58 protein-coding genes and 2 tRNA genes (1 of these 60 only partly in view) are annotated in these 57671 nt (G+C 42.2%); 28 read left to right on the forward strand and 32 right to left on the reverse strand.

All coding sequences use genetic code 11. The features are described 5' to 3' along the window. Positions 1-4 precede the first annotated feature (4 nt). The 8 genes from ACHUFM_RS02085 to ACHUFM_RS02120 all read left to right on the forward strand — a co-directional run bounded on the left by ACHUFM_RS02085 (position 5) and on the right by ACHUFM_RS02120 (position 7001). Positions 5-79: transfer RNA gene (locus ACHUFM_RS02085), tRNA-Gly, on the forward strand. Between the two features lie 11 nt (positions 80-90). Next, a tRNA-Glu gene (locus ACHUFM_RS02090) sits at positions 91-166 on the forward strand. A 47-nt stretch (positions 167-213) separates the two neighbouring features. Beyond that, a complete protein-coding gene (pabC, locus tag ACHUFM_RS02095) occupies positions 214-1041 on the forward strand; it encodes an aminodeoxychorismate lyase (RefSeq protein WP_394179093.1) in 828 nt (275 codons plus the stop codon). Further along, complete coding sequence (gene mltG / locus ACHUFM_RS02100; RefSeq protein WP_394179095.1) at positions 1028-2059, forward strand: endolytic transglycosylase MltG; 1032 nt, start codon at positions 1028-1030, stop codon at positions 2057-2059. The genes pabC and mltG overlap by 14 nt, the downstream gene beginning before the upstream one ends. Positions 2060-2071: 12 nt before the next feature. Then, entirely contained in the window at positions 2072-2710 is a 639-nt protein-coding gene (tmk, locus tag ACHUFM_RS02105; protein WP_394179098.1) for a dTMP kinase, read from the forward strand. Between the two features lie 2 nt (positions 2711-2712). Beyond that, positions 2713-3648, forward strand: a complete 936-nt coding sequence (holB, locus tag ACHUFM_RS02110; protein ID WP_394179100.1) for a DNA polymerase III subunit delta' — start codon at positions 2713-2715, stop codon at positions 3646-3648. 7 nt (positions 3649-3655) lie between these two features. Then, on the forward strand, positions 3656-4462 hold the full coding sequence (locus tag ACHUFM_RS02115; RefSeq protein WP_394179102.1) for a TatD family hydrolase: 807 nt from the start codon (positions 3656-3658) through the stop codon (positions 4460-4462). 112 nt (positions 4463-4574) lie between these two features. After that, a complete protein-coding gene (locus ACHUFM_RS02120) occupies positions 4575-7001 on the forward strand; it encodes a Lon protease family protein (protein WP_394179104.1) in 2427 nt (808 codons plus the stop codon). On the opposite strand, the gene ACHUFM_RS02125 is transcribed toward ACHUFM_RS02120, so the two are convergent. Next, positions 6998-7291 carry a hypothetical protein gene (locus ACHUFM_RS02125; protein ID WP_394179106.1) on the reverse strand — a complete coding sequence of 98 codons (294 nt, stop codon included), beginning with the start codon at positions 7289-7291 and terminating at the stop codon, positions 6998-7000. The two genes, ACHUFM_RS02120 and ACHUFM_RS02125, sit on opposite strands and share 4 nt — an antisense overlap. A gap of 181 nt (positions 7292-7472) precedes the next feature. Here ACHUFM_RS02125 and ACHUFM_RS02130 point away from each other — a divergent pair, with 181 nt between their 5' ends. The 9 genes from ACHUFM_RS02130 (at position 7473) to ACHUFM_RS02170 (ending at position 18185) form a co-directional block, all read left to right on the forward strand. Then, on the forward strand, positions 7473-7904 hold the full coding sequence (locus tag ACHUFM_RS02130) for a cytochrome b562 (protein ID WP_394179108.1): 432 nt from the start codon (positions 7473-7475) through the stop codon (positions 7902-7904). A 60-nt stretch (positions 7905-7964) separates the two neighbouring features. Beyond that, positions 7965-8312, forward strand: coding sequence for a hypothetical protein (locus ACHUFM_RS02135; RefSeq protein ID WP_394179110.1), 348 nt, complete (start codon positions 7965-7967; stop codon positions 8310-8312). A gap of 101 nt (positions 8313-8413) precedes the next feature. Beyond that, on the forward strand, positions 8414-9487 hold the full coding sequence (locus ACHUFM_RS02140; RefSeq protein ID WP_394179112.1) for an AraC family transcriptional regulator: 1074 nt from the start codon (positions 8414-8416) through the stop codon (positions 9485-9487). 130 nt (positions 9488-9617) lie between these two features. After that, positions 9618-11387 (forward strand): acyl-CoA dehydrogenase, encoded by a 1770-nt coding sequence (locus ACHUFM_RS02145; RefSeq protein ID WP_394179114.1) that lies wholly within the window; start codon positions 9618-9620, stop codon positions 11385-11387. A gap of 42 nt (positions 11388-11429) precedes the next feature. Next, complete coding sequence (locus tag ACHUFM_RS02150) at positions 11430-13079, forward strand: electron transfer flavoprotein-ubiquinone oxidoreductase (protein ID WP_394179116.1); 1650 nt, start codon at positions 11430-11432, stop codon at positions 13077-13079. 117 nt (positions 13080-13196) lie between these two features. After that, positions 13197-13646 (forward strand): YaiI/YqxD family protein, encoded by a 450-nt coding sequence (locus ACHUFM_RS02155; RefSeq protein WP_394179118.1) that lies wholly within the window; start codon positions 13197-13199, stop codon positions 13644-13646. Between the two features lie 92 nt (positions 13647-13738). After that, positions 13739-15028: an NAD(P)/FAD-dependent oxidoreductase gene (locus tag ACHUFM_RS02160; protein WP_394179120.1), complete on the forward strand. Its 1290-nt coding sequence runs from the start codon at positions 13739-13741 to the stop codon at positions 15026-15028. A 159-nt stretch (positions 15029-15187) separates the two neighbouring features. Then, on the forward strand, positions 15188-15640 hold the full coding sequence (locus ACHUFM_RS02165) for a MerR family transcriptional regulator (protein WP_394179122.1): 453 nt from the start codon (positions 15188-15190) through the stop codon (positions 15638-15640). Then, entirely contained in the window at positions 15624-18185 is a 2562-nt protein-coding gene (locus ACHUFM_RS02170; protein ID WP_394179123.1) for a heavy metal translocating P-type ATPase, read from the forward strand. The genes ACHUFM_RS02165 and ACHUFM_RS02170 overlap by 17 nt, the downstream gene beginning before the upstream one ends. 594 nt (positions 18186-18779) lie before the next feature. Here the strand turns inward: ACHUFM_RS02170 and yjjG are convergent. The 6 genes from yjjG to sppA all read right to left on the reverse strand — a co-directional run bounded on the left by yjjG (position 18780) and on the right by sppA (position 24087). Then, on the reverse strand, positions 18780-19451 hold the full coding sequence (gene yjjG, locus ACHUFM_RS02175) for a pyrimidine 5'-nucleotidase (protein ID WP_394179125.1): 672 nt from the start codon (positions 19449-19451) through the stop codon (positions 18780-18782). A gap of 21 nt (positions 19452-19472) precedes the next feature. After that, on the reverse strand, positions 19473-20024 hold the full coding sequence (yjjX, locus tag ACHUFM_RS02180) for an inosine/xanthosine triphosphatase (protein ID WP_394179127.1): 552 nt from the start codon (positions 20022-20024) through the stop codon (positions 19473-19475). 75 nt (positions 20025-20099) lie between these two features. Further along, a complete protein-coding gene (aroC, locus tag ACHUFM_RS02185) occupies positions 20100-21197 on the reverse strand; it encodes a chorismate synthase (RefSeq protein ID WP_394179129.1) in 1098 nt (365 codons plus the stop codon). A gap of 9 nt (positions 21198-21206) precedes the next feature. After that, positions 21207-22115 carry a 50S ribosomal protein L3 N(5)-glutamine methyltransferase gene (prmB, locus tag ACHUFM_RS02190; RefSeq protein ID WP_394179131.1) on the reverse strand — a complete coding sequence of 303 codons (909 nt, stop codon included), beginning with the start codon at positions 22113-22115 and terminating at the stop codon, positions 21207-21209. A 49-nt stretch (positions 22116-22164) separates the two neighbouring features. Next, the gene (locus ACHUFM_RS02195; RefSeq protein WP_394179133.1) at positions 22165-22932 is read right to left on the reverse strand and encodes a hypothetical protein; all 768 of its coding nucleotides are present in this window, start codon (positions 22930-22932) and stop codon (positions 22165-22167) included. A 144-nt stretch (positions 22933-23076) separates the two neighbouring features. Next, complete coding sequence (sppA, locus tag ACHUFM_RS02200) at positions 23077-24087, reverse strand: signal peptide peptidase SppA (RefSeq protein WP_394179135.1); 1011 nt, start codon at positions 24085-24087, stop codon at positions 23077-23079. A gap of 78 nt (positions 24088-24165) precedes the next feature. Here sppA and ACHUFM_RS02205 point away from each other — a divergent pair, with 78 nt between their 5' ends. Beyond that, positions 24166-24588, forward strand: a complete 423-nt coding sequence (locus tag ACHUFM_RS02205) for a MaoC family dehydratase (protein WP_394179137.1) — start codon at positions 24166-24168, stop codon at positions 24586-24588. Between the two features lie 62 nt (positions 24589-24650). Here ACHUFM_RS02205 and sdhD read toward each other — a convergent pair whose 3' ends face one another. From sdhD to adhP, 3 genes are all read right to left on the reverse strand, one after another. Further along, positions 24651-25001, reverse strand: coding sequence for a succinate dehydrogenase, hydrophobic membrane anchor protein (sdhD, locus tag ACHUFM_RS02210; protein ID WP_394179139.1), 351 nt, complete (start codon positions 24999-25001; stop codon positions 24651-24653). Further along, the gene (gene sdhC / locus ACHUFM_RS02215; protein ID WP_394179141.1) at positions 24992-25372 is read right to left on the reverse strand and encodes a succinate dehydrogenase, cytochrome b556 subunit; all 381 of its coding nucleotides are present in this window, start codon (positions 25370-25372) and stop codon (positions 24992-24994) included. Before sdhC ends, sdhD begins: the two co-directional genes overlap by 10 nt. A 290-nt stretch (positions 25373-25662) precedes the next feature. Further along, entirely contained in the window at positions 25663-26679 is a 1017-nt protein-coding gene (adhP, locus tag ACHUFM_RS02220; protein ID WP_394179772.1) for an alcohol dehydrogenase AdhP, read from the reverse strand. A 276-nt stretch (positions 26680-26955) separates the two neighbouring features. Between adhP and ACHUFM_RS02225 the strand changes: the two genes are divergently transcribed. Continuing rightward, complete coding sequence (locus ACHUFM_RS02225; protein WP_394179143.1) at positions 26956-27255, forward strand: hypothetical protein; 300 nt, start codon at positions 26956-26958, stop codon at positions 27253-27255. Between the two features lie 49 nt (positions 27256-27304). Beyond that, positions 27305-27898: a CBS domain-containing protein gene (locus ACHUFM_RS02230; protein ID WP_394179145.1), complete on the forward strand. Its 594-nt coding sequence runs from the start codon at positions 27305-27307 to the stop codon at positions 27896-27898. 41 nt (positions 27899-27939) lie between these two features. On the opposite strand, the gene tusA is transcribed toward ACHUFM_RS02230, so the two are convergent. Then, entirely contained in the window at positions 27940-28173 is a 234-nt protein-coding gene (gene tusA / locus ACHUFM_RS02235) for a sulfurtransferase TusA (RefSeq protein WP_394179147.1), read from the reverse strand. 33 nt (positions 28174-28206) lie between these two features. Then, positions 28207-28803 carry an alpha/beta family hydrolase gene (locus ACHUFM_RS02240; RefSeq protein WP_394179149.1) on the reverse strand — a complete coding sequence of 199 codons (597 nt, stop codon included), beginning with the start codon at positions 28801-28803 and terminating at the stop codon, positions 28207-28209. 138 nt (positions 28804-28941) lie between these two features. Between ACHUFM_RS02240 and hemN the strand changes: the two genes are divergently transcribed. From hemN to ACHUFM_RS02255, 3 genes are read left to right on the forward strand one after another with little or no spacing between them, the layout of a single operon-like run. Then, positions 28942-30312 (forward strand): oxygen-independent coproporphyrinogen III oxidase, encoded by a 1371-nt coding sequence (gene hemN, locus ACHUFM_RS02245; protein WP_394179150.1) that lies wholly within the window; start codon positions 28942-28944, stop codon positions 30310-30312. Positions 30313-30334: 22 nt separating this feature from the next. Next, entirely contained in the window at positions 30335-31096 is a 762-nt protein-coding gene (gene fnr / locus ACHUFM_RS02250) for a fumarate/nitrate reduction transcriptional regulator Fnr (protein ID WP_394179152.1), read from the forward strand. Positions 31097-31119: 23 nt separating this feature from the next. After that, entirely contained in the window at positions 31120-31662 is a 543-nt protein-coding gene (locus ACHUFM_RS02255; protein WP_394179154.1) for an adenine phosphoribosyltransferase, read from the forward strand. A 70-nt stretch (positions 31663-31732) separates the two neighbouring features. Here the strand turns inward: ACHUFM_RS02255 and ACHUFM_RS02260 are convergent, their stop codons facing one another. The 4 genes from ACHUFM_RS02260 to ACHUFM_RS02275 form a co-directional block, all read right to left on the reverse strand. Next, positions 31733-32302: a YfaZ family outer membrane protein gene (locus ACHUFM_RS02260; RefSeq protein WP_394179156.1), complete on the reverse strand. Its 570-nt coding sequence runs from the start codon at positions 32300-32302 to the stop codon at positions 31733-31735. Between the two features lie 10 nt (positions 32303-32312). After that, positions 32313-33152 (reverse strand): tRNA 2-thiocytidine(32) synthetase TtcA, encoded by an 840-nt coding sequence (gene ttcA, locus ACHUFM_RS02265; protein ID WP_063333518.1) that lies wholly within the window; start codon positions 33150-33152, stop codon positions 32313-32315. Positions 33153-33325: 173 nt separating this feature from the next. Next, positions 33326-33868, reverse strand: a complete 543-nt coding sequence (locus ACHUFM_RS02270; RefSeq protein WP_394179159.1) for a SprT family zinc-dependent metalloprotease — start codon at positions 33866-33868, stop codon at positions 33326-33328. After that, on the reverse strand, positions 33868-35628 hold the full coding sequence (locus tag ACHUFM_RS02275) for a RecQ family ATP-dependent DNA helicase (RefSeq protein ID WP_394179161.1): 1761 nt from the start codon (positions 35626-35628) through the stop codon (positions 33868-33870). The genes ACHUFM_RS02270 and ACHUFM_RS02275 overlap by 1 nt, the downstream gene beginning before the upstream one ends. 96 nt (positions 35629-35724) lie before the next feature. Here ACHUFM_RS02275 and ACHUFM_RS02280 point away from each other — a divergent pair, with 96 nt between their 5' ends. Further along, entirely contained in the window at positions 35725-36360 is a 636-nt protein-coding gene (locus ACHUFM_RS02280) for a UPF0149 family protein (protein ID WP_394179163.1), read from the forward strand. Between the two features lie 3 nt (positions 36361-36363). Here the strand turns inward: ACHUFM_RS02280 and ACHUFM_RS02285 are convergent, their stop codons facing one another. The 7 genes from ACHUFM_RS02285 to ACHUFM_RS02315 are packed head-to-tail and all read right to left on the reverse strand — an operon-like array spanning position 36364 to position 44039. After that, a complete protein-coding gene (locus tag ACHUFM_RS02285) occupies positions 36364-37506 on the reverse strand; it encodes a SpoIIE family protein phosphatase (protein WP_394179164.1) in 1143 nt (380 codons plus the stop codon). 8 nt (positions 37507-37514) lie between these two features. Continuing rightward, the gene (locus ACHUFM_RS02290) at positions 37515-37817 is read right to left on the reverse strand and encodes an STAS domain-containing protein (RefSeq protein WP_394179166.1); all 303 of its coding nucleotides are present in this window, start codon (positions 37815-37817) and stop codon (positions 37515-37517) included. Positions 37818-37840: 23 nt separating this feature from the next. Next, entirely contained in the window at positions 37841-38146 is a 306-nt protein-coding gene (locus ACHUFM_RS02295) for a BolA/IbaG family iron-sulfur metabolism protein (protein WP_394179168.1), read from the reverse strand. An 11-nt stretch (positions 38147-38157) separates the two neighbouring features. Then, positions 38158-41574 carry an SbcC/MukB-like Walker B domain-containing protein gene (locus tag ACHUFM_RS02300; RefSeq protein ID WP_394179170.1) on the reverse strand — a complete coding sequence of 1139 codons (3417 nt, stop codon included), beginning with the start codon at positions 41572-41574 and terminating at the stop codon, positions 38158-38160. Positions 41575-41583: 9 nt separating this feature from the next. Next, entirely contained in the window at positions 41584-42231 is a 648-nt protein-coding gene (locus tag ACHUFM_RS02305; RefSeq protein ID WP_013796246.1) for a DUF4194 domain-containing protein, read from the reverse strand. Beyond that, the gene (locus ACHUFM_RS02310) at positions 42231-43622 is read right to left on the reverse strand and encodes a Wadjet anti-phage system protein JetA family protein (RefSeq protein ID WP_113874826.1); all 1392 of its coding nucleotides are present in this window, start codon (positions 43620-43622) and stop codon (positions 42231-42233) included. The genes ACHUFM_RS02305 and ACHUFM_RS02310 overlap by 1 nt, the downstream gene beginning before the upstream one ends. 39 nt (positions 43623-43661) lie before the next feature. After that, positions 43662-44039 carry a sirohydrochlorin chelatase gene (locus tag ACHUFM_RS02315; RefSeq protein WP_394179173.1) on the reverse strand — a complete coding sequence of 126 codons (378 nt, stop codon included), beginning with the start codon at positions 44037-44039 and terminating at the stop codon, positions 43662-43664. A 162-nt stretch (positions 44040-44201) separates the two neighbouring features. Here ACHUFM_RS02315 and ACHUFM_RS02320 point away from each other — a divergent pair, with 162 nt between their 5' ends. Next, positions 44202-45086, forward strand: coding sequence for a TIGR01777 family oxidoreductase (locus tag ACHUFM_RS02320; protein ID WP_394179175.1), 885 nt, complete (start codon positions 44202-44204; stop codon positions 45084-45086). Between the two features lie 7 nt (positions 45087-45093). On the opposite strand, the gene ACHUFM_RS02325 is transcribed toward ACHUFM_RS02320, so the two are convergent. The 6 genes from ACHUFM_RS02325 to ACHUFM_RS02350 form a co-directional block, all read right to left on the reverse strand. Further along, on the reverse strand, positions 45094-45603 hold the full coding sequence (locus ACHUFM_RS02325) for a DNA topoisomerase family protein (protein WP_394179177.1): 510 nt from the start codon (positions 45601-45603) through the stop codon (positions 45094-45096). Between the two features lie 5 nt (positions 45604-45608). After that, complete coding sequence (locus ACHUFM_RS02330; RefSeq protein ID WP_394179179.1) at positions 45609-45980, reverse strand: hypothetical protein; 372 nt, start codon at positions 45978-45980, stop codon at positions 45609-45611. Continuing rightward, positions 45977-46711: an HAD family hydrolase gene (locus ACHUFM_RS02335; RefSeq protein ID WP_394179181.1), complete on the reverse strand. Its 735-nt coding sequence runs from the start codon at positions 46709-46711 to the stop codon at positions 45977-45979. Before ACHUFM_RS02335 ends, ACHUFM_RS02330 begins: the two co-directional genes overlap by 4 nt. Position 46712: 1 nt before the next feature. Then, positions 46713-47705 carry a ferrochelatase gene (gene hemH, locus ACHUFM_RS02340; protein WP_394179183.1) on the reverse strand — a complete coding sequence of 331 codons (993 nt, stop codon included), beginning with the start codon at positions 47703-47705 and terminating at the stop codon, positions 46713-46715. A 106-nt stretch (positions 47706-47811) separates the two neighbouring features. Next, positions 47812-48612, reverse strand: coding sequence for a TSUP family transporter (locus ACHUFM_RS02345; protein WP_394179185.1), 801 nt, complete (start codon positions 48610-48612; stop codon positions 47812-47814). A 76-nt stretch (positions 48613-48688) separates the two neighbouring features. After that, positions 48689-49624: a chemotaxis protein CheV gene (locus ACHUFM_RS02350; RefSeq protein ID WP_394179187.1), complete on the reverse strand. Its 936-nt coding sequence runs from the start codon at positions 49622-49624 to the stop codon at positions 48689-48691. A gap of 115 nt (positions 49625-49739) precedes the next feature. On the opposite strand from ACHUFM_RS02350, the gene ACHUFM_RS02355 reads away from it, so the two are divergent. Further along, entirely contained in the window at positions 49740-50927 is a 1188-nt protein-coding gene (locus ACHUFM_RS02355; RefSeq protein ID WP_394179189.1) for an EAL and HDOD domain-containing protein, read from the forward strand. Further along, on the forward strand, positions 50924-51715 hold the full coding sequence (locus tag ACHUFM_RS02360) for a TatD family hydrolase (protein ID WP_394179191.1): 792 nt from the start codon (positions 50924-50926) through the stop codon (positions 51713-51715). The genes ACHUFM_RS02355 and ACHUFM_RS02360 overlap by 4 nt, the downstream gene beginning before the upstream one ends. Here ACHUFM_RS02360 and ACHUFM_RS02365 read toward each other — a convergent pair. Genes ACHUFM_RS02365 through ACHUFM_RS02375 form a run of 3 tightly spaced genes read right to left on the reverse strand, consistent with a single transcriptional unit; the run spans position 51712 to position 57208 of the window. After that, complete coding sequence (locus ACHUFM_RS02365) at positions 51712-54045, reverse strand: DNA polymerase II (RefSeq protein WP_394179193.1); 2334 nt, start codon at positions 54043-54045, stop codon at positions 51712-51714. The two genes, ACHUFM_RS02360 and ACHUFM_RS02365, sit on opposite strands and share 4 nt — an antisense overlap. 23 nt (positions 54046-54068) lie before the next feature. Continuing rightward, complete coding sequence (locus ACHUFM_RS02370) at positions 54069-56528, reverse strand: ABC transporter permease (RefSeq protein ID WP_394179195.1); 2460 nt, start codon at positions 56526-56528, stop codon at positions 54069-54071. Beyond that, on the reverse strand, positions 56525-57208 hold the full coding sequence (locus ACHUFM_RS02375; protein WP_394179197.1) for an ABC transporter ATP-binding protein: 684 nt from the start codon (positions 57206-57208) through the stop codon (positions 56525-56527). Before ACHUFM_RS02375 ends, ACHUFM_RS02370 begins: the two co-directional genes overlap by 4 nt. A gap of 24 nt (positions 57209-57232) precedes the next feature. Here ACHUFM_RS02375 and ACHUFM_RS02380 point away from each other — a divergent pair, with 24 nt between their 5' ends. Continuing rightward, positions 57233-57671, forward strand: the 5' portion of a protein-coding gene (locus ACHUFM_RS02380) for an arylesterase (RefSeq protein WP_394179199.1). It continues 185 nt past the right edge of the window; 439 of the gene's 624 nt are visible here — the first part of the coding sequence; its start codon is at positions 57233-57235; the stop codon falls past the right edge of the window.

Here is a 57671-nt window from a genome sequence, read left to right on the forward strand (position 1 = left end):
TTTTGCGGGAATAGCTCAGTGGTAGAGCACAACCTTGCCAAGGTTGGGGTCGCGAGTTCGAGCCTCGTTTCCCGCTCCATTTCAAAATATGTCCCATTCGTCTAGAGGCCTAGGACACTGCCCTTTCACGGCAGTAACAGGGGTTCGAACCCCCTATGGGACGCCATTCTTTTTTGCGCTATCATAGCTGACTTTAATTTGAGCTTATTAGCCATGACTTGGTTTGTTAATTACACATTAGACACTTCAATTGCACCTGCTGATCGTGGATTAGCTTATGGTGATGGTGTGTTTGAAACCGTTCATGCCAATCAAAATGGATTCTTACGTTTACCCTCTCATTTAGCTCGCTTGTACAAAGGCCTAGAAAAGCTCTTAATGCCCTTTGATGCTGAGCAAAAAGAACAGCTATCTTATTTTTTACAAACCATTTTGCCTGATTACCTTAATAGCGATGCTGTTGTGAAAATAATAGTGACTCGTGGACAGGGTGGGCGAGGTTATCAGCCGCCCAAAACGGTAACGCACACCATCATAATCGGTATTTTACCGTTTCCCGACTATCAAGCTGAAAGCCTTCAAGGGGTTGGGGTGTCGCTGTCGCCTGTACCGGTTAATGCAAATCCGTATTTAGCGGGTATTAAACACCTTAATCGACTTGAGCATGTGATCGCCAAACAGCATTTGGCGGTTAATGATTTTGAAGCCATCATGTTGGACTCTCAGGGTAATGTTATCGAAGGTATACAGAGCAATGTCTTTTGGTTTAAAGATGACTGTCTATGTACTCCCGCTTTAGATCAGGCTGGCGTGGAAGGGACATACAGACAGGCAATTCTGGCCGAAATGGCAACGCAATCGACCTTGATAGAGAGCTTCACCGCGAAACACTTGCTAGCAGCGGATGAAGTGTTTATGGCGAACAGTTTAATGAAAATCGTTCCCGTTGTTCGGATTGATCGTCAAACCTTTACGATCGGTTCGAAGACTAAAAAATTACAATCTTTGATGCAAGCTAAGGAAATGCATGGCATACATTAAATGGTTCTACCGAGCAGTGTTTCTCATAATTACCTTGTTGGCCTTATGTGCTGGCTATCTTTATGTACAGGTAACCTCCCCAATCGCGTTATCTGAATCCATTACGTTTGAAGTCATCAAAGGTGACAGTGCATACAGTTTGGGGCACCGTTTACATTCAGACGGTCTCATTAAACAGCCATATCTAACTCGTGTTGTGGCCAAGTTAAAACCAGCTTGGGTGCCTAAAGTAGGGAAGTATGCGCTTGATCCTAGCATGAACTTAATACAGGTAATGTCTTTATTCGATTCAGGCGAATCCATTTCTTACGATATCACCCTGTTAGAAGGTAAAACGACGCAGGATTATCTATTGGCAATGAAAGCCAAAGGTAATATCAAAATGACTTTACTGGGTTTATCTGACAAAGAAATCGCCGAAAAGCTGGCGCTTAAAGTGGCTCATCCAGAAGGTCGTTTCTTTGCTAATACCTATCGATATCACGATGGTGACACGGATGTGAGTATTTTAAAGCATGCGAACGGTTTGTTAGTAAATACGCTGGACGTACTATGGCAGAACAAGGCGGAGGGGTTACCTTATAAAACCCCTTATGACGCTTTGATTATGGCATCCATTATTGAAAAAGAAACGGCGGTACCGGCAGAGCGTCCTTTGATCGCGAGAGTCTTCATCAGCCGTTTACAAAAACGCATGCGATTGCAAACGGACCCAACGGTAATTTATGGTTTAGGTGATGAATTTACAGGCAATTTGACGCGCAAAGGGTTACAGTCAAAATCGCCTTACAATACCTATCGTGTTTATGGTTTGCCACCGACGCCCATTGCCAATGTTGGACGTGAAGCCATAGCGGCCGCACTGAACCCGGGTCAAACTAAGGCACTTTACTTTGTCGCTAAAGGGGATGGTTCGCATGCCTTTTCTAACACCTTAAAAGAGCATAATCGAGCGGTAAGAAAATATCAGTATAAGCGTCGAGACGATTATCGTTCCACGCCTGAAGTTGCGCAGTAGAAGGTGAATGCCATGAAAGGAAAATTTATTACCCTTGAGGGTGGCGAAGGCAGTGGTAAGTCAACCGCCATCGAATCGATTAAGCAATGGCTTGATGAGCATTCCATACCATACCTGATGACACGTGAGCCTGGTGGGACGCCTTTAGCAGAAGATATTCGTAATTTAATTTTGCAAGCAAGAGAGGAATCTGTCAGTGATATGGCAGAGTTACTGCTGGTCTTTGCGGCACGAGCTCAACATATTGCGGAAAAAATTCGGCCAGCGCTTGAGCAGGGCATTTGGGTGATCAGTGATCGTTTCTTGGACTCATCTTATGTGTATCAGGGAAATGCTCGAGGCGGATCCTTTGCCATCATAGATCAATTGGCTGAATGGGTGGTGGCCGATTGTCAGCCTGATGCGACTTTGCTGCTAGATGTTTCTGTGGAAGTTGGTCAGCAACGAGTAGTGCAGCGTCAGCAGCAAGATAGATTAGATAAAGAGTCGTTTAACTTCCATGAGAAAGTGAGGCAAGGTTTTCTAGAACGTGCCGAAGCAGAGCCACAGCGAGTGTCCATTATCGATGCAAGTCAAGATATTGAATCGGTAAAACGACAGATTCAAGCTGAACTCGATCGTTTACAGTCAAATTGGACTTCAGGGAACTAGACATGTCAATTGCTCCTTGGTTGCAACAAAGTCAACAGCACATTCAGCGCCTCAAGGCGTCTGGGGATTTATCTCATGCGCTACTGATTACTGGCGCTGATGGTGTTGGACAAGAGTCTTTGGCGTTTGCGATGGCAAAAGATTTAATGTGCGAATCTCAGCAAGCGGCGGCGTGTGGTCAATGTCATTCTTGCCAATTAATGGCAGCGGATACGCACCCTGATTTTCGGGTGCTGGATGGTGAATCGGGCACGATCAAGGTTGATCAGATTCGCAACCTAGTGCAAAAAATCACACAGAAACCACAAGTCGGTCAAACCAAAGTAGTGCTGATTAGTCATGCTCAGTCAATGAACGTTAATGCTGCAAACGCTGTGCTTAAAGCGTTAGAAGAACCATCTGATCGCACTTTCTTTTTGTTAACGAGTTCACAATCAACCAGTTTGTTACCGACTATTCGCAGTCGCTGTTTATTAGTGAATGTGCCGACACCTAATATTACTCAAGTGGATGCTTGGCTTGCACAATACAACCCTGAAGCCAATTTAAGCCGCTTATTCTGGTTAACGACTCAACCTTTTCGCTTGTTATCGATTGATAAAAACCAAAAAACCGAATTGTTTTTAAGCTTGCCAGATAAAGTGAATCAGTTATTACAGCAAGAAATGACGGTGGCAGAGTTTCTAAAAGGACTAGATAGTCAAAATATCGAAGATTATTGCAATGGTTTGGCCGCCATACTTCATCAGTCGCTGTGTCATTCCGCAGGCGCCCCCTTGCACCCTTCGTTGGAAGCGGCCTACGCCAATCTGATTCGTCGAATTGGCATACGAGCCTTGATGGATCGCTATCAGGCCATACAAAATTTGAAATTGGCCCTACAAAAAACAAATTTAAACCCCATTATGCAATTAACAAACGAATTAAATCAGTGGTAACTCTTGTATGTTGATCGACACCCATTGCCATTTAGACATGTTAGATTTGGCGCCTTACGATAATAATTTAGACCTTGCAATTGATGCGGCTCACCAGCAGGGCGTACGCCAACTTCTGAGTATTTCAGTCGACCTTGATAAAATAGACACGATTCTGACTTTTACCCAGCGTGATGGTGTTTTTGCCAGTTGTGGTGTGCACCCATTGCAAACTGAGGGGCTATTGGCTGATCCTCAACGTCTGCTTGAACTGGCCAAGCATCCTAAAGTAGTGGCGATTGGTGAAACAGGGTTAGATTATTTTTACGAAAAATCCAGCGAGATTCACTTGGCGCAGCAAGACAGTTTTAAACATCATTTGATCGCTGCTGGTGAGCTTGGATTGCCTGTTATTGTTCATACACGTGAGGCGAAAAAAGACACCTTGTCCTTGATTCGACAGCATGGTAACCCTAATTCTGCCGGAGTTTTGCATTGTTTCACGGAAGATTATGAGATGGCCAAAGCCGCCGTAGATGAAAATTATCTGATTTCCATCTCAGGCATTGTGACCTTTAAAACAGCACAAGATTTAAAAGAAACAGTTCAAAAATTACCGCTTGAATCTTTGATTGTGGAAACGGATTCGCCTTACCTTGCTCCCGTACCATACCGTGGTAAGAAAAATGAGCCGAAATATGTCGCCGAGGTAGCACAATATGTCGCCGATTTAAAAGGCATTCGTTATGAAGAGCTATTAGAGGCTACGGCGACAAACTTCCATCGTGTCTTTAACAGAGTGCCCATGAACGAGCACTTAGTTCTTAGCGTTTAGTATTTTTGTAGGACTGTCACTCAACTGAGTGTTAGTCTTACCTATTTATCATTTACAGACCCCAAGCATGACAAGTTAGCTATTACTTGTTATCTCATAAGGAAGCTCATTGATGTCCAATATGGTTACTGCTTTACCTTACCAAGCGCTTGCTGCCAAAGTACCAACAGATCACTTACCTTTTAAAACCCTAAAAGACATTGAGCCCCTGAGCGGCATTCTAGGCCAAGAGCGTGCCGTAGAGGCGATTCAGTTTGGTGTGGCTATGCAGCGCCCTGGTTACAATATCTACGCTATGGGTGATTCTGGAACCGGTCGTTCTTCTTATGTGATGAGCTATTTGAAAAGCGAAGCAAAGCGTCGACCTGCACCAACCGAATGGGTATACGTGAATAACTTCACAGAAAGCTATCGCCCTAAAGCCATTGAATTTGCGCCGGATATGGCGTCTGAGTTTGAAAAAGAAATTCGCGGCTTGATTGACGGTTTAATGGCGACGTTTCCTGCAGCTTTTGAAAACCCGACTTACCAACAGCAAAAGAGCATCATAGATCGCGCTTTTAATGATAAATATGAAGCGGCAATTAATCGTGTTGAGCGAGTATCAGGCAAAATTGGTGTCGCCATGTTCCGCGATGCATCATCCGTCAGTTTTGCACCGATGAAAGAAGGAAAGGCGCTGGAAGAAAATGAATTTGCTGCGTTGACTGATGAAGAACGTGACGCTTTCCAAGAAGGCGTTTCTACATTAGAAGGTTTACTTAACGAAGAGTTACTAGGTTTGCCTCAATGGAAGCGCGAAACCTATGACTTATTGCGTCAGTTAAATTTAGATACGGTGAAAGAAGCGCTTGACCCCTTAATGCAGCCGCTGCTAGATACCTACAAAGAGCACGAGCAAGTTATTGAATACCTTACTGCTCTGCGTGCGGATCTCGACAAAACCATCATAGATCAAATGGCGGACGATAAAGCGTCTGAAAATCGTGATGAAGTGGGTCGTCGACAAATGTACGAAGATTTGTATCTGCCTAATATTGCGGTGACAAACGAAAAAGACGGTGGGCAGCCAGTGATTTATGAGCCGCACCCAACTTATCGTAATTTATTTGGTCAAGTTGAACACAGCAGTGACCAGGGGATGCTGGTGACCAGTTATCGCCTTATTCGCTCTGGTAGTTTGCACGCTGCAAATGGCGGCTATTTGATTTTAGATGCTGAAAAATTACTGACGGATCATTACTTGTGGGAAGCTTTGAAGCGAGCTCTCAAGAGTAAGACGCTTAAGATTGAGCACCCTTATTCAGACATGGGACTCATGAATACCACCACCTTAACGCCACAAGACTTGCCTCTACAGGTTAAGGTGGTGTTAATTGGGGCTCGAGACATTTACTACTTACTGCAAGATGCCGATCCAGATTTTCAAGAAATGTTCCGTGTACTTGTGGACTTTGATGACAGCTTAAAGCGTACTAAGGAATCAGAATACGCGTTTGCTCGTTTGATGAAAGATCGAGTCGATAAAGAGGAATACGCTAACGTAACGCGTGATGGTGTGGCTGCATTGATTGAATACAGCAGCCGTCTCGCGGAGCATCAACGTGAAATGGCAGCCAAAATTGGCGATGTTTTTGAGTTGCTTGGCGAAGCGGACTTTGTTCGTCAAATGGCCAAGGACGAAGAAATTAATGCTGATCACATCCAGCGAGCATTGAAAGCCAAGAAGCATCGTACAGGCCGTGTTAGTGAGAAGATCATCGAAGAAATCATCGAAGGTACAGTGTTACTGGAAAGTGATGGTTATGCTGTAGGGAAAATCAATGGCTTAACCGTGATGCAGATAGGTGACAGTAGCTTTGGTGCCCCAGCACGTATTTCGACGACCGTTTATCCTGGTGGTAAAGGTATTATCGATATTGAGCGCGAGTCTAACCTTGGTCAGAATATTCACTCCAAAGGCGTGTTGATTCTATCTGGTTACTTAGGTAACAAGTACGCCCAGCGTTTCCCGCTTGAAATTTCAGCTTCTATTGCCATGGAGCAAAGCTATGGTTATGTGGATGGAGACAGTGCGTCAACGGCTGAATTATGCTGCCTTTTATCTGCACTCATTCAAGTGCCGTTACGCCAAGATTTGGCCATCACAGGTTCATTGAACCAGTACGGGGAAGTACAAGCAATTGGTGGCGTGAATGAAAAAATCGAAGGCTTCTTCAATGTTTGTCAAGCGCGAGAATTAACGGGTAAGCAGGGGGTGATTATTCCCAAGTCAAATGCCAATAACTTGATGCTAAATGATGACATTCTTGAAGCAGTCAAAGCTGGTTTGTTTCACATTTATGCGATTGAATCAGCTGACGAAGCATTACACCTGTTAACCGGTATAGAGCCAGGGGTTCCAGATGAAGATGGCGACTATCCTGAAGGAACCTTGTCTTTCAAAGTTATCCAGCGTTTGGAGGAAATTGCCAAGCTTGGCGAAGACGAAGAAGATGAAGACGAAGGAAATGCAGAGGAAAACGAGAAAAAAGCTTAGTGCTTACCATTGGTTCGTTTCATTATTTGCGCTTTGCACTTTGAGTTAATCAAAGAAAACACCGTATAGTAGAGGTCGTCCGCTTTAACATAGATATAGCTGGCGACCTCTTTACGTTTACTGGGTAAATGTTTTTTCAGTACCATGGCGCGCTTAAAGGCTTTTCCTGAGACGTATTTCTCGGCAGCTTTATCTGCAGCGGCTCTGGAATCCCAATCAGGGCATTCTGCATAGGCTTGTGTTGCACTTAATAGGATTAAAAAGGCGGATAGGCATTTGACCAGGTACATGAATTCATCTCTTAATCAATAATTCCCTCTAGTATCCATTAACGATGCCTCTACTGGCAAGCTTAGCGATGAAAACGAAAATCTGCTCTCATTCGCTGGTGCTTTTCTCTTTGAAAATGCTATTTTAATAGCGTGGGAAAGGCGGAAACCAAATAACAGTAAATATCAAAAGGGTGTTTTTATGAAAAAAAGCTTGCTTGCCGGGGCAATCTTGTTGGCGACGTTCTCGTCTGTCAGCATGGCACATGGTTCATGTGGTGATACGGATTTACATGGTTATATGCAGGATATTAAAAGTGACATGCGTCAAATGTCATCGGCTGTGAAGTCTGGTGATTTTGATAGCGCAACAGAGTATGTTGATCAGTTGATTGTCTCCTTTCAGAAATCTCGTAATACTCATCCGCATCAATTTGAAATGGATGGTTTAGAAGGTGAGGCGTTGGCTCAACAAACAGAACAATATGTCGAGTTGATCGATAGCACAATTAAAACCCTAGAGGATTTGAATATGGCATTAGCGGCAAATGATAAAAAAGCCATACGTCAGCTGGCTGGCGAGATGGGGAAACATCGTAAAGTTGGCCACAGCACTTTTAAAGGAAGTTGCTAATCCCCTTGATGACCTAGACTTTAATCGCTGTTACAATGCGCGCGTTAAAGAGAGGAAATTATGGCTCGTGTAAAAAAATCACGTTCAATGCGTGGAAAGTTAGGTAAAACTGGCTCAAAAGAGATGATGAAAGAGCAAAATAAAGCTCGTAAGGCATCTTCTGTCCGTCGTTTTGCAACAAAGAAATCAAAGCAGCGTAAAGATCAAGCTCATAAGAAATTAGAGCGTCTAGGGCTTTTACCAGAAAAAGAAGAGGCAGTTCCAGCAGCTCGCCCTCGTCGTTTTGTGTTTGTTAAGCCTGAGGCAGAAAAGCCGTCAGAGCCTACTAAGGTGTCTGAATCTGTCCAGTCTGATCGTGAAGATTTATCTGTAGATGAACTTTTGTCTGCATTTACAGAAGAAAATTAAGCAAAAGTATGTAGAATTAGAAAGGCTGCCTTGCAGCCTTTTTTTATGCTCCAAGTTTCTGATTTGTATTGATTAAATTTTAATTGATTAAGGTGACAACATTGAAAGCTTCCGTTCCTATGTCGAGTGTTCGCTATCTTCTAAAAGCAGTAGAGAAACAAGGGCTCGATCGAGAAGCGGTGCTAGAAAGCCTGGAAATTACCGCTGAAGAGCTGGAGCAGAGTGATTCTTTCTCTGCTTATCGATTTGGTATGTTATATCAAAAAATCATGTGGCTAATGCAGGATGAGTCGTTCGGTATGCTAAGTGGTGGGAAAATTCCAAATGGGACTTTTCGCATGATGTGTCTGTGTATTATTCATGCACGCAGCTTGGCACATGCTCTGTATCGTTGTAGTGATTTTTATGAAATTTGTCGTGGTCCAACAGTTAAACCTGTACTGATCAAAAAAGGTCGCTTTGCTATGGTGACCTTTGGGCCATTAAGCTCATCCGATGAAGACATCGACAGTTTGGTTTTGGCCGAGTCCAATGAACAGCTGAGAACAACCTTGTCTATGTGGCATCATTTCATTTGCTGGTTAATTGGTCGTCGTTTAAACCTTAAAGCCGCGTATTTTACCAATGAGCGCCCCAATGATGTGGAATACTACAAAACCTTGTTCCAATCGGAAGTAAAGTTTAATCAGCATGCTAACGCACTGGTGTTTCCAGCCAGTTATCTGGATATGCCTATTGTCCAAACCGAAGACAGTCTACGAGGCTTTTTGAAAACCGCGCCTTATCAATTATTGGTGATGGTTGAGAACGACAACAGCTTGAAGTCACAAGTCATGGCCATGTTAGGGAAAGATTTTTCTCGAGAGATGCCAAGTGCGGAAGAAGTTGCCAGTGGCTTAAACATGAGTGTTTCTACTTTGCGCCGCCGATTAAATGATGAAAAAACCTCTTATCAGCAGATCAAAGATGAGTGTCGTAAGGAGGCTGCGATTACCTACATGAATGCGCCTCAGTTAAGCATTAATGATATTGCCGCCTTGATGGGCTTTGATGAACCCAGTGCCTTTTTTCGATCATTTAAGAAATGGACAGGTATGACACCGGGTGAATACCGAAAAAGTGAGGAATATTTAAAGTTCGGTAAGGATATGAAACGCCCTGATAATAGGGGCTGAATCATGCCTTGTTGGCATTGTGAATGTATTTGTTAGAAATATAGGTTTGAAATGTTATTGAGGAATTGGCGTTCTTTTTCCATTCTATAGGTATACATCCGCTCGGATAACTTATACCGGAGAATAAAAAATGAGCGATTACCAATATCCTGTAAATGACATTTTGTTTAGCCTGCTTTCTGTTGCCGACATCAATAAGTTGGCGCCTTACCTAGACGATCCCATTGATCAAGAATTGCTTGAAGCCATTTTAGGCGAAGCTGGAAAACTTTCTGAGCAAGTTATTGCGCCAATTAATGCGAGTGGCGACAGTGAAGGTTCAAGAGTTGAGAATGGTGAGGTAATTGAAGCAAAAGGTTTTAAAGAAGCTTTCAAAGCCTATACCGATGGCGGCTGGGTTGGCTTATCTGGTGACCCAGAATACGGAGGTCAAGGGCTACCATCCTTCATTGCGACGGCCGTAAACGAAGGCGTGCAATCTGCGAACTTAGCTTTTTCTCTGTGTCCTTTATTAAGTCACGGGGCAATCGAAGCCATCAGTCATCACGCCAGTGATGAATTAAAGTCGCAATACCTTCCCAAGATGCTTAGTGGTGAGTGGGCCGGCACCATGAACCTGACTGAGCCATCTGCTGGCTCTGATCTTGCGGCTATTGCTTGTAAAGCGATACCAGACGGTGATGCTTACCGTATTAAAGGCCAAAAAATCTACATTACATGGGGCGATCACCAAATGAGCGATAACATCATTCATTTGGTGTTAGCTCGTCTTCCTGACGCGCCAGAGGGTGTTAAAGGCATTTCTTTATTCTTAGCACCGAAGTTCTTGTTAGATGACGCGGGAGAGCCTTCACAGCGCAACGATGTGCAAGTCGTGTCTGTGGAACATAAATTGGGCATTCATGCATCACCTACTTGTGTGATGAGCTTTGGTGAGAACGAAGGGGCATTAGGTTACCTAGTTGGTGAAAAGCATCAGGGGCTAAAAGCCATGTTCACTATGATGAACAATGCTCGCCAAGGTGTTGGATTACAAGGTCTGGCGATTGCAGAGCGCGCTTATCAACAAGCTTTAGCTTATGCCAAAGAGCGTAAACAAGGTATGAAAGCTGATCGTTCTGGAAAAGCAGCTATTATCGAGCATCCAGATGTACTGCGCATGTTGATGACAATGAAGTCGCAAATTGACGCAATGCGCTCATTAGTTTATGTGGCAGCCGTTGAGAATGATCTTTCCCATATTGCCGATGGTGAGGTGAAGCAAAAAGCGGTTGCAAGAACAGCACTTTACACACCAATCGTAAAAGGCTGGATCACTGAGCAAGCTCAAGAAATTACTTCCTTAGCCATTCAAGTACATGGAGGCATGGGGTTCATTGAAGAAACAGGGGTCGCACAACATGCTCGTGACGCTCGAATCTTACCGATTTATGAAGGTACTAATGGTATCCAGGCTATCGACTTGATTGGACGTAAACTTTATGCCGATAAAGGCGCTGCTATGCAGGATTTGTTGGCTGAGATGGGAGCTGATTTATACCAATGGAAAGCAGACAATTTTAATGCGCCGCTAGAAAAATTAGACAATGCTTTAGAACAAGCTAAACAAGCGACCGATTTTTGTTTAGCTGCAATGCAAAAAGACAGTACGTTAGGTACAGGTTCCGCCTATGCTTATATGATGTTAATGGGTTATGTCGTTGGTGCTTGGTTGCAAATCAAAGCCTTGGCGGCAAGTCAGCAAGATGCGCAAATGGGCAATCAACAAAAACAATCTTGGTGTCAGTCAGTGGTCTTTTATTGTGATCATATTTTGCCAAGAGCAAGTGCTTTCTATCAGGCCATTGAGTCTGGTCACGAGTCGGTAGAAGTACTAAATGAAACAAGCTTTGCGCGTTAATATAGCGAAATAACAATAAAAATGCCGTTGTTGGGAGGCAGTATGACAGATAGAGAAGTAATGGAATTTGATGTGGTGATTGTCGGTGGTGGCCCAGCAGGTCTTTCCACTGCGTGCCGCATTATGCAAAAGGCTCAGGCTGATGAAAAAGAAATCAGCGTTTGTTTGGTCGAAAAGGGTTCAGAAATTGGTGCGCATATTTTGTCTGGCGCAGTGGTAGACCCAAAAGCTTTGACCGAATTGTTTCCAGATTGGCAAGAAATGGGCGCACCACTTGAAACCAAAGTGAATGTGGATGAGCTACATTGGTTAAGTTCAGATACTTCTGGTCGCCAGTTAAGCCGTTGGATGATGCCAAAAACCTTGCACAATGATGGTAATTACATCATTAGTTTAGGCAACCTTACTCGCTGGTTAGCGGAGCAAGCTGAAAACCTAGGCGTAGAAGTCTTTCCTGGATTCTCTGCTGCCCAATTGGCTTACGATGAAGAAGGCAAGGTTGAAGGCATTATCACAGGGGATATGGGCATAGCGGCAGATGGTGCGGAAAAAGACAGCTACATGCCAGGTATGCTGTTGAAAGCCAAATACACGATTTTCTCTGAAGGCTGCCGTGGCCATTTAGGTAAAGAGCTTATTGCTCAATATAAGCTGGATGAAGGCAAAGCCCCACAACATTACGGTCTAGGCATTAAAGAATTATGGGACGTTCCTGCTGAAATGAGTAAGCCTGGCACAGTCATTCACACGGCAGGTTGGCCATTAGGTAAAGAAGCGGGCGGAGGTGGCTTCCTATATCACCTTGAGAATAATCAAGTGGTGGTCGGTTTGATCGTGGATCTTAATTATAAGAATCCGCACCTAAGCCCTTATGATGAATTTCAGCGTTACAAACATCATCCAGTTATAGCAAAGCATTTAGATGGGGCCAAACGAGTTTCTTACGGAGCGCGAGCCATTGCTAAAGGTGGTTGGTCTTCATTGCCAAAATTGAGTTTCCCGGGTGGTCTTATTATCGGTTGCGATGCCGGTACCCTGAACCCAGCTAAGATTAAAGGAACTCATACCGCCATGAAGAGTGGCATGATAGCCGCTGACACTGTTTATGACGCATTGCAAGCAGACAGCTTCGTGGCTGAGCTTGCTCATTTTGATGAAGCGCTTGCGTCATCATGGTTGGGTAAAGAGTTGCAGCAAGCGCGAAACTTTGTTCCTGTTATGCATAAGTTAGGTACTTTCTGGGGTGGTGCTTATAACTGGTTAGATCAAAATATCTTTTCGGGAAGCCTGCCTTTTACATTCAATGATATGACGCCAGATTACGCTTGCCTTGAAACAGCGGACAAACATACGGCGCCAGAATATCGTAAGCCTGATGGCTTATTAAGCTTTGATAAGCCTTCTTCTGTGTTTCTTTCTAATACGAATCATGAAGAAGATCAGCCTTGTCACTTGAAGTTGAAAGATGCTGCTATTCCATTAAATCAGAATTTGCCTAAATACAATGAGCCTGCTCAGCGTTATTGTCCGGCAGGTGTGTATGAAGTGGTTGAGTCAGATGGCGAGTCACGCTTTCAAATTAATTCGCAAAACTGCGTTCACTGCAAAACGTGTGATATTAAAGATCCCGCTCAAAATATCACTTGGGTAACACCTGAGGGAGCTGGCGGTCCAAACTACCCTAATATGTAACATAAGCAGGGTAAAACAAAACAAGGAGACAGTCGTCTCCTTGTTTTGTTTCATATTCGTCACTGGATTTACACTTCAGCCTGTTTAATAATGTGCTCCACAATATAAGGGGTTATTATGCGTTTATGGGTTGATGCGGACGCCTGTCCAAATGTGATCAAAAATATATTATTTCGTGCCGCTGAACGAGTTCAAGTGCCATGCATATTAGTAGCAAACCAAGCCATTGCTATACCACCATCCAAATGGGTTGAGCGTCGCGTTGTCAGCTCAGGTTTTGATGTTGCCGATAATTATATTGTAGAGCAAGCCTCACCAAATGATTTAGTCGTTACCGCTGATATTCCATTAGCATCGGAAGTGATTGATAAAGGGGCTTTAGCCATTAACCCTCGCGGTGAACTTTATACGAAAGAAAACATCAAGCAACGCCTAAATATGCGCGATTTTATGGAACAAATGCGTTCCTCAGGCGTGCAAACAGGTGGGCCAGCTAGTTTTAGTCAACAAGATAGAATGGCATTTGCCAATACGCTCGATAAATTATTAGCACAACGGGCAACCTAGTTGCCTGTTAGTTAGCTGAATGAGAATTGTGTTATCGGGAAAGGGTTTTAAGAATCTTTTCCCGATAATTCAACATTTATAGGTGAGCACATATGAAAAAGATTGTGGTTGTTGGTGGTGGTGCTGGCGGATTAGAGCTGGTGACCAAACTCGGTAAAACATTTGGAAAAAAGCGCCAAGCAGAGGTCGTGTTGATCGACCGAAGTCAGACGCACATATGGAAGCCCCTGCTTCATGAGGTGGCGACAGGTTCGTTAGACATTAATAATGATGGTCTAAACTATCGCGCCCACGCTGCCAAACATCATTATCAATTTCAACTTGGCACACTAATTAATGTTGACCCCAAAGAGCGAGTATTAACCCTTGCAGCCATTGATGATGATAAAGGTCATCAAGTCTTACCGGAACGGCATCTCAGTTACGATATTTTGGTGATGGCCGTTGGTAGTGTGAGCAATGACTTTGGAACACCAGGTGTCGCTGAACATTGCTATTTTCTAGATTCTCATCGCCAAGCTGAGCGTTTCCAGCAAGCGTTACTACAACAATTCTTACGAGTGAATCAAGAAGGTGCTGACTCTAAGCTTAAACTTGCGATTGTTGGCGGTGGCGCAACTGGAGTTGAATTGTCCGCTGAATTATTCCATGTAGCTGAATTAATGAAGTCTTATGGAATGCCAGACATGTCAGGCAAACGGGTTCAGGTGCAATTAATTGAAGCGGGTGAGCGTATTTTACCGGCTTTACCAGAGCGCATTGCTGGTTTAGCCAGTAAAGAGCTACAGCACCTTGGTGTTCATATCAGCGAGAAAACACGAGTGGTTCGCGCCTTTGATGGTGGGTTCCAGACAGCGGAAGAAGAAACAATCGATGCTCATCTTATGATTTGGGCGGCAGGCGTGAAGGCACCAGATTTTGTGGCGAACATTGAAGGCTTTGAAACGACACGTAATAATCAAATTTTGGTAAAAAACACGCTGCAAGCAACTGAGTTTGATAACGTTTATGTTATTGGTGACTGTTGTGCCTGTAAGCAAGCAGATGGTTCTTTTGTGCCACCAAGAGCGCAGTCGGCGCATCAAATGGCATCATTAGTGTTTACTAATATTAAAGCGTCTTTTTTAGGTGAAACTCAAAAAGAGTACACCTATAAAGACTATGGTTCTTTAGTGAACTTAAGTCGCTACAGTACAGTAGGCAGCTTAATGGGGAATTTAAGCAGTCGCTCTATGTTTATTGAAGGGCGTTTGGCTCGATTTGTTTATGTATCCCTTTATCGTCTTCACCTGATTGCCATACACGGTTGGTTCAAAGCGACCATCATCATGGCAGCGCAGAAGGTGGGTAAAGTTGTGAAACCGAAATTGAAACTCCATTAATTACTTTTTTTCGAGATTCTTGATCGCGCCAAATGGCCTTTCGTTTAGGTCTAAAACCGATATGCAGTTTGTGTATCGGTTTTTTTTGCTCTGATATTTGACCTATGTGTAACTCATAGGTTTTATACTCTTTAGAATTAATTCAGAAGGAGGTGTGATATGCGAGTCAGTGAAATAGCAAGAAAAGCCCTAGTCACACCGGATACAGTGCGTCATTACACTCGCCTAGGCTTAATCACGGCTGAGCGAAATCCTGATAACAATTATCAATTCTATGACAAAACGGCTTTGCAAAGGTTGAAATTTATTCGCCAAGCAACGGAGCTGGGCTTTAGTCTTAAACAAGTAGAGAATATCCTGCAACAATCTGACTGTGGTGATTCGCCTTGCCCTATGGTCAGAGATTTACTGCAGCAAAAGGTGCCGGAAACAAAAGCCAAAATAGCACAGTTACAAGCACACCTAGCAAAAATGGAAACGGCATTGGCAGCTTGGGAATCCATGCCAGACGGCGTACCAGATGGTCACTCTATTTGTTGCTTAATAGAAGATTGGGAAAACGTTTCCCTACAAGATAACGCACCGGAGGGATGTCATGACGGATGTAAATAAAGATAAAGTGTCTTTGTCTGTTTACGGTATGAGTTGCCAAGGTTGTGTTCGAAAAATCCGTGAACAAATTCAATTAAAAAGCCCAAATGCCGACGTGATTGGTGATCCAAAGGCAAATTATTTAGAGGTTTTATCGGATTTGAACTTTGCGCAAATTCAGAGAGCCGTTGAGCAAGCAGGGTTTGCCATAAGTGCCAATAAACTAAACCAAGAAATCAATCCTTCCTCGTCTAGTAATGATGCAGAATTGGATAAGCCGTCCTCTGAAGGAAAGACAAAACAAGCAGTAGATTATCAAATTGCCATCTCGGGAATGACCTGTGCTGGTTGTGTAAATACCGTTCAGTCAGCGTTAGCCAAAGTGGATGGCACCAAAAAAGTTGAAGTGAATTTTGCAAGCCATCTGGCTCAAGTGTCCAGCTCCGCCAGCCTTCAAAACTTGTTAACAGCGATAAGCGAAGCCGGTTATCAAGGTGAGTTAGTAACGGATGCGCAACTAAATGCAGAGCAAAAAATAGTAAAGGATGCTAATGAATATCGGCAGAAAATCTCCTCATCCTTCATGGGGCTCTCTCTTGGTATACCGCTTATGCTGTATGGCCTATTAGGTGGCAGCATGAAAGTGAGTTCGCTCACTGAACAATTTATTTGGTTTTTTATTGGCTCTGTATGTGCGCTTATCATGTATTTTGCAGGTAAGCATTATTTCATAAGCGCATGGAAAGCGGTGCGTTCACATCATGCCAATATGGATTTGTTAATTGCTATTGGGACTGGCAGTGCTTGGTTATATTCCATGTTTGTGGTGTTGTATCCAGACTTTTTACCAGCGAATACTCGGCATTTGTATTTTGAAGCCGCAGTCATGATCATCGGTTTAATCAATCTCGGCCAGGCGCTTGAGGTGAAAACGAGAAGCAAAACCAATCAAGCTCTGCAGAAGTTGTTAGGTCTAGCCCCCAAGCAAGCGATACTGATTCGTGATGGGCAGGATGTTCAGGTCTCTGTTGCAAACGTAAATGTGGGTAATGTACTTCGGTTGCGCTCCGGCGATGCAGTACCCGTCGATGGTGACGTGATTGAAGGCCAGTCCTATTTAAATGAAGCCATGTTAACGGGAGAATCCGTTCCTGTTCGCAAAGCTGTAGGGGATTCGGTTAAGGCTGGCACCATTAATATGAATGGCAGCCTAGTTATTAAAGTGCTTAAAACGGGGAAACAAACCCAATTGGCTAAGATAGTCGATATGGTCAGTCGCGCACAAAATTCAAAACCGCCAATCAGCCATTTGGCAGATAACGTCGCGGCAGTATTTGTACCAAGCGTCATCATCATTGCCATACTGACTGCATTAGCTTGGTTTAACTTCGCCAATGCCCATGATTATTCCTACATACTAGTAACCGCTGTTTCTGTGTTGATCATAGCTTGTCCCTGTGCACTCGGTTTAGCAACGCCAATTTCAACTATGATTGGGGTGGGGAAGGCGGCTGAAGTAGGAGGGCTGATTCGTAATGGTGAAGCGTTACAGGTGGCAAGTAATATTGACTGTCTAGTTTTCGATAAAACAGGCACCATCACACAAGGAAAACCCAGTGTTACTAAGGTTGATTATATTAGTGAGCGCGCTCATATCGACTTCGCTAATGCTTTGGTTAAAGCCCTTGAAAGTAAAGTGAGCCATCCGTTAGCTCAAGCTTTACTTGAATACATTGATCAACAAGACTCAAAGCAAACCACAGATAAAGCTTCAATTGATCACATCACATTGAGCGAATATGAAAACTTACCTGGTTTAGGAGTCCGCGGACGATTTCAAAATGACTGGTATTATCTAGGTAATGAAAAACTGCTTAGCCAAGTTGGTTTGTCTGTATCGTCCTCAGTAAATACAGAGGAGGCAGGGAGTCATGTCTACTTGTTTTCGAGCGACACATTGCTGAGCCATTATTTGCTGCAAGATCCAATTCAAGAAAGTGCTGTTAAGGCACTAAAAAACCTTAAGAGCATGGACATAAAATTGATCATGCTGACCGGTGATCAAAAAGTGAACGCGTCGCAGGTTGCCGCGCAACTAAACTTAGATGAGTATCACGCAGAATTGATGCCCGAAAACAAATTAGAATGGATTAAGTCCCTACAGCATCAAGGGAATATTGTTGGCATGGTAGGTGATGGGATCAATGATGCGCCAGCATTAGCGCAGGCAAATGTGAGCTTTGCAATGGGTGAGGGTACGGATGTGGCGATGGAAAGTGCGGATGTCACTTTATTGCATAATAACCTGAATGCTTTAGTGGATGTCATTGCGGTGAGCAAGGTAAGCATTCGTAATATCAAACAAAATCTTTGGGGAGCCTTTGCTTACAACGCCTTAAGCATACCTATTGCTGCAGGTTTGCTCTATCCCATAACTGGCTGGTTGCTCAGTCCTATTATTGCTGGCATGGCCATGTCTTTGTCTTCTGTCACGGTCGTGTTGAATGCGAACAGGCTTAGGCAAGTGATTAAAATCAAACTGAAGGAGGTTGAGCGTGCTCATTAATTTATTAGGTGTACTTGCAATCGTTTTTGTCGTTTATTGGTTCTGGGTGGCCAAGAAGTGATCAATCAATGTGCTTATTTATTTTATTCATAAGACGATAATTCAAATACGCCACATTATTATGGAAAGTTTTCCTTTATAAGGAGATATGGTTTATGACCCCATACCAGATAAAGGCTTTAGCCCCATAGATGTTGTTTTGAGTATAACAACATGTCTATCAAATAAGTTTTTAACCCTAAGATAGACTGGAAGTTCGATACGATTACTGACAAAACATAGGAATTTAAAAAGCACGCTGTTGACCTCAAAGATGTTGCCAACCAAGCGAATATGAAACTCGTTACGGCTTGAACTTCACCTGCGGAATGTTTCCTTGAAGTTGGGGCTGAAGCATTCCGCATTTAGGCTCAAAAAGGCAGTAAGATCTCGTCTAAATCTCTTAATAAATAACTTAACTGATTGAAAAACATAAACTACAACTAAAATTGTAGATTGTTTCGTAATATTCTACTATTTCCGATAATAACATTTATCGGAAATAGTAAGGGTGAATTAGAGTCCTATTGTGACTCTAATTCGTTAAACATGGTTTTATAGATGATTCTTCAGTTCGGCCAAATGGTTAACGGTATACGTTGGCTTAATGGTTTCATGCCCATCGAGTTTATGATGATTCAGCCAGCATGTGTCGACACCAAACTGGTTGCCTCCCAAGATGTCAGATTCCAGCGTATCGCCAACCATGAGTACGCTTTCTTTGTTCGGTTGCGCCATCTTATCAAAAGCATACTCGAAGATTCTTGCATCTGGCTTTGCGACACCAACTTGCTCTGAAATGATCAGATGTTCGAAATATTGGCTCATGCCAGTCTTTTTCAAACGAATTTCTTGTAACTGAGTAAAACCATTGGTGATGATGGCCATTTTAACGCCTGACTGATGAAGGCTTTTGATCAGTTCATCCGCTCCAGGTAATGTCTGACAAATCTCTGCCATGGCATGAAGAAATTCTTGATTAAGTTGACTGGAACTCACCTTGAGTTTTTCTGCCCAATAATCAAATCGTCTAGTCTGCAGCTCTGAAGCGCTTATTTTTCCGTTCTGATAATCGACCCAAAGTGGCTTATTGATGTTTTGATAGGCTTGAAAATCATCTTTTTCAAAGGTCACGCCATACAGGCTGAACATACGTTTCAGGCCTGAAAAATTATCGAAGTGAAATAAGGTTTCGTCGGCGTCAAATAGTATCCATTGATACTTCATCGTTAGGCTTCTTTTTCGTGATTAATGTGAAAAGTGTTGAGGATGTAAAATTGGTGCTAAGGCCAAAATAATGGCTTGTGAATAGACGCTTTGTCTCGTTGCAGCGTGATTGGTGAATAAACCAATCGCGCCGCCTTTTTGACGAATGTTCTCTGTGTTAAAGATTTGGTCCATTATAGGCCCTAATTCTTCTTGATTTTGAAGTCGTTTAAATAGCTGATCTGGAAGTGGTAAATTAGCGGTTCGACCTATGTGTGGGGCTCCTTTTTGATCCACAATCGCAATATAAGCAAAGGTTGCAGCGCCCTCCTCAAATTGATCAACGCCACCTTCCATAGAAATATAAAAATGGAATTGCTTGTTGATGTCATCTTGCTGGCAAGTTAATGCTCTATTAACCGCGCCAAGGCGTGTTTCTGACTCTGTCAGTGGTTGATCCGCTACACCAGATGGCGTCGACCGACCTTCACAATGAATAATATGATCAGGATGACATTGCTCAAAAGCCTGCTTGGCCGCGGCGACTTTTACAGGGTTGGTTGAGCCAACTTGAATGCGAATCACGGAAGTCATGTGTTCCTCATTAATATACCGTTTGAAACGAAAAAAGCCGCAACCAAAGATTGCGGCTTTTGAGTATGCTTACAGCTATGCTTGCCCTTTAATGATCGGTGTTGGACACATTACATCGGCATTTTGACCTCGATGACGCAGCAAGTGGTCAATTAGTGTGATGGCTAACATGGCTTCTGCGATTGGTGTCGCACGAATGCCGACACAAGGATCGTGACGTCCCTTAGTAATGACGTCAATAGCATTGCCATCACGATCGATACTTTTACCTGGTGTGGTAATACTGGAAGTAGGTTTTAATGCCATGTTAACGACAATGTCTTGGCCTGATGAGATGCCGCCCAATACACCGCCAGCATGGTTTGTTAGGAAGCCTTCAGGTGTCATCTCGTCTCTATGTTGACTGCCTTTTTGTTCGACAACATCGAAACCATCGCCAATTTCAACGCCTTTTACCGCATTGATGCCCATCATGGCTTTAGCTATGTCTGCATCCAAACGATCAAATACGGGTGCACCGAGTCCTGGCATGACATTTTTGGCGATGACCGTAATTTTAGCGCCAATCGAGTCGCCTTCTCTACGAAGTGCTGTCATGTAGGTTTCCAATTCTGGAATGGCATCTGGATCTGGGCTAAAGAAACTATTTTTGTAGACTTGAGATAAGTCTTTAACCGCCAGTTTGATGGGGCCAAGTTGTGATAAATAGCCTTGTATTTCAATGCCAAACGTTTGCTTTAGATATTTTTTAGCAATTGCACCAGCGGCCACTCGCATAGCGGTTTCGCGGGCCGAAGAACGTCCGCCACCTCGATAATCTCGGAAACCGTACTTTTGATCGTAAGTGTAGTCGGCATGTGCTGGTCTAAAAGTATTGGCGATGTTGCCATAATCTTTTGAGCGCTGATCGGTATTTTCAATCAGTAAGCCAATCGGTGTGCCGGTTGTTTTTCCTTCGAACACGCCGGATAAGATTTTGACTTCGTCTGCTTCACGACGCTGTGTCGTGTGTTTTGACGTGCCAGGTTTTCTGAGGTCTAGATCATGCTGTAAATCCGCTTCACAGATTTCAATACCTGGAGGACATCCATCTACGATAGCGCCTAATGCTAAGCCATGACTTTCACCAAATGTGGTGACTTTAAATAGGGTTCCGAACGTATTGCCTGACATAGGTTTATTCTACTCGTTTAATAATTCGATTAATTGTTCTTTGGTTAAAATGAACACGCCATTACCGCCCTGCTCCAGCTCCATCCACATAAATGGGGTGTCTGGGTATGCGGCTTGCAAAGCTACTTCAGAATTGCCAACTTCGTACACCAGAATGCCGTCATCATTTAAGTAATGTGCGGCTTTTGATAAAAACTGATGCGTAAAATCCAAACCGTCTTCGCCTGATGTTAGGGCGATTTCTGGCTCGTTATGAAATTCTTCTGGTGCGCTTTCAAAATCATCTTGATCGACATATGGCGGGTTACAAATAATGAGATCGTACTGCTTGTCTCCTAACCCCGCAAACATATCCGAATGTATGGTGCGAACTCGATCTTCAACGCCATGACGCTGAATGTTTTGCTGTGCGACGGTTAAAGCTGCCTCACTGATGTCGCTCAGATCGACCTCTGAATCCTCAAAGATCAAAGCTGCAGCAATACCAAGACAACCGGAGCCAGTGCACATGTCCAAGATGTTGAATGGGTAGTGCATTAGCCAAGGTGAAAACTCGGTCTCAAGTAACGATAATATGGGTGACCTTGGTATGAGAGTATCTTTAGTAACGTGAAACGGTAAGCCCATGAACCAAGCTTCACCTAATAAATAGGGCAATGGCTCTCGTTGGTTGATACGACGATGAACCAGTTTGAGGATGTGTTTTTTTTCATTTTGCGTTAATGCACAATCCAACATGTCGCGATCAAAATCCAGCGGCAGTTTAAGCGCGCCCATAACCAACTGGACGGCTTCATCCCAAGCATTATCGGTACCGTGACCATAGAATAAATTGGCATTTTGAAAGCGCGTAAATGTCCATCTAATGAAATCTTTGATGTTATGTAAATCGCGAATGGCTGTTTGTTTACGGCTCATTGTCTCTTCTTTGTGGTTGGGTCGTTAAAAGCGTGCCTCATTATAACGACTATTTTCCCTTGCCTCTATCTTTGTCTTTATCTTGTAGTTGATTTACGGACGCGTTGAGAGATTTGAGCTGGCTGTAAATCTCTTGCCACTGTCGATTGGTTTGCTCTAATTTTTGCTGTTCATTTTGTTGTTGTAAGTGTTGTTCAGCGTGCGTACGCTCCAGGCTGCTGATGTGAGCGTCTTGCTTAGCAAGATCTAGCTCTCGCTGCGCCAAATTAAGTCGCAATGTTTCGTTTGCTCTATGCGCTTCTTCTAATTGTTCTTTTAATAGTTGATTGTGTGACACAACCTCATTGAGGCGTTTTTCTAGATGCTGTTTTTCTTGGGTAAGACTGGTCGTTTGAATTTGGTGACTATGATGCACTTCTTTTAATTCTTGATGCACTTCTTCTAATGCCGCAAGACTCGTACTTAATGACAGATAGTCAGAATCAATAGCGGACTGTTTGAGTTTTCGTTCTGCTTCCACATCAAAGGCTTTTTCTTCAACTAGCTGATTTAACTGTTTCGTCGTTTCTCGTATGAATTGCTTTATCGGTGCGGCGAGTCGTTCGTCGAGGTTGAGTTCGATTTGCTCTTGATGTTCTTGATAATCTTTTTGCCATTGGTTGATGGCATTTAGCAAGGTGGTATTGGAGCACTGTCGGCCGTCCTTATCGAGAAAGTACTGAGCGACTCTGGGAATGTTTGGATATTGCTGTTTGTCGACAAGGGTCCAGCAAGCTTGTAGGATCTCGCCTCTTGAAATGTTCGCTTTTCTAGCCATATTAGCTCTTTAAAATCAGATAAAATATTTAATGTAAAATATTTATCTAATTTATCATTTGTTACAATGGTTTCATATACTTTCGGTGAGGCATAAAAAAAGCGCCTAGCTCAACGTAGGCGCTTTTCATTAAACTCACGAAATTTATTGCCACTGATACTGGTTCAAGGCTTTAACAGCAAATTCCACTCCCAACTCTTTTGCTAATTCCTTTAAAGGCTCTTCTTTAGGTTCGAATAAAATAGGTCTAGCATTTGGGAAACGAGTTTCAAGCAGTTGATTGAGGCTCGCCAAGCCATCAATTAATCCAATTTTTTCGGCTTGGGTCCCAGTGAATATCATGCCTGAAAAAACATCATCAGTGACAGTAAGGCGATCTTTGCGTCCCGCTTTAACGGCATTGATAAATTGCTGATGAGTTTCGTTTAATACGGACTGCCATTTTTCTTCAGCTTCCTCTGTCATCGGAGTAAATGGATCAAGAAAGGCTTTATTTCGGCCAGCAGTGAAAACTCGTCGTTCTACACCAATTTTTTCCAACAATTCAGACGCCTCAAATCCTGAAGAAATGACACCTATTGAGCCGACTAAACTGGCTTGATTCGCATAAATTTCCGTCGCAGCAGACGCGATGTAATATCCACCGGATGCAGCCATGTCTTCTACTACCACTAAAATTGGAATATCCGGGTACACTGCTTGCTTGTTACGGATCGCATCGTAAATAATCCCTGAATGCACAGGGCTACCACCTGGACTATTCATTTCAATGATCACGCCTTTTAATTGGTTGTTGCTGTAGGCGCTGTCCAATAAAGACACCATTTCAGACGATTCAATGTCGGCGTCTGAACCAATAACGCCTTGCATTGGAATAATGGCAACGGTATCCCCTTGTATTTGCATTTCGCTTAATTCGCTACGAGTAAACCAAGCAACCAATATGCTAACCAAGATGGTTAGAGTGGTAAATCGAAAGAAAATTTTCCAACGTCTTGCTCGTCTTTTTTCAACCATGTTTTCAAGCAAGGTTTTTTCGAGTAAAGCCCAAATTTCGTTGTTTGCTTCAATGCTGTTTTGTTTCAATTCACTTTCTGGATTGAAAATTGGTTGATTTTGCTTAGCTGCCTTATCTTCTTCTTCCGTCCAACTCATGTATTTAAGCCCTAAAGATTTGTTAATGTATTAACTGAAAGTGTACCATAGCGGAAATTTTCACGATAAGGATTACCAATGAATTCAGGATTTACGTTAGAAGAACTGACATTAGATCAAACGGTTGAATACCGAAAAACGGTGACGCAGCAAGACGTCCAAGCATTTGCTGAAGTAACAGGCGATACAAACCCTGTGCATTTAGATGCTGACTATGCAGCCACAACCTCTTTCGGGCAACCTATTGCACACGGTATGTTGACGGCGGGCTTTATCTCGGCAGCCATTGGCACACAATTACCTGGTCCTGGTTGCATCTATTTGGAGCAAACACTGAAGTTCCGCTCTCCAGTGTTTATCGGGCAAGAAGTCGTCACAAAAATCACCGTCGCAGACATAAATGAACGTCGCCGTCGTGTGACTTTGAAAACGGTTTGTGAATGTGAAGGGAAAGTCGTGGTGACAGGTGAAGCAACTATTATGTTGCCTGCTGCTGAATAGAATTCAACCTGAAGGTGTTATTCTTTATGATAACACCTTCAGACTTTAGTGAAGATCCGTGTTTAACTCAATCCCCACAAAACGTACATGCCAGCCACAAGATATACTAGGGTTACTAGTCGAACTAAAAGATTAAAGATCAGATTGATTGCAAGACCTTTGACGTAATCCGTACTAATCTGCCAGCCAGCCAATACTGAATTGAAAGCCCCCAAAACCAGCACAACACTAGACAATGCTTTGTACCAAATAGGCGCGAGCAAAGCCGAAAAATCCGCTAGATTACTTGGCTGATGGTCAATGAATAAAACGATCGTAATGATCGCCCAAACACAGATTAAGGCATTTGTGATGCGTTGAAACAACCATTCTTTTGTGCCACTTCTAGCTTTATCTGCTGCACTTATAGCCATACCCAAACTCCTGATAAAATACTTAGAACAATACCAACTGTAATTGCCAATTTGGATACCAACATGCCACTTTCTAATTCTTCAAAGTGTCCAAAGTCTTGGATAATATGTTTAATGGTAGCGACCACATAATATCCCAACGCGGTCAGCATTCCCCAGACAACAAATTGACCAATGAAATTATCAGTCATGAAGTTGTAGACTAAGTTAAAGCGGTCGTCAGACTGCAAAGAGAAGTAACCTGCTGTTAGTGACATACCCAAGCCAACCCAAATAATGACGGCTGAGATGCGATGCAGGATAGAGGCAATAGCCGTAATCGGCAAGCGAATAGTCTTCAGATCTAGGTTGATCGGTCGAGCTTTGCTCATTAGTGAGCTCCTTTATCAATCATTACGCAGTGAGATGATTTAATCTGGTGAAGATTATTAGTTAACTAATGCCAATATAGACATGACATTAAAAAAACGCACACATTCTAATACAATTTGACGCAGAACAAGAGTGCTAAATACAAGCTTTGAGCTTAAATTCATTAGAATGGTGAAAATAGATACTGAAAATGGCGGTGTTTTAGATCACAACTTCTTTGACGTTGAGGGTCGGAATGAAAAAAGCCACAATTAAGTGGCTCTTTTTATAGATAAAAATACTTTTTAAATCATTGGGTTAGTGACATCACTATCCGGCCGGTGATTTCGCCCTTCTCCATGTCGGAAAAAATATCATTAATATCCTCTAACTGTTTCTCTTCAATAATGGCTTTTACTTTGCCTCGGGCCGCAAATTCAAGACACTCTTCTAAATCTTTTCTCGTACCCACAATCGAGCCGACTACGCTAACACCGTTTAAAACAGTGTTAAAAATAGGTAAAGGCATGTCTTCTGGAGGTAGGCCCACGAGTACGCATTTGCCGCCTCGTCGTACCACATCATAACTTTGCCTAAATCCAGCTTTGCTTACTGCGGTGCATACTGTTGCATGTACGCCACCGGTTAAGTCGACAATACCATCAACGACATCGTCCGTTTTAAAGTCAAAATATTGCTCAGCACCTAGCTGTTTGGCCAATTGACACTTTGCGTCTCCTGTATCGACTGCAACCACCCGTAACCCCATGGCAACAGCATATTGAACCGCCAGATGCCCTAACCCACCGATACCGAAAATAGCGACCCAATTTCCCGGTTTGGCTTGAGACACTTTTAACGCTTTATAGGTCGTCACACCGGCACAAAAAAGAGGGGCGGCGTCGACATAATTCAAACCATCAGGTACTTTTACGACATAGTCCCCATGGGCAGCACAGTATTCAGCATAACTACCATCGACAGAATAGCCTGCATTTTGTTGAGATAAACAAAGGTTTTCATCGCCAGATAGGCAGTATTCACAATGCCCACATGCACTGTATAGCCATGGTATGCCAACTCTGTCACCAATACTCAAATGCTCAACATTGGCACCAACTTCAATCACTTCGCCAACACCTTCATGACCAGGAATGAATGGTAGGCTTGGCTTAACGGGCCAATCACCATGACAAGCATGCAAATCCGTATGACACACGCCACAGGCATGTATTTTAACCAAGACTTGATGAGGGGTAATTTGAGGTTTGGCCACCTCTTCTATTTTTAATATGTTGCCAAATTGGTTTGCGACAGCCGCTTTCATCATCTTCTCCTATTTAAAGAGTGATTTCGACACTTTAATGTTAGTGGATAAAATCAATATAAGATGCGACCTAGATCAAGGAAAGGTGCGAATAAGTCTTCTTGGCTCAGCATGTGGATAAAAGCCGGTAATTCGGACTTCCCCAAGCTTTGAGATGGTTTTCGAGCAAAAAAATACATGACATAGTGCAAATACAGGGCAATTTAATAAAAAAAGCTGTGATTTACGGTTAAGCGAGCCTATATTAATTTCTTAGAACATGTCTTTAGGTGTGATATGAAAGTGCAATTACTCATTATATTAGCAGTTTTGTTGTCGTCATTATTGACGATAACGCAACGTGCTAACGCGAAAGAAGTGAGTCAATTACGCTGGATTGAACCCAGTTTAGAACAACGTTTTTGTGAAGTCTCTGTTCCAGATCAAGACTTTGGCTCTGACAAAAGCCTTTTATTGGCTTACCGCGACAGCGGTGTACTGGATAACACCCTACTCAACCAATACATTCCACCAGTTGAAATTTCGTCTAATGATGACATTAATAGAACTGAACCAAGAGCCCCTCCCGTTTCATAACGCATTCAGAATAGCTTTGTAAAAACTAAATTTTTGAAGGAGTTTCGTTATGAAAACACTTACTTATGTTTCAACAAAAGATGTTAATGAGTTAACCTGGCCAAACACATCAGATAACACTAACTTGTATTCTTCTGCGCTTACGGTATTCACAAACTTCGCGACTGGCGGGCCAAGAGTAATAGAATCCAATGTACGTGCAGATGAGTTGGTCACGTTAATGCGTAAGGAGCATGTGCGTATGAAGTTGGTTGTTGATTCAAACAATCAATTTATAGGTGTGATCAGTTTAGAAGATTTGTCTGAAGATATTTTTATCCGTAAAGTGGCGGATGGTTATCAGCGTTCTGAGCTGCTTGTCGCTGATCTAATGCGCCCTAAAGAAGTGCTTTTGGCCTTATCCTACAAATCCTTAAAGAATTCAGACATTGAGTCTCTGCTGTTTAGTCAGCGTAATAACCCTTACCAACACTTATTAGTCATTGATGAATCAACAAAGGCCATTTGTGGTTTGGTCTCATCAAATGATGTGGCTCGGGAGTTAAGATTGGACATAGACGTCTCTTTCTCCAGTTTCCAACAAATCTACAAAATCGCATTAGAAGAAGATAAAAAAACGTCCCAAAAGCTTAGAGTCGCTTAAAGTCATCAGATAACTGGCTTTAGATAACAGAGGCTTAATGATTAAGCCTCTTTTTTTTGAATCCAATAATAATATGTGTCTTCTTGTTGAATCTGCTCAACCAGCGTGTGGCCAAGAAACTGACAGAATTTAGGTATGTCTCGAGTCGTTGATGGGTCGGTTGCCGTTACTTTTAATACATCTTTTGCCGAGATTTCTCGCATTTTTGCATGCAACATCATGACGGGTTCTGGGCAAAGTAGTCCAGTTGCATCAAGTTCAGCTTGGTGATCCATGTGTTTCCTCTGTCGTAAATTTGATTTATAAAATTAGAGTGATGATAAAATTTGCTTTGTTTGCAGCCACTCAGTTGTAATTTTAGCAATCTCTTCGATCACGTCTGTTTGGTTTTTATTGTATTTCTTTAAGACTTTGAAGTCATGATCAGCACCTTCAACCCAATGAATCTCTACATTTTCAGGTAGCTCTTGTTGGCGAACCCAATCCAAGTTGCCTAGTGGGTCTCGGGTCCCTTGAAGAATCAAACAGGGTTTTTCTATGTTTTCTAAAAAAGACAAACGATGTTTTTCTGGCTTTCTTGGTGGATAAAATGGAAAGCCATAACACACAATTGCCTTGACTTGCTCGTGTTTCGATAGCTGTGCCGCAACTCGGCCTCCCATCGATTTCCCAGATACGATGCAAGCTGTTTCAGATAATATACGGCTTTCATATTCAGTGACCAAAGTCTTAAATTGTGGTGGCGGTCTTCGTTTTCCAGTGGCTTCCTGTTGGCTCATATAATCAAAAGTAATCGGTGAGACGCTGATTGATGACGCATTCAGCAGCGACTGTCGAAGCTGAATCAAAAAATCACTTTGATGCCCAGCTCCAGCACCATGAGCCAAATAAATCGGAGGTGTCATAAGGTTAAGAAGTCTTTAAAAAATTACCTGCATTATAAAGTTTTCTCGCCAAATGGTCTAAGTTTATTGATCTGTGTCAGGCTACCGGTGAGAACGACAGAGTACACTTCCTATTAGAAATTTTAATAGGAACACATCATGATTTGGGATGACTCTTTAATTAAAAAGTATGACTTGTCCGGCCCTCGTTATACCTCTTATCCGACCGCGCCACAGTTTGATTCAAGCATCAATAAAATCGCTTTGATTGATCGCATGATGGCGCCGTCAGACTCACCATTAAGCTTATATTTTCACATCCCTTTTTGTGCCAATCTTTGTTATTACTGTGCCTGCAATAAAATTGTGACAAAGCAATATCAGAAGGCTACAGACTATGTTGAACTGCTAGGGGAAGAAATGCGCCTTAGAGGTTTAATGATGGATACTCAACGTCAAGTAACGCAATTGCATTTTGGTGGCGGTACGCCGACTTTTTTGAGTCAGGAAAACATTAAAACCTTGTTTGGTTACATTCGCCAGAATTTTAACTTGATTGATGATGGCTCCCAAGACTACAGCATTGAAATAGACCCAAGAGAAATTGATCATGAAAAACTTGCCCTGCTAGTGCAGATGGGCATTAATCGTATCAGTTTAGGCGTTCAGGATTTTGACCCGAAGGTTCAGCAAACCATTCACCGTATCCAATCCATCGATTTGGTGACTCAGTTGGTAAACGATGCTCGAGAACTTGGAATCCAATCCATTAACTTTGATTTAATTTACGGTCTGCCCTTCCAGTCCGAGGCCGCTTTTCGCAATACTCTTGATGAGGTCATTAAATTGTCCCCTGAGCGAATTTCATTATTTAACTATGCGCATTTGCCAGAGCGTTTCCGAGCCCAAAAACGCATTCCAGAAGACAGCTTACCTCTCGCTAGTGAAAAGCTATCTATACTCAAAATGAGCATCCAATATTTGGTTGAGGCTGGTTACGAATACATTGGTATGGACCATTTTGCTAAACCGGAAGATTCACTTGCCATAGCTCAAAAAACGGGCCATCTTCATCGCAACTTTCAAGGCTATACGACTCATGCTGACACCGATTTAATCGCGTTTGGCGTATCTGGAATAAGTAACCTACATGGTGTTTATATGCAGAACCATATAGATTTATCTCATTATAAAGACAGTATTGAGAAGGGCCAGTTAGCCATTGCCAAAGGTTACATCAGTCATAAGGATGACAATATTCGTCATGACGTCATCATGACCTTGATATCTCAATTTTCATTAAGCTTTAATAAGATTGAAAACCAATATAATATTAGATTTTTCGAATATTTTAAAAATGAACTTGAAATGCTCCAACCTATGTTGAACGATGGCATGTTAGAGTTTACTGGTTCGCATAATAAGACAGGGATACAGGTCACTGAGCGCGGCAGGTTGTTAATACGTGGGATTTGTATGGTGTTTGACAAATACCTAAATGGAACAATCAAATATTCTAAGGTTATCTAGATCAGGATTAGGGAGAATACACATGGCTATCACACACACGCAGCCAAGGTTCAGCAGTAAATTAACATCACAATGTCAAAATTGCAGTTTGAGTGCATTGTGTTTACCCATCGCTTTAGCCGATGAAGACATCAATCGCTTGGATCAGATTATTGAGCGAAAGAAACCGCTTAAGAAAGGCGAATTCTTGTTTCGACAAGGTGATAATTTTGATTCACTTTATGCTGTTCGCTCAGGCACCCTTAAAACCTACAACATCACGTCATTAGGCGAAGAGCAAATTACAGGGTTTTATTGCCCAAGTGAACTGCTTGGTTTAAGTGGTATTGATTCAAGTGCTTACCCTGTTTCTGCAAAAGCACTAGAAACCACAACCGTTTGTGAAATACCTTTCAGTCATTTAGAAGAATTGTCGACGCAAATCCCATCTTTAAAACACCAGATCTTTAAGATCATGAGTCGTAAAATCTCTGATGATCAACAAATGATGGTCTTACTCGGTAAGAAAAATGCAGATGAAAAAGTGGCGTCATTTTTGTTAAATTTATCTAATCGCTTTAAACGTCGGGGTTACTCAGCGTCATCGTTCCGCTTGTCCATGTCACGTGGTGAGATTGGTAATTATCTAGGGTTGGCTGTTGAGACAGTGAGTCGTGTTATTACGCGCTTTCAAAAAAATGAATTGATTCATGTAGACGGCAAAGAGATTGAGATTGTTAATTTTGAAGAAATGCAAAAACTCGTTGGCGTAGCCCATGATTGTGATAAGATTGCACACTTTTGATTAATGCAGAGGCAATTTAAGAGATGCTCTACGATGATTTTTACGTCAAATCACTCATTCAGACAGTAGAAGACTGGCCAAAGGAAGGCATTAGTTTTCGGGATATTACCCCGATTTTTAGTGACCCAAAAGGAATGAGGATGGTTGTGGATGCATACATTCATCGCTATATCGACTCTGATATCACACACATTGCTTGCATTGACGCGCGTGGCTTTTTGATCGCCGCTGTTTTGGCCTATGAGTTACAAAAGCCACTTATTCTAGTACGCAAGAAAGGTAAGCTGCCAGGTAAAACCATTTCACAAAAATACGCATTAGAATACGGCGAAGCAGAACTTGAAATTCAACAAGGCTCGGTGAAAGAAGGCGATCATGTTTTGCTTTTTGATGATCTTATTGCAACCGGTGGCACCCTATTCGCGGCCATAAAGCTTCTTACTCAACAAGGTGCTGAAATTAAAGAAGTGGCAGCTATTATTGATTTACCTGACTTAGGTGGTAGCCAAAAACTGAGGGACAGTAATGTACCCGTTTACAGTCTTTGTGCTTATAACGGCGAATAATAAAAGCATTGCAACAAAAAAAAGGTGACCAAATGGTCACCTTTTTTTCACATTTTAAAATGAGGCTAAATTAGAAGTCGACATTAGCACCAATAGAGAAGCCTTTATTTGTCTCTTTACGTGAATTATCATCATAAACAATGACTGTATTCCCGTATTTGATGTAAGCGCGAGCGTTTCTCATGGTCATATATTCCAAGCGGAAATCATATGTGTACATGTGATCTAAGTTGGTAAACGAGAGAATTTCTGGTGAGTAATAGACTGATCCATATACACTAAGTCGATTCGCTTGCTGTAAGGTGTAGCGGTACCAACCACCAAGACTTAAAGCAAGTGAAATTTCATTTTCGTCGTTTTCAAGCTCTGCATCCATTGCGTATAAACGAATACCAATTCCCACCTGCAATGGACCACTACCACCTTCTGAATCTTGGACACTTAGACCGACATAGCCAGTCGATGTGTCCTCATCTTTGTCATGAGAGACACCACCATTGATGCCAAAAGATCCCATATCAAGATTGAAATCACCTTGCACCGTTTCATTAGTCAAGTTAACCCCGGCTGTAGACGCTCCAGCAATAGAAGAACCTAACAGCCCAAACGCTAAAAAGACGGCTTTAACATTCAAATTCATTTCTCAAATCCTATAGTGAAATAATGTTCAATCGATCAAAAGCTGATGGCGATTGCTTCAGCTCTTTAAAGTCAAAAAGTTCTGTATCTGCCAAGTGAGAAGGGACGACATTTTGCATTGCGGTGAACATAGTGTCAGTTCTACCTGGATAATCTTTCTCCCATTTCTGCAGCATATCTTTAACTACTTGGCGCTGTAAATTTTCCTGAGAACCGCACAAATTACATGGAATAATTGGGAAGTTTCTCAATTCTGAAAATGCTTCAATATCCTTTTCTTTGCAATAGGCAAGAGGTCGTATGACAACATGCTTGCCATCATCACTTAATAATTTTGGCGGCATTGACTTGAGACGACCACCAAAAAACATGTTCAAAAACAGGGTTTCTAAGATGTCATCTCGGTGATGGCCTAGTGCAATTTTTGTCGCACCAATCTCTTCGGCAAAACCATAAAGAGAACCACGGCGTAAACGTGAACAAAGTCCACACGTGGTTTTTCCTTCAGGAACCACTTCTTTCACAATACTGTATGTATCGCGCTCTAATATATGGAAATCTACCCCTGTTTCCTTCAGGTAGGCCGGCAAAATATGCTCTGGAAAACCAGGTTGCTTTTGGTCTAAATTCACGGCTACGATTGAAAAATCAATAGGGGCACTGGCTTGTAAATTCCTTAAGATCTCTAACATTGTGTAAGAGTCTTTACCACCAGAAAGACAGACCATCACTTTATCGCCTTCTTCAATCATATTGAAGTCAGCAATGGCTTGGCCTGTTTGTCTTCTCAAACGCTTTTGAAGCTTATTAAGCTCTAATTTTTCTTTGGGACGATTTGTTAAATCCATCATTCACACACTAAAAATAAAACAATCTTATTTTACTATAAGCTCAACGACATCGCATCAAAAATGAAATAGAAGCGTAAAATGTGCATGAAAATCCATTATTTATACGAGCTAATTATGCTTCTAACGTATGAACTGGGGTCGTAATTAAAAGAGCGAAGATCTCAACTAATCAATTATGACTTTATTTCGTGTTCAGCTTGATGAATGTCTTTTAAAAAGGACAAACTTGAGTGGCATTCTTTGCAAATGTATTCGACACCTTTTTGGGCACGCGAATGGCGCCGTTTGGTAAATTCATGCTGTCGACAAGCACAAGCATATAGATAGCTGTTTTTAAGCGGAGGGACGTCGAACAAGTGTGTTCTATTAGGAGAAAGTTGATAGACTTTTTTCATAACGGCTTGCCATTCTTTTCCATGAGGTCGAACCGACGTGCCATAAATCTGATAGACAATGATATGCGCCACTTCATGAGGCACCACTGTCTTTAAAAATTCAACCGGGTTTTGTAGATACATAAAATGGTTAAACCTTAGTTCATTTTTCTGTAAATGAGCCGTACCAGCCGCCCGACCTCTTTGCTTGAAGTTACAATGAGAGTGGTAGAATTTGTGATTAAAAAACACTTCTGCAAGCTCAAAACAATGATCAACCTTGTTTTGAAGCTCAACTATTTCAGAATTTCTTATCGTTTTGGTATTCATAACGTCGGACATCAAGATGGCGCTTTGTTAATACTTTGCTCATGAAGAAGGCTTAACAATGAATCTGAAAAGCGACTTACTTCGTCAATGGAAATACCGGACAAACGGCTTAGTGAAGCCGCATTGGTTGGTTTATGTAGACATATTTTTCGTAGCTGTCCATCTGTCATATTAATTTCGACCTGGTTGTATAACCAAGCTTTGGCTTTGTGCCAATTAACATGATCTGTCACCATTTCGTCTTCTGTCAGCCTTGGATAGTAGTGATCATTTACCAGAATAACCTGATTTTCTCCTTTTAGAATCTGGCGAGCTTTCTCATTTAGCCGCACAAGGAAAGAGTGGGTGCCGACTACCTGAATATATTCAAATGCTAAAAGGTACCTAATAACAGATTTCCATTGTGGTTCTGTTAACTCCTTGCCTTTTCCAAACAAGGACAATTTTTCTGCTTGGATGCTGGTGGTTGTTTTGGTTCTTTTGCCCAATAAAATTTGAATAAGAGTAGAGAAAGTCTGAGCGCCTTTTGTGTGATAGATGAGGGACAATAATTTCTGACAGGCAACCGTAGCATTATGCTCAGATTGTTTATTGATACATCGATCACACATCCCACATGGCGCCGACGTTTCATCAAAATGTGCCAGAACACTGACTTTACGACATTGACGATCTTCTAATATTTGAAACAAAGAGGTCAACTTTGTTAACTCTAATCGCGCTTGCTCAGGCGTATCACTTATCAATTGCTGGGCTTTTAGCATATCTTGCAAGCCATATAGAAGAAGTGTTTTTGCTGGTTTATCATCGCGGCCACCACGCCCTATTTCCTGGTAATACGCTTCTGGCGTGTTAGGGATGTCCATGTGAATCACAAAACGAATTTGAGGTAAATCAATCCCCATTCCATAAGCGGTTGTGGCGACCATGATGGCGCCATTATTCCGAGAGAAGATTTCATGATTTCTCTGTTTATCCGCATCTTTCATCGCGGCATGGTAGGCTAAACTATTAAACCCCAAGTGCCGTAACCAAGCGCAAAGTTCTTCTGTTTTGTTGCGTGATCGGCAATAAATAATGCCCGATTGACCAGAGGCTTCATGGTGAAGAAAATACAATATTTGCTGCTTTGCTTGTTTCTTCTGAGCAATTTGGATTTGGATATTAGGGCGATCGATGCTGCCTTTGATGACCTCAGCATTGAGAATACCTAAAGAAGATTGAATGCCTTTTAGCGTTTGATTGTCTGCACTGCCGGTTAACGCAACGATTGGCACCGTTAAGAAACATTGCTTAACCTGGCCTAGCTGACTGTACTCTGGTCGAAAATCCCCTCCCCATTGTGCGATACAGTGAGCCTCATCAATTGCAAACAGTGCGATATCAACACTTTGCAAAAGCCCCAAGATGGATGGCTGGATTAACTTTTCCGGGGATAAATACAAAAACTCGATACGATTATGGCGGATAGACCAGACTAAATCATCCTGTTCGCCAGGATTTAAAGTGGAGTTTAGGAATTTGGCATGAATGCCTTTTGCATTCAATTGGTCTACCTGCTGAGTCATTAAAGAGATCAATGGGCTGACAATGACAGCAACACCATGACGTAACAGACCGGCGGACTGATATACTAGCGATTTACCACCACCGGTAGATGCAGCAAGAACAACATCCTGACCTGCAGATAAAGCATCGATTGCCTCTTCTTGAAGAGGCCGATAATCTGTGTAACCTAAGCGCTTAAGAGCCTGTCGTTTTTTCGAGTTCATGGAATAATTATCTCTGATTTACGCGGCTTCTGCATCGATTTTTCCAGGTCTTTTCGCTAGAATCACAGTCTATATTAACATTAGGAAATGAAATACATGGCACACCAACCTCTTGATGATCTGGAACTAGAAACATTAGAAGATTTTTTGGATTCAGACCTGGTTCACGAAGAATGTCAAAACTTTGTGATGGCACATGGCTTTTTAACGGCTTTGGCAATTTGCCCCAAATTGATTTCTGAATCTGACTGGCTGCCTGTTGTATTTGAAGAAACGCCTAAGTACGAAAATGATAAGCAAGAAAAGCAGATGGCTCAATATCTGACTCGCCTATTCACGGACATTCAAAAAGAACTTGAATCAGAGGAAGGTTTTTTACTGCCTTGTGAGATTGAAATGGGTAAGTCCGCTGATGAGTTAAGCGAGTTGCAAGAATGGGCAACCGGCTTCATGGAAGGTGTTTTCATGACAGAAGCACAGTGGTTTGAATCTGAAAAAGAAGAAATTGTGGCTGAGCTACTGTTGCCTGTAATGGTTGCATCGGACCTATTTGATGACAAAGAAGTACTTGAAATTCGCGCTAGTGATAAGCTTACGGCCTCCTGCATCGCACAAATTCCTGAAGTGGTAACGGATTTATTTTTAGTGTTGAGAACGGAACCAGAAAAGAAACCCATGCCAAAGAAAGCACCTTATAAGGGCAACAACAATAAAAAGAAAAAAGCTAAGTAAACGTTACTCTGTACGCAGTGCAACCAATGTGATGTCATCAAGTTGTACTGCGTCTCCTAAATATTCTTCTAACACTTGCTCTGTCCTCATTTGCGCTCGCATTAAATTTTCATCTCCATATGACATCTTAATGAGTGATTTGACCTGGTTTTCACCGTACATATTCCCTTCTGCATTTTTTAGTTCCAGTACACCATCGGACAAAATAACCAGAGTGTCGCCTGCCTTTAAATGATCTCTCTCTAAACTTGGATCGAATTCGCAAGTTGACTGTACACCCAGAGGCATATGACGAGATGGAAGGCAATCTAGTTCGCCAGACGAGCGGCGAATCATGGCATCAGGCATACCTCCTCCCCAATAACTAAAATGACCATCCGGAGACAATAAAATTAAATAACCAGCGCAAAACATATAATCAGGCAAAATACTGTTTAAAGTCTTATTAATTCTGATCGCCAACTCACTTAAGCTGGTAAGATCATCAACCGCATCGAAAAAGGTCTGCATAACAGGCAAAGCGCCGATCGATGCTGGTAAGCCATGCCCAGTAAAATCACCGACAAAGACCAATCTAGCGCTATCAGCCCGAGTTTTAACAAGTGCTAGATCTCCATTAAAACTGGCGGCAGCAATACGTGTGATGACGACTTGATCAGAGTTTTTTTCACTTCTTGTTTGGATATGATCAAGCACTTGATGAGCCATCTCATGTTCGCGCTCAATCATCGTTTGAAAGAAAGTAAGCGCTTTATTTTTCTTATACATCTCTTTGACTAAGGCGACATGTCGCATATGGGTTTTAAGACGTATGTTGAAAAGCATTTCATCAAATGGTTTGGGGAGAAAATCATCTGCGCCAGAATGAAAACACTGATCCATGACGGAATCAGAGGTGTGTGAAGCGAGAAACAGCATCGGAACGAAACGACTGCCGCTTAAGCTCTTCAGCTTCTTCACTAATTCGAGACCATTACCACCCTTAATGATGACATCCAAGGTCACAATATCTGGCACAAAGTCTTTAAAGGCTTCAATGGCTTCATGATATGACGCCACCGTTTTAACATTAAGTCCTTCTCTTTCTGCACAAAGTGACAGGATATCGCGGTAAACAGGCTCACTATCAATGCATAATAATTTCATTCTTCCCTTTATATAATATTAAAGCGCTTATCAAAGCGAGAAATCATTAGGATGTTTTTGATAAAGGCATTCGCCCCTTTAAGATCAATTTCTTGTTCTGCTGGAATAGCATTTCGCATACTAAGAAGCATGCCAAGCGCTGCACTGTCTAGATATTCAACCGAAGACATATCGATAACGTAGCGATTAAAATTTCCATCTAAATCAGTATACGCCGCTCTAAAATCGTTGAACAAAGAAAAATCAAAGCTGCCAATTAAGCTGATCGTCACGGTGTTGTTTTTGTCATCTTGATTTACAGTAATACTCATACAGTTTGAGTAGGCTTATCAGCCTACTCTCCTCCGAGGCACTTAGGTGATAGAGGTGCAGACTGTTCACGTTCTTGCCATTCATCTAAAGTATAAAGATGCATAGCAAGGGCATGAATACGCTGCATATCTTCTTGTAAGCTAGCATATATTAGTTGGTGTCTTTGAACGAGTCTTTTGCCAACAAAGTCATTTGAAACCAAAACCAATTTGAAGTGAGACTCACTGCCTTCAGGCACATTGTGCTTATAACTCTCGTTCTCAAGCGACATATGGTGAACATCAAATGTCGCTTTCAAGCGTTGCTCTATTTGCTGCTGAATGATCATGATTATCTCAATTAAGCCGGTGTTAACAAATTGTCAGATTGACCATTTAGTAAAACCTGACCTTTTTCTTTTGGATAGGCAACATCAATAGAGACCGCGCCACCTTCACGCCAGACACTGATAATGGTATCCATATTGGCCGCCATTACCGCTCGTTTATCGTCTGGAGCCGCTGCAATCACCTGTAAGCCTATGTCTTTCATAAAGCCCATACAAGTAGATGTTTTTACCATATCAATTTTATTGAAAGCTTCATCAAACATAGCTAAAGAGAATCCGCCAACGATATCTCCATCCATCGTCTCATGTAAACGATATGTGGTCGAAAGTGCTGCGGCGATGGCCAAGTAAAATGGAATTTGGTGTTCGCCACCAGAACCGGTCTGAATGCGCTGACTCAGCGTGGTTTTTTTATTGCCATCACTGTCTAAGATGTCGACTTCAAAGTTGTAGAACTTGCGGTAATCCGCGAGATCTTGCTGTTTTTCTTCATCAGAAATCAACTCTTGAATGGCCTCAATCGCGCGAGTATGCTCCGGATCGTCACTCATCTGAGGGTCAAATAAACCACCAACGTTAGCTTGATCTTGTGCACTAAAGCGTTCTACTAGATCCAAAATATCCTTCATATCCCCATTGGGATAATAGCGGAATTGATAGATCTCTTGGTTGAATGGACGACGTTTCAAGCTGTGATTCAATTCACGAATAATGTGTGCAACTTGGTCCAAAGAATCTTTGAGCTTCGACACATAGTCAGAACGGAAGGTTTCTTCGGCCTCTCGGCGAGCAATCTCAGCACGTTTAGCGTATTTGGCCAATTCGGTTTCACTTAAAATATCAATTTGGTAAGAAACGTAATGCTCAAACTCTTCAAACTTAGACTCCAGATAATCCAATTGATTGTCATCGTCTAAATTGGCTTGATGGTATTTAGCGTAGTGATCGGCCACTTCTTTACGAACTTTTTGATCAAAACTTCGAGCCTTTTCACTGGCCTTTTCTGCTCGACTAATGGCTTCCTTATAAATAGCCGCGCCATGAACCATACTACTTTCCAGTAGTGAATATCGCTCACTGGCAAACTCCGCGTCGTATTTTGGATTCGATGTTAAACGAGTACGCTCTTCATCTAAGGCAGACAACGCTGAACTGAGTTGAGTTTTTTGCGTGTTCAGAGCACCAAATTGCTCTGCAATTTGTTGGCGTTCGCGATCCAATTTCTTCTGTTCTAATTCCACATTAGCAACACGAGTTTTTAGTTCTTCAATACGCTCTTGCAAATCAGTATCATCATGCTGTTGTAGCTGACTGATCTCAGCATTAACCGCTTCCAGCTCTTGCACTAAACGTGTTACGGCATGGCTGGCACTCCCTAATGTTTCAACATCAAATTGGTTGTTTGCAATCACTCTACTAAGCAAAGCATCAGCTTGCTCAAGACGTTGATCCGATGTTAACAAATTGGCCAATTCTGTACTTTGCGTTTTCAGCTGCTGCTCACGGGACTCGCGCATGCCTTCGGTGTTAATACCTACCATCATGTGAGGTACAGAGCGAATGGTTGAAATCGTGCCTGAAAGTTTTAACATGCCATCAGCAGTCATGGCGCTGTCTTCTCTTAGCAGCTCACGTTCTGTTTCAACGGGCTTGATACCACCTAGTCGACGATTTAGGAAAGCTTGAGCATGGTCGTTATTACAACGAATAAAACGCAATGCGGATTGTCTATCTCCTCGACTTAGCCATAAACGTGTCTGAGTTGTGTCTACAACACGACATCCCATTAGTTGACGTCTGTGAGCACGGAAAATGCGAATGGCTTCTTCTGCATCTTCAGGCTCCACAATCAAAGCCTCACGCTGCGCACCTAAATAGCCTTCAATGGCATCTTGCCATTTGCGTTCAGTGACCTCGGCCAAGTGACTTAATGGTGTTGCGGTGATATTGGCGTCTTTTAATAACGCAATGAGTCGTTTGGTGTTTTGTGACAGTGGACTGACACCGCCTTTTAATGAAGACACATCAGATTCAAGCTGTTTGCATTCATCTTTTAAATTTAAGATGCTGCGGTTTAGCTCTGATCGTTGAGCGAATAACTGCGATTTTTCTTTATCCAACGCTTCATTTAACAAAGACAATTTCTGAGTCAAGGGTTTTAAATTCCCCTCAATGCGGCCATCTTCACTAATGACAGTTTCTAATGTCGACAATTCTTGAGCGAGCTCAATGGACTCTTTTGATAACACTTCTGAAAAGCCATCTAAGGCTTTCAGAAGTACTGACATTTGACGTAACTGCAGGATGGCTTTTTGATCTTGCTGTCCTTGCAGTTCAATCAGTTTTTTATTTTGTTCAAGCTGCTGCAGCTTTAAACCAACATCTGAGTGTTCATACTGTTGCTCTAAACGTAATAGCTGACCTTGAAGTTGCTTTAACAAACTCGATTGTGTGGCTAATTCTTCTTCTATTTCTTCTTCACGCTCTTTTTGCAAGTCGTATTGATCTTGAATGTCATCTTGCTTACTGCCCAATTCATCAAATCGAGCTTCTGTCGCTATCCATTGATAATTAATGGCATTTTGATCATGTTGATGCTTTTTTTCACAGTCTTGTTGAATAACTTTGAGGTCATCAATACGTTTAGAGACTTCTAGAGTTTTGGCTTCTAGTTGACGATATTCGTTTAGCGATTTTTGATAAGCACCAACTTGCAATGGGGCTTCAGTCAAAACAAAGTCTTGTACAAATCGAGTTGGTGACGCAATAGGTACGAATTTCAGTGCATTCTTGAAGTTCTTCAAAAAGCCATCAATGGTAATGAGTTGATCAGAGCTCGGACTCAACTCTTCTAAATAGCGGTTAATGTATTGAGTGGCAGAAGCACTACCAGATTTGATAAATGGGTCTAAACAGATTTTCTTGAAGCTTTCACGAACTTCAATCCAAGGCTTAGCTTTGTAGCTCTTACCTTCCATTGCGTCAATGAAATCAGATTTACGTGCGCCAAAGTTGGGCAGCACAAAGCGTCCTAATACATCTTCTTCTGGAGACGCTAAAGAGGCACTTAAAGTAAGTCCAACAGTAGACTCTTTTCCTGTCACACTGTCTTCAAACACCAAAGCGAGATAACAAGTCGCATCTTGTCTTGGTTCGGTCCCAAATACTTTTGCATTGGCTTGACCTGAGTCGATCATGCCCAAAATGTAGGAACGAATACTACGACCACTTGCTTTTCCGTCGTTGGCACTTGCGTTGTAATTTAGGTGGCGTTTACTGGCACCAGTCAACACAGTTTGGATGGCATCCAGTAGTGAGGATTTACCTGACCCTGTTGGCCCGATGATGGCAGTGTTGCCACGGATGTTGATTTCTTCTGCACCAAGTAGGTACCAATTTACTAATACAATTCGATTTAACTTTTTCATTATCAGGCCCTAGTCTTGATTCGTCTCAGAGGTGATTTCAACATCACTGTCGTCACTTTCTATGTCGTCTTCATCTGGGTCTGTTCCATTGAAAGACTCTAATTGTCTTAAATAGGCTTCCGTAACAATCAGGCGTACCACAGGCGTAATATTGATGATCTGGTTCTTGCTGTCTTCTTCATAGGTCTTGCCGCGGATGATCACACCATGACGACTGAATAAAGATAAAATATCTTTAAATCGCGTCTCACTTGGGATTTCACGTTTTACCAAATGCACAAAACGATCCAAAATGGTGTGTGTATTGGTCGCCACAAAACCATTGTCCACTTCGAAGTTTTCAATCTTTTCTTCGTATATTTGTCGCAGTACTAACAAGAATAAAGTTTCATCGGTTTTTAATCGAACGAAAGCTTCTCTTTGAACCGGCAAAACACCGGCTAAGCGCTCATTTTCATTAATGTAGAGTTTCATGCCTAGAGCATCAAACAAGCGATCAAAATACTCTTGGTAGGACTCAAGCAATAAATAATGTTTACGTTGACCATGTTTATAAGCACTGGCAAATTGATTGGCAATGACATAATTCGCTGTCTGCTGGAACTCTTGTGCGTCCTTTCCTGACTCTTCAACGACCTTTTTTAATTCTTTAAGCATTAAGCTTCGCTCCTACGTACGACATTGAATTCACGGCATTCAACAAAATCATGAACATCTACAAATTGATCGGTAAATTGTATTTCAAACACGTTTTCTAACTTTTTCGCACTCACGCCCAAAGAGCCGATATAACGAAGGTGGTCAAAGCACACAAAATCTTCAACGGATGAAATCGTAAAATCCAATATGTGTTTTTGACTATGGCTAGCCATCTGTCTTTCTAGGTATGTCTGCATCTTCGCCACAGTCACTTGTCGGGCTTCATGGAATCGACGTTGCTGATCCCTAAATTTAATTGCATCCGCCGACACTTCCGCTGGCGTCATAACTCGTGGCGGTGGTGCTTCACGACGTTTTGTGGGCTGCGCAGCAGAAGCCATGCCAACGAAACGAGAGCCGATAACCTGCTTCATCACTGGCAAATGCTCGAATTTCGCTACGTCGGTGATAATTCCTGCAATTTTTGTTGCCATACCGGGGCGAGAACTGTCCATATATCGGGCGGTATCAGCGGCCCGTTTCTCTAATCGATAACGATATTCATCAATTCGCTCTAGGCGTTGCTCTATGTTATTGAAGGTTTGCAATATGTCGCGACAATCTTGCTCAACCATGGCTTGCGCTTCTGCCATGGTGATAAGCTGCTGATCAACATAACATTGTGCAACCTGTCCCATGGTGGTTGGATTGGCTAAAAAGTCCTGGGTTAATTCAAGAATTTGTCGGCGAAAACGAAACGGGTTATTACTGGTTTTGATGGTCTTGTAGTCGGCAATCAGAATGCCTTCAACAAATAAATCAAAGAAGCCAGATACAATGGCTTTAGGGTCTCGACTAGCAAATAACTCACGTTGTAAGCTGCGAATACCCAATAAGATTTGGTTCAAATGGGCGGAAAACTCTCGTGCAGCTTCTGCTGATTGACGAAGAGTCACCCCCCTTTCTTTCGGCTGTTTTGCAACCGCTTCCAGATTACTCAAGATGCTGAGTACCGTTGCGCCATAATTACGTTTACCATGACGGCTAATTTCGACCAAAGATCGTAATAACATGGAAATTTGCGGCGTCATAAGCACACTAACACGATACAATTCTTGCTCTTCAACGAGCCAGCCCGTGTTGACTAATCTGTGGTAGATGCGCAAGGCATAATCATGAATGGTTTTTGGTGAATCAAAAGACTCCTTTTGGTCCTCATGCCAAGACAAGGTATCCAGCTTATGAAGCGTATCTTCTATCGATTCAATAATCGTGGATTTATCCTTGATGGGGTCTTCGGCATGATCGTAGAAAACCTCTGCTAGATCTTTGAGTACCGCTTCGATGAGAGTCTTATTCGAGCCGCTTAACGCCTGAAAAATTTCATCTGGCAAATGACTAAACAACATTGTCATGGCTCCATGGCTTCACTAAAAACAATCGCATTCTTATTCCTTACCTAAATATCCAGCTATCACGCTTTCCATTGCTTTTTTGACGGCATTATCTTCACCGACTGGTGGCAGTAACACAATGTTTAATTTTTCACTCTGAAGCGCTTCTATTTGTGCTGGCACATCCGCACGTAAATGCCTGCCAACAGCGAGAAAAAGTGGTAGCACGGCCACAGAAGTAACATTATCACTGAGTTTTTCTACGACATCTTCTAAAGATGGCGTCGTTAATTCCATATAAGCTAAACTTGTGTTTGCTTCACCATACAGTTCTACAACTCGTTGATGAAGGGTTTCGAATGGCTCTTTCCAAAGAGGATCGGGACTTCCGTGTGCAAGAAGTATGATGTGATCGTATTCTTTGCGTAACATTATCTTACCTAAATATTAACAATGGTTACCATTTTAGCCATCCTGTCAGAGAAAAAGAAGGTGCGATTTAAAAAAACGCAAAAACAAAGAACTGGTTGATCCAATTTTAGTTTTTATACGTTTACTCTTAATCTGAATATTGAAAAATCATAAGGAATTACCATGAAGATTTTAATGACGGGAGCTACAGGTTTTATTGGTCGCTCATTGCTAGATGAGCTGTTAAAGACCGATTCAGAGATCTGCGCACTTGTTCGCAAAAAGTCGAACAACCTGCCAATTGAGGTTAAACAAATTGATTTTTCTGCCCTATCTCAGATAACAGACACGTTTGATGTGTTCATTAATCTTGCGGGAGAAAGCATTGCCGCCCAACGTTGGACTTCGAAACGTAAACAAGCCTTGCTTAACAGCCGAGTTAATTTAACCAATCGCATCTTTGATTTATTGCAACATCCACCTAAAACCATCATTTCTATGTCCGCCGTTGGCTATTATGGTGTCACCAATGAAGGTGAGTTTACTGAAAATACACCGCCTACTTCAGGCTTTGCTCATCAATTGTGTGAGTTATGGGAGCGCTCCGTAATAGACTCTGCTCAAAACGATAGTCGTGTGGTTATTTTTAGGTTGGGGGTTGTACTAGGAGATGGTGGCGCCCTAGAAGCAATGAGACTTCCATATCGTTTGGGATTAGGCGGGAAGATTGCCTCCGGAAAACAGTGGTTTAATTGGGTCCATCTAGAGGATGTTAAACAGTGTATTATGACGGCAATGACAGATGAATCCTATCAGGGAGCTTATAACTTGGTTTCACCGAACAATGCCACACAAGCGGAGTTTGCCAAATGCTACGCAAAGAGTTTAAAGCGCCCCGCTTTGATCTGGACGCCACAATGGCTGTTAAACGTAATATTGGGTGAAATGTCGACTCTGTTAACCTATGGCCCTAAAGTCATCCCGGACAGGTTATTAAAAAAAGGTTATCCGTTTCAATTTGACCGCTTAGATGTCGCTCTAAGCGCTATTGAATCAGAGAAAACATAATACTGTCTTACCGTTTCTTCCGTAGTTCAGGTAAGCCTTTATCATCGTTGAGTGTGTGCGTACATTTTGGGTAAGTAATACATCCCCAAAAGTAGCCATTTTTACTTTTCTTGCGAACAAGGTAGTGACCGCAGGCTCGACATGGATACTTCTTGGTTGCTGATGGTGCGCCATCATCATCTTCCACTGTAACTTTACAATCAGGGTAATTTGAGCAACCCCAAAACACATTATCTTTGAACTGTCTTTTGCGCAATGGAGATTGGCAGGCAGGGCATAAATAGCGCTTTGCTCGAACAGGCCTCCCCTCCTCATCATTTGCTGTGTAGTCACAATTTGGGTAGGATTCACAGCCCCAGAACACGCCATTTGCGCCTTGCTTTTGTCTTAATAAACTTTGACATTTTGGGCAGCGATAACGAACTTGAGCCACAGTGACTTTCACGTCATCTTGTTTTAGAAACTCTTGTTCCCAGTGACTGCTTGGCAAATGAGGTGTTTTAGGATCTTCTGACATTACAATTATTCTTTATAACAAAGAGCAGAGTCTTCCTGACAGGCACGTTTGTCGTCTTCTGCTAACACAGCTCGCACTTTAGAAGCGCCCTTTCTTGCAGCATCTGCCGTCGCCGCGCCGGCTTCCTGTAAACTGTCCCAAACAATCGAGCCAGTTTCTTTGGCGTTTTTACTTACTTTGCCGCCAAACTCAGAAGCTTTGCCACTTAAGTCACTGGCTTTCTTTGCGGTTTTATCTGCCACGTCAGAGGTCGTATCTTTGGCTTCTTGCCAAAATTCTATGACATTGTTTTTAGCTTTATCAAAGCTAGATTCGTCTGCATGCGCCAAGTTGACCGCTAAGCCAATGATTACAATCATCAAACGGCTAATGTTCATACGTACTCCTCTTGAATTTTTTCAGCATTTAAATACTCAAGCACAAGCGTTACATCTGTGAACTGCATTAAATTGTCATAACTTGCCAGAACGTTATCCTCAACTTGTTCATGAGCCCAAGTGCTATGGTATGGAATGTGAATCGCAGTGGCACCGATATCAAGCACTGGTAAAACATCGGACTTTAAAGAATTTCCTACCATTAAGAAGTCTTCTTTTTGGATATTATGCTTGTCTAGAATCTGTTCATAGGTAGCCGGGATTTTGTCACTGACCACTTCAATGACGTCAAAGTAATCGGCAAGGCCTGATCGAGCAAACTTACTTTCTTGGTCAAGCAGGTCCCCTTTCGTTATCACCATTAATCGATATTCTGACTGAAGTGCTTTGAGTGTTGCTTCAATGTTTGGCAACACCTCAACTGGCATAGCAACCATGCATTTTGCAAGATCAATGATCTGTTGAATTTCACGGCCTAGAATGCGCCCTTCCGTTAACTCAATGGCGGTTTCAATCATGGAAAGAGTAAAGCCTTTAATGCCGTAACCAAAATGCCCTAGGTTCCTGACTTGTACCTCGCCAAGATGCTCACGAATATAAGCTTCTGAATGATAGGGCGAAAGCAAGCGAATAAACTCATCCTGAGCATTCATGAATATTTCTTCGTTACGCCACAAAGTATCATCCGCATCAAATGCGATGGTTTTGAAAGCTTGGCGTGATTTTGTCATATCATGTCCAGTTTTTAATGTTTTCTTCAATGATGTTCATATAAAGCGAAATTTGGTCAGGGCTGTCGTTTAACGCTGGAATGTAGTCGAATGCCACACCGCCACTGTGTTTAAACTCATCACCTAACTCAAGCGTTACTTCTTCTAGGGTCTCAATACAGTCAATTGAAAAAGCGGGGCTGATCACATTGATTTTTTTAATACCCATGTCAGGCAATGCTCTAAGGGTTTCATCAGCATATGGCTTTAACCACTCTTCACGACCAAATCGGGACTGATAGACATGAGTCCAATCGCTATCACCTAGTTCAAGTTCTTCTGCTACTAAACGACTGGTGAGCTCGCAACGACGTGAATACGGATCGCCATTACTAACGTATCGTTTTGGAATGCCATGATAAGACAAAACCAAATGACGTCGCTCACCTTGTTTTTCCCATTGCGCTCGAACAGAATCTGCTAACGCTGTTATGTACAATGGGTTATCCGCATAATCACCAGTCAAATGCAACTCTGGCCAATGTGGGCACGACTTTAAGGATTTCATAAGACGATCATAAGCGGCCGCTGACGTAGTTGATGAGAATTGTGGGTACATTGGGATCACCAGAATCTTATCTACTCCTTGCGCCCTCAATTTGTTTGCCGCGGTCTCGACACTTGGATTTCCATATGTCATAGCCAATTCTACCGCGACCGGCATAGGAAACTCTTCCGTGACTTGTGTCTGTAATTTGTCTTTAAGGCGTTGGCTCAATACCAATAAAGGAGAACCCTCATCCATCCAGACTTGTTGATACACCTTAGCCACCTTAGGCGGTCTAAGGGTTAAAATCACCAAGTTCAAAATCGGCTTCCACAGCAATGGATTTAAATCGACCACGCGGGAGTCTGATAAAAACTCTCTTAAGTAGCGACGAACAGCCCCAGTCTCAGGTGCGTCCGGCGTACCGAGATTCATCAACAGCACGCCAATTTTTTTATTATCAGTCATTAAAACAAACCTTTGAAATTTACCAATGCATTATAGGGCATTGAGCACAGAACAACGTGTAAATTCACGTTATTTTAAGTTCAAACTCACCGCTTTAATAGCAATATCATTGCCAAATCCTGAATAAACACACGATTAAATATAAGTTGAAGCATACCAGCAAAATCTTATGTTCATACTGGCTAACTTGCCAATGAGATAGCAAGGTACCGAGAAACAAACCAACCGCCAAAGTTGTTGCTGCAGGTAGGTAAATGGAGCCTATAAGACCAAAGCCTAATGACATCATCGAAGGCAGTGATGGAGGTACGGCAGGGAATACAAAACCGATCAAAGCCGCGAAAGAGAGAAATAACGACATACCATGAAGTGTTCCTTCGCTGTTTTCAGGGTTACGATGATGCAAGTGATTAAGTAAGCGGGAAACGATATGACCATCATTCCCCCCTAACAAGCTTATTCCACCAGCTAGCAAGCCAATCGGAAGCGGGAAGTTTGGAATGGACTGCAATTTGATATAACGCCATTGCATTGTACTGACGAAGACACTTAGTAACAGAGAAAAAGATAGAAAAGCCAATATTACTTGAAAACTGGCTAAGCTAACCAATTGCGCACCAATGACGCCCCCCATGGCGAAGCCAGGCGCGTATTTTAATAGTAAGGCGTACTCAACTTGACCAGATTTCATTCCTTTTAACCAAGAATAAAGGTGCGTTGGTAAACAAGCCACAATGGTTGATGCGATAATAACAGAGATTAAATTCTCTACGGGAATGTCAATCGCAGGTAAAAAAAAGTATAAGGATGTGAGGCAGGTTAATGCGGGAGAGACTTTTATTTGTGCGCTTACCAAACCACAACCTAAGCCCATTAAAAATAGAAATACAGTAAATTCAACTGGCATGATTTATATCATTACATGAGGTAAATGAAAGACAAAAAAGCGGACCGTAAGCCCGCTTCATTAGATACGTTATAAATTAGTCTCGATAGACAACACTTCTAATCCGATCTTGGATTAAAGAAGCCAGTTTATCTGGTTGGAATTTAGACAAAAAATCATCACAACCCACTTTTTGTACCATGGCTTTGTTAAAGCTGCCACTTAATGATGTATGCAGAACAATATACAAATCTTTAAGTCTTGGATCTTCACGCACTTCCCGAGTCAATCGATAGCCATCCATTTCTGGCATTTCAGCATCGGTAATCATCATCAGCAGTTTTTCCGGTACAGTTTCACCCTGATCTGCCCATGTTTTTAGCCTCTCTAAACCGCGTTTACCATCTGTCGCGGTGTGAACTGTAATTCCCATAAAGTCTAGAGTAGAACGACATTGTGCAAGACCGACGGATGAATCATCAACTACTAGTACTTCTAAACCTTTCGCCAGCGCCATAAGATCATTATCAATAACATCATCACTAACAGTACTGTCATAGGGTGAAATTTCAGCAAGCACTTTCTCAACATCAATGATCTCAACAATACGATCATTTACCCTAGTGATGGCCGTTAAGTAATGTTGTCGTCCAGCACCATCTGGCGGTGGCAGGATTTCATTCCAGTTCATGTTGATAATGCGATCTACTTCGCCAACCATGAACCCCTGAACGGTATTGTTGTACTCGGTAACAATTAAATTGCAGGATTCATTACGTTCAATCGGTTTCATGCCAATGGATTCTGACAAATCAATTACTGGAATAGTACGACCACGAAAGTGTGTCACCCCTGCAACGGAAGGATGTCTATGGGGCATTAAGTTGAGTTTGGGGAGCTGCACAACCTCTTGAACTTTAAAAACATTGATTGCAAACATTTGCATTCCACCAAGGCGGAACATCAGTAATTCAAGGCGGTTTTCACCCACTAACTTGGTTCTTTGGTCTACAGCGTCTAACATGCTCGCCATACATCACTCCACACATTTTCAAATAAAGGCGTTATTCCATTATAACCATGATATTGTATTCAGCTATGGGTTACAGTATTTTTTTGTGTTGTCTTTATAATTATAGGGAAATGAGATGAAAAACGATGATGTGCTTTTTTGTCGTAAAGCAGTCGTGAACCATAAATCTCAAACAATGGCTTATCATCTTCTTCATCCTGAAGATGCTTTATATCATGATGAACAAGCATTTTTCAGTTCTCTATTTGTGGATGTTAACCTCAATGAGTTAACTCAGCAAAAAGCGATTTTTTACATTGGTTCAATTGATCAGTTAACTAAATTGCCCGAACTTAATGGGCTACAGGTGACGCTTTTCATTGACTGTTCGATTCTAGATCAGCAAATGTACATAGATAACCTTTCCGAATCACGCTTAGACGGCTACCAATTTGGACTTATTAATCCTGAACCTGATGACTATGACAGTGAGTTCATGAATCTGTTTTCGTATGTTTTATACGATTTGGAACAGTTTTCTTTAGACAAAATCTTAGTATCGAGCGAACATCCAGATATTGCATTAAAAAATATCTGGATTCATAAAATTGAGCAGGCTCAAGATTTTGATCGTCTTAAAGAGGCCTTACCGAACGCTTATTTTAGTGGCACCTTCATCCGTAAAATGACCAAAGTAAAAGGCAAGCGCATTATCGCTTATAAAGATATACTCATTGAATTACTCAATCATTTAAACAATCATCAGACTTCACCTCGCCTTCTCGCTGATTGTATTGAGCGAGATCCTACGCTGACCTACAGAATTATTAAGCTAACCCATACCGCTCGATATCATAGCCAATTTAATGTCACCAACGCACAGCGAGCTGTTGAAATCATTGGGGTTCGAGATCTTGTGAAGTGGGTGGGACTAGTTATGCTCAGTAGTGTGCCAGGAAAACCTGATTGTTTATTCTCTATGGCAGTGTCTCGAGCTTGTTTCTGCAATAACATTAGCGCAATTTTGTTTCCAAAATTGGAAGGCGGTTTTTTAGTTGGTTTGTTTTCATATTTGCCAAGCTTTTACGATGAAGATCTGGCCACATTACTAAAAGATCTTCCTTTAGACACTAACATCACCAAAGCCCTGTTAGAATACCAAGGTAACTTAGGCGGCGTATTGCGAATGGTCGAAGCATATGAATCAGGTCGTTGGGAAAAAATTCCGTTTGAACAATTGGCGATGAAGAATATATCCAAAGAAATGTTAAAAAACATTTATATCGATAGTCTGACCATGGCAAGAGAGATGTCACAAATATGATAGACATTGGCGTTAATTTAAATCATTCCATATTTTTGGACGATTTAGAACACACATTGTTAGAGATAAAGCAGCATGGGATCAACGGCATCATTTGTATTGCGTCAGATATTGAAGAAAGTCTGTTATTAGCACAACATTGCCAACGTCATCCAAGCCTTTGGCAAACCATTGGTTGTCACCCTCATCAAGCTAAAACCTGGCATATGAAAAGCCAGCAAGTATTCCGAGAGCTACTCAATACTCATCAAGCCGTCGCCATTGGAGAAACAGGTTTAGATTTTAACCGCAATTATTCTACTCCGGAGCAACAACGATTTGCTTTTCACCAACAGATCGAACTGGCCAAAGAATTCAGTTTACCTCTTTATCTACATGAAAGAGATGCTCATCAAGAAATGATTGAAACTTTGAGACAGCATCCCGAAGTTGCTCAGCATTCCGTCATTCACTGTTTTACAGGTTCAAAGGAAGAATTAGACCATTATCTAGAGCTTGGGCTTTATATTGGCATAACGGGCTGGGTTTGCGATGAAAGACGAGGTTACGACCTACAATCTTCACTGCCTCACATTCCTTTGGATAAATTGCTATTGGAAACGGATGCGCCGTATTTATTGCCTAGAAACATACGGCCTAGGCCGAAAAAGAACCACCCAAAATACCTTCCCTATGTGGCAGAAGAAGTGGCTCGATTACGAGGGATGTCAGTTGAAGCATTAATCGAAGCCACGGTTGATAATACACATAGACTGTTTAATTTATCCCCTAACAGCGACGTAACTTAAAGCAACGAAATTTGCTGTGATAACAAACTTGCCATGTTTGTTTTAAAGATAGGGAGAACACTATCCGCAATCGGAACGAGTTGTTTTTCAATATAGTGCTCATAATCTAAATGACATAGATCGGCATGTGTCTCATAGGGCATCACCCCAGATGTCTGATAAACATAATTTACCCGCTTTCGCCCTTTATTGTATTCCAAAGGTAAGCCAAGGTTGGCGCGCTTTTCATCAATCATCATTGCGGCACGCACATGAGGTGGTTTGTGTTTAGAATACGCGGCCAGAGGTCGACTTAATTGCTTACTGTAGACCAGCCATTCATCAAGTTGGCCCGCTTTGAGCTGCTCGATGACAGATTGTATATAAGCAATAGGGTTTTCATCATTAAAGATAATGTCAAAAAGATTGCGCTGAAATTCCCTCGCCAACTTTGTCCAATCGGTGCGCGCGGCCTCTAGGCCTTTGAATACAATTTTGTTATTGGTTTTACCGGCATAACGCTTTTTACTGCCTTCTTCTTGACCGCGAATGGTTGGCATAAAGAAGCGTTCATAGAGGGTTTCAAACTCAAGTTCTAAGTGAGAGTCCACATTGGCATAGTTACGACACCATGCAGTTAAGGTTTGATTAATTTCCTCACATAAGCGCTTGCCTAACACTTCTGGTTTATCACTGTCATCGTTTAGCACTACGAATAAGGAATCGGTATCGCCATAAATAACTTTGGCGCCCTTCTCTTCCATCCAGCTTTTAGTGAGTTGCAATATCTCATGCCCACGCATTGTGATCGAGCTGGCCAGTTCAGCATGATAAAAGCGACACACATTTGATCCTAGTACGCCGTAGAAAGAGTTCATGATGATTTTAATGGCATAACTTAAGATGTCATTATGAGATGATTTCGCATCTTCTCTGGCTTTAGCAAGTTCCCCAACCAATTCTGGCAAAATAGCCTGCTCTACATCAAAGTGTGCTCCCAAGTAACCAGGCACAATATGCTGAATACCTTGTTGTGGGGTATTTTGTGCTGATATACGAGCTAAAGGGTCAATGAAAAAAGTTCGAATAATACTGGGGTAGAGGCTTTTGAAGTCGAACACTAAGACATTTTTATAAAGACCTGGAAGGGAGTTCATGACAAAACCACCGGGACTGGCAACAAAGGCTTCGTCTTTCCATGCTGGTGCAACGTACCCGGCTTGATGCAAGCGTGGGATATAAAGGTTTTCGAAAGAAGCAACCGAACCACCAGTTTGCTCCATGGGTATGCCAGTGAGATCCACTCGGGTCTGCTGTAGTTCGATCAATTTTAGCTGCTTAAAAATACGCCATACTAGATCGCAGTCTTGTAAATTGTAAGCCACAAAAGAAGCCAGATCATGCTGATGCATCCGCTCTATTTCTTGCCAACGATCACCGCCATGTAACAGCTTACTGTCACCTAAGATTTCGTGGCTGACATTGTTTAAACTGTATGACTCAAAGTGATAGCCCCCCACCTTAAGTAAGGTAATGCCGTCTAAAGCCACTCTTCCAGGAATAGAGGCAAAGTATTTGCCTTGATTGTCTGAGGAGCGAATATTCCATGTTTCTCCATTCACGCCAAAAGCTGCACGAATGCCCAACTGTTGGCAACGCTGATCAATAAAATGAAGATCAAAACCAATCAAATTCCAACCTATGAATATATCTGGGTTGTATTTTTTTACAAATTGCATGAAACCGAGTAGCAAACTTCGCTCATCGGCAAACGCGGTGACATGCTCTAAGCTGGTATTTTCAGGCGCCACTACAAAGGCTTGCCGAAGTTGATCATTGGTAACGCCAATAGACAAGATTTTGTTGTGTGTTACCGAGGTTTCAATGTCTAACGACCAAATAGTCCAATTTGGTGAGTAATCTCCTGCAATCACCTTAGCTTGTTTATAAACGGATTCACCCTGCTCAACCATACCTATAAATCGAATGGCGCCACGAATGCTTCTTTCCATTAAATAACGATCATGTGGCTTAATGTCTTCTTCAAAAACCGCATGACCTGTTTGTTTAACAAATTTCAAAATTTGTCTGTGTAAGATCATGCTATTGGTTTGGATTAAGGTAACCGCTTGATGTTCAAATGAACTGAGCTCAGTAGCATGATACAGAACGCCATTGATGTCGGTAGGAAGTTCTGAAATCGGGATAGTGCTAAAAAAGCTGGTTTGTTGACGATCTGGTATGACTTTTACCGTCCCGTCAGGCGTTTTGACAAAAAGGCTCATTTCGATCTGGCCATTCACTTCTTTCGTATGGCGACTGACAATGTAGCCTTTTTGCTCTTTAAACATTACAAACCTTATTTGAGGTAAAATCAGAGATCGCGCAATAAATGCATCGGCGGCACATTCAACACCTTACGGCTGGCAAATACACCAATGGTCAAAATGACACATACACCAATCAGTGGTCCGAATAACCATAGGTTCGGATGCCAATTAGCTTGGGTATTAAAGACGTAAACTTGCAGACCGTAAAGACATAGTTCGGCTCCAAGCGCAGAGATCACCCCAGAGAAGAATCCTAACGCACCAAATTCAACAAATATTGATTGTCTGACTAAACTACTTTTTGCTCCCAACACTCTTAATAAAGCACCTTCTTCCAACCTTTCCTCTAGGGTGGACCTTACACTGGCCAGCAATACTAAACCGCCGGCACACAAGATACACAAGAGGACTAATTGAATGGCTTGAGACAATTGCCCGATAATGGTTTGAATCTGTTTTAAGATATCGCCCACATTCAAAATCGAAACCGTGGGGTAATTCGACATGCCTTTATAAAAGTTCTGCGCTTTATCATCGTCCACAAACAGGCTGCTCACGAAATTAGCAGGGTAATCTTGCAGAGCTTGCTTAGGCAATATCAAATAGAAGTTAGGCTGCATTGTTCCCCAATCCACTTCTCTTACTGAAGTGATGGGCAAGGTAACAATATTGCCACCAATGTTAATGGTGAGTGTGTCACCAATAGAAACACCAACCTCTTGCGCTACGCGCTGCTCAATGGATAGTCCCTCAGCGGAGAAATCACCTTCAAGAAGTGTGTTCCCCTGCCCCAGTTGATCAGACCAAGTGAGGTTTAATTCACGGTCCACTAATTCAGGTTCATTACGCCCCTCAGGATATAAGTCGTCTACATTATCATCATTAATTTTTATGACACGACCTCGTACCATAGGATACCAATCTGAATGTGGTATCTGTAATGCTTGGCTGGTTTGATCAATAGCGTCTATTTGATTGCTCTGAACATTAAAAATATAGTGATTAGGCGCATCTTCAGGAAGTTGCTTTTGCCAATCACTGATTAGACTCGATTGCACACCGATTAGGATTAACGTCAACATAATGATCAAGGTAAAAACCAACAGCTGGAATAAGTTTGGTACCAAGCGGCGATATAATGAAGCAAGACCAATTTGCCAGCCACTGGTTGCGCCAGAAGTTAACCTTCTGCCCAGTTTAAACGCTCCAATACCAATTAATCCGACAATTAAACCAATACCAACAATACTCAATGTCATGACACTAGGTAGTAAGAAGCCTTTAGTATAAATACACATGAGCGCGTACATACCAGCAAAACCAAGACAGTAAATAATGGCTGTGTTTTGCTCAATTTTAGCCGTGGGTTGTAATACTGAAAGCGGTGAAATTTTGATTAAACGCATCACCAGAGGCAAACAAAACGCCAACATTGATACCAAACCTGTTGCAATTCCCAGCCATAAACGACTAATAGAAGGTGACGGTAATTCAGTCGACATCAAACCAGACAGTAATGAGGCGATGATTTCTTGTATCCCCCAGCCTATCGCTAAGCCAATTAAGGTACCAACACAGAAGAGTAAGCTTAGTTGTTGAAGAAAAGCCAAGCTTAAGAATTTAGGGGTCGCTCCAATGGTTTTTAAGATGGCAACTTGCATCAGATGACGTTTCACAAATCGTGCAGACGCCAATGCCATGGCAATACCAGACATCACCACGGCCAACGTACCAGCTAACAATAAGAAAGATTCCGCTCGACTGATGGTATTACCAACGCGATCGCTACTTTGTGATGGTGTGCGCCATCGCTGACCATCCACCAATTGCGGTGCCAACCAATCGCCGTATTCTTGCAAGGCATCTCTATTTCCAGCGAGCAAGAGGGAGTAACGCACTCGACTTCCAGGAATGATTACCTGTGTTTTTGCTAAATCCTTGTCATTGATTACTGCCCTTGGTGAAATAGCAAAGGCAGAGGTTGTTGAGCCCGGGTCCCGAACTAAAAACCTGGTAACACTAAATTCAGCTTCCCCTATTTCCACTTTATCGCCAAGGCTGACCCCCAGCATGCTAGCCAACCTAGAAGACAGCCAAACTTCCCCTGTGGCTGGTGGTTGGGTCCATTGTTGCCCCTGACCGAATAGTGTTTGATCAACTAAGTAAGCGCCTCTTAGAGGATAGGAATCGGTAACAGCACTGATTTGTGCCAGTTGCAAACTGTCTTTTGCGAACATCATGGTTGTAAAAGATGTTCTTTGAGCTTGCACTAAACTCAGATCATCTGCTTTTTGAACCCAACCTAATGGGATGCTCTCATCACTTCGGACCAAACGATCAGCCGCCAATAAGTTAGCAGATTGCTCTTCGAACGACAGTTGTAAGCGGTCAATAAAGAGCCCAATAGAGGTTACTGTACCGACCGATATAACGAGCGCGGCCAACAGTGTGAGCAAATCGCCGCTGCGAAAATCTCGAACCATTAATCGAAATATGAACATCATAGGGACTTTTCCGTTAGCTGACCGGATGACATGATCAATTGACGATCACACATTTTAGCAAGTTCATTATCGTGGGTTACCATGACAAGAGTCGTGCCTTGTGATTGGTTAAGGTCAAACAGCAAATCGATAATCAATTTACCGTTTTCTTCATCTAGGTTTCCAGTTGGTTCGTCTGCAAATAGGATCTTAGGCTGAGAAGCAAACGCTCTGGCGATCGCAACACGTTGCTGCTCCCCCCCTGACAATTGATTAGGATAATGGGTTAAGCGATGAGATAAGCCAACTTTTTGTAATAAAGCTTCCGCTTTTTGTCGTGCGTCTTTGTCCCCTTTTAATTCCGCTGGCAGCATTACATTTTCGATCGCTTGTAAGCTTGGCAGCAAGTGAAATGATTGGAAGACAAAGCCAACGTACTGACCTCGTATTATGGCGCGTTTTTCTTCGCTTAATGCTGAAAATGCTTGATCATAAACAAAAATATCCCCTGACGTGTTAATATCCAATCCTGCCAATAGACCAAGTAATGTCGACTTGCCTGAGCCAGATGCACCGACGATTGCGACAGATTGACTCTCCAGTATTTCCATATTGATTCCTTTCAATATGGTTAAATCCCCTGTATTTGAGTTCACTGTGTGAGTAAGATTACTGACTTTAATCGCCGTTCTATTGCTCATGTTTAAATACTCTAAAGGTTAAATATGTTTGTAAAAATCATTCAAAAATTCGTTTTCGCATTTACCTTGCTGCTTCTGACGAACAGTTCTTTTGCCGCCAATTTACTTGTCATGGGCGACAGTCTAAGTGCTGCTTATAATCTAAGACAACAAGATGGTTGGGTAAGTTTACTTAAAAATCAATTAAATCAATCACACCCAAATATTAACGTGATCAATGCCAGTGTTAGTGGTGAAACGACTCAAGGTGGCTTGTCTCGTTTTCCGGCATTACTAGAGCAATATCAACCTGAATGGGTCGTATTAGAACTCGGTGCCAATGATGCCTTACGTGGTTACCCGTTAAACCAGACCAAAGACAATCTGAAAAACATGGTCGAACAGTCTCAGAACCTTGACGCTAAGGTATTGCTAATTGGCAACCAGATCCCTCAAAATTATGGTAAACGTTACACCAAAATGT

The sequence above is a fragment of the Marinomonas posidonica genome (genome assembly GCF_043643765.1).
Taxonomy (GTDB): domain Bacteria; phylum Pseudomonadota; class Gammaproteobacteria; order Pseudomonadales; family Marinomonadaceae; genus Marinomonas; species Marinomonas posidonica_A.

Coding starts and splice junctions, on each gene's coding strand:
- pabC (WP_394179093.1), top strand. CDS start 214: ATGACTTGGTTTGTTAATTACACATTAGACACTTCAATTGCACCTGCT.
- mltG (WP_394179095.1), top strand. CDS start 1,028: ATGGCATACATTAAATGGTTCTACCGAGCAGTGTTTCTCATAATTACC.
- tmk (WP_394179098.1), top strand. CDS start 2,072: ATGAAAGGAAAATTTATTACCCTTGAGGGTGGCGAAGGCAGTGGTAAG.
- holB (WP_394179100.1), top strand. CDS start 2,713: ATGTCAATTGCTCCTTGGTTGCAACAAAGTCAACAGCACATTCAGCGC.
- ACHUFM_RS02115 (WP_394179102.1), top strand. CDS start 3,656: ATGTTGATCGACACCCATTGCCATTTAGACATGTTAGATTTGGCGCCT.
- ACHUFM_RS02120 (WP_394179104.1), top strand. CDS start 4,575: ATGTCCAATATGGTTACTGCTTTACCTTACCAAGCGCTTGCTGCCAAA.
- ACHUFM_RS02125 (WP_394179106.1), bottom strand. CDS start 7,291: ATGTACCTGGTCAAATGCCTATCCGCCTTTTTAATCCTATTAAGTGCA.
- ACHUFM_RS02130 (WP_394179108.1), top strand. CDS start 7,473: ATGAAAAAAAGCTTGCTTGCCGGGGCAATCTTGTTGGCGACGTTCTCG.
- ACHUFM_RS02135 (WP_394179110.1), top strand. CDS start 7,965: ATGGCTCGTGTAAAAAAATCACGTTCAATGCGTGGAAAGTTAGGTAAA.
- ACHUFM_RS02145 (WP_394179114.1), top strand. CDS start 9,618: ATGAGCGATTACCAATATCCTGTAAATGACATTTTGTTTAGCCTGCTT.
- ACHUFM_RS02150 (WP_394179116.1), top strand. CDS start 11,430: ATGACAGATAGAGAAGTAATGGAATTTGATGTGGTGATTGTCGGTGGT.
- ACHUFM_RS02155 (WP_394179118.1), top strand. CDS start 13,197: ATGCGTTTATGGGTTGATGCGGACGCCTGTCCAAATGTGATCAAAAAT.
- ACHUFM_RS02160 (WP_394179120.1), top strand. CDS start 13,739: ATGAAAAAGATTGTGGTTGTTGGTGGTGGTGCTGGCGGATTAGAGCTG.
- ACHUFM_RS02165 (WP_394179122.1), top strand. CDS start 15,188: ATGCGAGTCAGTGAAATAGCAAGAAAAGCCCTAGTCACACCGGATACA.
- ACHUFM_RS02170 (WP_394179123.1), top strand. CDS start 15,624: ATGACGGATGTAAATAAAGATAAAGTGTCTTTGTCTGTTTACGGTATG.
- yjjG (WP_394179125.1), bottom strand. CDS start 19,451: ATGAAGTATCAATGGATACTATTTGACGCCGACGAAACCTTATTTCAC.
- yjjX (WP_394179127.1), bottom strand. CDS start 20,024: ATGACTTCCGTGATTCGCATTCAAGTTGGCTCAACCAACCCTGTAAAA.
- aroC (WP_394179129.1), bottom strand. CDS start 21,197: ATGTCAGGCAATACGTTCGGAACCCTATTTAAAGTCACCACATTTGGT.
- prmB (WP_394179131.1), bottom strand. CDS start 22,115: ATGAGCCGTAAACAAACAGCCATTCGCGATTTACATAACATCAAAGAT.
- ACHUFM_RS02195 (WP_394179133.1), bottom strand. CDS start 22,932: ATGGCTAGAAAAGCGAACATTTCAAGAGGCGAGATCCTACAAGCTTGC.
- sppA (WP_394179135.1), bottom strand. CDS start 24,087: ATGAGTTGGACGGAAGAAGAAGATAAGGCAGCTAAGCAAAATCAACCA.
- ACHUFM_RS02205 (WP_394179137.1), top strand. CDS start 24,166: ATGAATTCAGGATTTACGTTAGAAGAACTGACATTAGATCAAACGGTT.
- sdhD (WP_394179139.1), bottom strand. CDS start 25,001: ATGGCTATAAGTGCAGCAGATAAAGCTAGAAGTGGCACAAAAGAATGG.
- sdhC (WP_394179141.1), bottom strand. CDS start 25,372: ATGAGCAAAGCTCGACCGATCAACCTAGATCTGAAGACTATTCGCTTG.
- adhP (WP_394179772.1), bottom strand. CDS start 26,679: ATGAAAGCGGCTGTCGCAAACCAATTTGGCAACATATTAAAAATAGAA.
- ACHUFM_RS02225 (WP_394179143.1), top strand. CDS start 26,956: ATGAAAGTGCAATTACTCATTATATTAGCAGTTTTGTTGTCGTCATTA.
- ACHUFM_RS02230 (WP_394179145.1), top strand. CDS start 27,305: ATGAAAACACTTACTTATGTTTCAACAAAAGATGTTAATGAGTTAACC.
- tusA (WP_394179147.1), bottom strand. CDS start 28,173: ATGGATCACCAAGCTGAACTTGATGCAACTGGACTACTTTGCCCAGAA.
- ACHUFM_RS02240 (WP_394179149.1), bottom strand. CDS start 28,803: ATGACACCTCCGATTTATTTGGCTCATGGTGCTGGAGCTGGGCATCAA.
- hemN (WP_394179150.1), top strand. CDS start 28,942: ATGATTTGGGATGACTCTTTAATTAAAAAGTATGACTTGTCCGGCCCT.
- fnr (WP_394179152.1), top strand. CDS start 30,335: ATGGCTATCACACACACGCAGCCAAGGTTCAGCAGTAAATTAACATCA.
- ACHUFM_RS02255 (WP_394179154.1), top strand. CDS start 31,120: ATGCTCTACGATGATTTTTACGTCAAATCACTCATTCAGACAGTAGAA.
- ACHUFM_RS02260 (WP_394179156.1), bottom strand. CDS start 32,302: ATGAATTTGAATGTTAAAGCCGTCTTTTTAGCGTTTGGGCTGTTAGGT.
- ttcA (WP_063333518.1), bottom strand. CDS start 33,152: ATGATGGATTTAACAAATCGTCCCAAAGAAAAATTAGAGCTTAATAAG.
- ACHUFM_RS02270 (WP_394179159.1), bottom strand. CDS start 33,868: ATGTCCGACGTTATGAATACCAAAACGATAAGAAATTCTGAAATAGTT.
- ACHUFM_RS02275 (WP_394179161.1), bottom strand. CDS start 35,628: ATGAACTCGAAAAAACGACAGGCTCTTAAGCGCTTAGGTTACACAGAT.
- ACHUFM_RS02280 (WP_394179163.1), top strand. CDS start 35,725: ATGGCACACCAACCTCTTGATGATCTGGAACTAGAAACATTAGAAGAT.
- ACHUFM_RS02285 (WP_394179164.1), bottom strand. CDS start 37,506: ATGAAATTATTATGCATTGATAGTGAGCCTGTTTACCGCGATATCCTG.
- ACHUFM_RS02290 (WP_394179166.1), bottom strand. CDS start 37,817: ATGAGTATTACTGTAAATCAAGATGACAAAAACAACACCGTGACGATC.
- ACHUFM_RS02295 (WP_394179168.1), bottom strand. CDS start 38,146: ATGATCATTCAGCAGCAAATAGAGCAACGCTTGAAAGCGACATTTGAT.
- ACHUFM_RS02300 (WP_394179170.1), bottom strand. CDS start 41,574: ATGAAAAAGTTAAATCGAATTGTATTAGTAAATTGGTACCTACTTGGT.
- ACHUFM_RS02305 (WP_013796246.1), bottom strand. CDS start 42,231: ATGCTTAAAGAATTAAAAAAGGTCGTTGAAGAGTCAGGAAAGGACGCA.
- ACHUFM_RS02310 (WP_113874826.1), bottom strand. CDS start 43,622: ATGTTGTTTAGTCATTTGCCAGATGAAATTTTTCAGGCGTTAAGCGGC.
- ACHUFM_RS02315 (WP_394179173.1), bottom strand. CDS start 44,039: ATGTTACGCAAAGAATACGATCACATCATACTTCTTGCACACGGAAGT.
- ACHUFM_RS02320 (WP_394179175.1), top strand. CDS start 44,202: ATGAAGATTTTAATGACGGGAGCTACAGGTTTTATTGGTCGCTCATTG.
- ACHUFM_RS02325 (WP_394179177.1), bottom strand. CDS start 45,603: ATGTCAGAAGATCCTAAAACACCTCATTTGCCAAGCAGTCACTGGGAA.
- ACHUFM_RS02330 (WP_394179179.1), bottom strand. CDS start 45,980: ATGAACATTAGCCGTTTGATGATTGTAATCATTGGCTTAGCGGTCAAC.
- ACHUFM_RS02335 (WP_394179181.1), bottom strand. CDS start 46,711: ATGACAAAATCACGCCAAGCTTTCAAAACCATCGCATTTGATGCGGAT.
- hemH (WP_394179183.1), bottom strand. CDS start 47,705: ATGACTGATAATAAAAAAATTGGCGTGCTGTTGATGAATCTCGGTACG.
- ACHUFM_RS02345 (WP_394179185.1), bottom strand. CDS start 48,612: ATGCCAGTTGAATTTACTGTATTTCTATTTTTAATGGGCTTAGGTTGT.
- ACHUFM_RS02350 (WP_394179187.1), bottom strand. CDS start 49,624: ATGGCGAGCATGTTAGACGCTGTAGACCAAAGAACCAAGTTAGTGGGT.
- ACHUFM_RS02355 (WP_394179189.1), top strand. CDS start 49,740: ATGAAAAACGATGATGTGCTTTTTTGTCGTAAAGCAGTCGTGAACCAT.
- ACHUFM_RS02360 (WP_394179191.1), top strand. CDS start 50,924: ATGATAGACATTGGCGTTAATTTAAATCATTCCATATTTTTGGACGAT.
- ACHUFM_RS02365 (WP_394179193.1), bottom strand. CDS start 54,045: ATGTTTAAAGAGCAAAAAGGCTACATTGTCAGTCGCCATACGAAAGAA.
- ACHUFM_RS02370 (WP_394179195.1), bottom strand. CDS start 56,528: ATGATGTTCATATTTCGATTAATGGTTCGAGATTTTCGCAGCGGCGAT.
- ACHUFM_RS02375 (WP_394179197.1), bottom strand. CDS start 57,208: ATGAGCAATAGAACGGCGATTAAAGTCAGTAATCTTACTCACACAGTG.